50 protein-coding genes, 1 tRNA gene and 1 pseudogene (2 of these 52 cut by a window edge) are annotated in these 57,516 nt (G+C 68.2%); 36 read left to right on the forward strand and 16 right to left on the reverse strand.

Features of this window, described 5'->3' with window-relative positions; translation table 11 throughout:
- Positions 1-269: the beginning of an oxidoreductase gene (locus tag ACFXI3_RS13995; protein WP_378399782.1), read on the reverse strand. Its footprint begins 469 nt before the window's first position; only the first 269 of its 738 coding nucleotides appear in the window; it begins with the start codon at positions 267-269; its stop codon lies off the left edge, out of view.
- Positions 270-448: 179 nt separating this feature from the next.
- Here ACFXI3_RS13995 and ACFXI3_RS14000 point away from each other — a divergent pair, with 179 nt between their 5' ends.
- The 7 genes from ACFXI3_RS14000 to ACFXI3_RS14030 all read left to right on the forward strand — a co-directional run bounded on the left by ACFXI3_RS14000 (position 449) and on the right by ACFXI3_RS14030 (position 9,037).
- Entirely contained in the window at positions 449-1,402 is a 954-nt protein-coding gene (locus tag ACFXI3_RS14000; protein ID WP_378399783.1) for an exopolyphosphatase, read from the forward strand.
- A 205-nt stretch (positions 1,403-1,607) separates the two neighbouring features.
- Entirely contained in the window at positions 1,608-3,236 is a 1,629-nt protein-coding gene (locus tag ACFXI3_RS14005; protein WP_378399784.1) for an ABC transporter substrate-binding protein, read from the forward strand.
- A gap of 104 nt (positions 3,237-3,340) precedes the next feature.
- Entirely contained in the window at positions 3,341-4,267 is a 927-nt protein-coding gene (locus ACFXI3_RS14010) for an ABC transporter permease (protein ID WP_344280172.1), read from the forward strand.
- Entirely contained in the window at positions 4,260-5,216 is a 957-nt protein-coding gene (locus ACFXI3_RS14015) for an ABC transporter permease (protein ID WP_344280170.1), read from the forward strand. The genes ACFXI3_RS14010 and ACFXI3_RS14015 overlap by 8 nt, the downstream gene beginning before the upstream one ends.
- A 5-nt stretch (positions 5,217-5,221) precedes the next feature.
- Complete coding sequence (locus ACFXI3_RS14020) at positions 5,222-6,247, forward strand: ABC transporter ATP-binding protein (protein WP_378399785.1); 1,026 nt, start codon at positions 5,222-5,224, stop codon at positions 6,245-6,247.
- On the forward strand, positions 6,240-7,238 hold the full coding sequence (locus ACFXI3_RS14025; RefSeq protein ID WP_344280166.1) for a dipeptide ABC transporter ATP-binding protein: 999 nt from the start codon (positions 6,240-6,242) through the stop codon (positions 7,236-7,238). Before ACFXI3_RS14020 ends, ACFXI3_RS14025 begins: the two co-directional genes overlap by 8 nt.
- 83 nt (positions 7,239-7,321) lie before the next feature.
- Positions 7,322-9,037 (forward strand): S8 family serine peptidase, encoded by a 1,716-nt coding sequence (locus ACFXI3_RS14030; RefSeq protein ID WP_344280164.1) that lies wholly within the window; start codon positions 7,322-7,324, stop codon positions 9,035-9,037.
- 41 nt (positions 9,038-9,078) lie between these two features.
- Here the strand turns inward: ACFXI3_RS14030 and ACFXI3_RS14035 are convergent, their stop codons facing one another.
- The 5 genes from ACFXI3_RS14035 to ACFXI3_RS14055 form a co-directional block, all read right to left on the reverse strand.
- Positions 9,079-10,596, reverse strand: a complete 1,518-nt coding sequence (locus tag ACFXI3_RS14035) for an alpha/beta hydrolase (RefSeq protein WP_378399786.1) — start codon at positions 10,594-10,596, stop codon at positions 9,079-9,081.
- A gap of 27 nt (positions 10,597-10,623) precedes the next feature.
- A complete protein-coding gene (locus ACFXI3_RS14040; RefSeq protein WP_378399787.1) occupies positions 10,624-12,141 on the reverse strand; it encodes an alpha/beta hydrolase in 1,518 nt (505 codons plus the stop codon).
- Positions 12,142-12,266: 125 nt separating this feature from the next.
- Positions 12,267-13,790 carry an alpha/beta hydrolase gene (locus ACFXI3_RS14045; protein ID WP_378399788.1) on the reverse strand — a complete coding sequence of 508 codons (1,524 nt, stop codon included), beginning with the start codon at positions 13,788-13,790 and terminating at the stop codon, positions 12,267-12,269.
- A gap of 190 nt (positions 13,791-13,980) precedes the next feature.
- Entirely contained in the window at positions 13,981-14,700 is a 720-nt protein-coding gene (locus ACFXI3_RS14050) for an ABC transporter permease (RefSeq protein ID WP_344280156.1), read from the reverse strand.
- Between the two features lie 22 nt (positions 14,701-14,722).
- Positions 14,723-15,607, reverse strand: a complete 885-nt coding sequence (locus tag ACFXI3_RS14055; RefSeq protein ID WP_378399789.1) for an ABC transporter ATP-binding protein — start codon at positions 15,605-15,607, stop codon at positions 14,723-14,725.
- 136 nt (positions 15,608-15,743) lie between these two features.
- Here ACFXI3_RS14055 and ACFXI3_RS14060 point away from each other — a divergent pair, with 136 nt between their 5' ends.
- Both ACFXI3_RS14060 and ACFXI3_RS14065 read left to right on the forward strand, forming a co-directional pair.
- Complete coding sequence (locus tag ACFXI3_RS14060) at positions 15,744-16,883, forward strand: sensor histidine kinase (RefSeq protein ID WP_378399790.1); 1,140 nt, start codon at positions 15,744-15,746, stop codon at positions 16,881-16,883.
- Positions 16,880-17,482: a DNA-binding response regulator gene (locus ACFXI3_RS14065; protein ID WP_378399791.1), complete on the forward strand. Its 603-nt coding sequence runs from the start codon at positions 16,880-16,882 to the stop codon at positions 17,480-17,482. Before ACFXI3_RS14060 ends, ACFXI3_RS14065 begins: the two co-directional genes overlap by 4 nt.
- A gap of 40 nt (positions 17,483-17,522) precedes the next feature.
- Here the strand turns inward: ACFXI3_RS14065 and ACFXI3_RS14070 are convergent, their stop codons facing one another.
- The gene (locus tag ACFXI3_RS14070; RefSeq protein ID WP_344280144.1) at positions 17,523-19,013 is read right to left on the reverse strand and encodes a peptidase S10; all 1,491 of its coding nucleotides are present in this window, start codon (positions 19,011-19,013) and stop codon (positions 17,523-17,525) included.
- A gap of 53 nt (positions 19,014-19,066) precedes the next feature.
- Here ACFXI3_RS14070 and ACFXI3_RS14075 point away from each other — a divergent pair, with 53 nt between their 5' ends.
- The 7 genes from ACFXI3_RS14075 (at position 19,067) to ACFXI3_RS14105 (ending at position 25,307) form a co-directional block, all read left to right on the forward strand.
- Positions 19,067-19,750 carry a uracil-DNA glycosylase gene (locus ACFXI3_RS14075; RefSeq protein ID WP_378399792.1) on the forward strand — a complete coding sequence of 228 codons (684 nt, stop codon included), beginning with the start codon at positions 19,067-19,069 and terminating at the stop codon, positions 19,748-19,750.
- An 84-nt stretch (positions 19,751-19,834) separates the two neighbouring features.
- A complete protein-coding gene (locus tag ACFXI3_RS14080; RefSeq protein ID WP_344280138.1) occupies positions 19,835-21,163 on the forward strand; it encodes an NAD(P)/FAD-dependent oxidoreductase in 1,329 nt (442 codons plus the stop codon).
- Between the two features lie 80 nt (positions 21,164-21,243).
- Positions 21,244-21,317: transfer RNA gene (locus ACFXI3_RS14085), tRNA-Leu, on the forward strand.
- Positions 21,318-21,758: 441 nt separating this feature from the next.
- Entirely contained in the window at positions 21,759-22,634 is an 876-nt protein-coding gene (locus ACFXI3_RS14090) for an ABC transporter ATP-binding protein (protein WP_378399793.1), read from the forward strand.
- Positions 22,631-23,473 (forward strand): ABC transporter permease, encoded by an 843-nt coding sequence (locus tag ACFXI3_RS14095; protein WP_378399794.1) that lies wholly within the window; start codon positions 22,631-22,633, stop codon positions 23,471-23,473. The genes ACFXI3_RS14090 and ACFXI3_RS14095 overlap by 4 nt, the downstream gene beginning before the upstream one ends.
- Positions 23,371-24,675, forward strand: coding sequence for a sensor histidine kinase (locus tag ACFXI3_RS14100; protein WP_378399795.1), 1,305 nt, complete (start codon positions 23,371-23,373; stop codon positions 24,673-24,675). Before ACFXI3_RS14095 ends, ACFXI3_RS14100 begins: the two co-directional genes overlap by 103 nt.
- Positions 24,672-25,307 (forward strand): response regulator, encoded by a 636-nt coding sequence (locus tag ACFXI3_RS14105; protein WP_378399796.1) that lies wholly within the window; start codon positions 24,672-24,674, stop codon positions 25,305-25,307. The genes ACFXI3_RS14100 and ACFXI3_RS14105 overlap by 4 nt, the downstream gene beginning before the upstream one ends.
- A 91-nt stretch (positions 25,308-25,398) precedes the next feature.
- Here the strand turns inward: ACFXI3_RS14105 and ACFXI3_RS14110 are convergent, their stop codons facing one another.
- The 8 genes from ACFXI3_RS14110 to ACFXI3_RS14145 all read right to left on the reverse strand — a co-directional run bounded on the left by ACFXI3_RS14110 (position 25,399) and on the right by ACFXI3_RS14145 (position 34,830).
- The gene (locus ACFXI3_RS14110; RefSeq protein ID WP_378399797.1) at positions 25,399-27,105 is read right to left on the reverse strand and encodes an ABC transporter ATP-binding protein; all 1,707 of its coding nucleotides are present in this window, start codon (positions 27,103-27,105) and stop codon (positions 25,399-25,401) included.
- Complete coding sequence (locus ACFXI3_RS14115) at positions 27,102-27,479, reverse strand: lasso peptide biosynthesis B2 protein (RefSeq protein WP_378399798.1); 378 nt, start codon at positions 27,477-27,479, stop codon at positions 27,102-27,104. Before ACFXI3_RS14115 ends, ACFXI3_RS14110 begins: the two co-directional genes overlap by 4 nt.
- 53 nt (positions 27,480-27,532) lie before the next feature.
- Positions 27,533-27,787, reverse strand: a complete 255-nt coding sequence (locus tag ACFXI3_RS14120) for a lasso peptide biosynthesis PqqD family chaperone (RefSeq protein WP_378399799.1) — start codon at positions 27,785-27,787, stop codon at positions 27,533-27,535.
- A complete protein-coding gene (locus tag ACFXI3_RS14125; protein WP_378399800.1) occupies positions 27,771-29,609 on the reverse strand; it encodes an asparagine synthase-related protein in 1,839 nt (612 codons plus the stop codon). Before ACFXI3_RS14125 ends, ACFXI3_RS14120 begins: the two co-directional genes overlap by 17 nt.
- A gap of 106 nt (positions 29,610-29,715) precedes the next feature.
- Positions 29,716-29,853, reverse strand: coding sequence for a hypothetical protein (locus ACFXI3_RS14130; RefSeq protein WP_378399801.1), 138 nt, complete (start codon positions 29,851-29,853; stop codon positions 29,716-29,718).
- Positions 29,854-30,557: 704 nt separating this feature from the next.
- Entirely contained in the window at positions 30,558-32,261 is a 1,704-nt protein-coding gene (locus tag ACFXI3_RS14135) for a GMC oxidoreductase (protein ID WP_378399802.1), read from the reverse strand.
- A 17-nt stretch (positions 32,262-32,278) separates the two neighbouring features.
- Entirely contained in the window at positions 32,279-33,436 is a 1,158-nt protein-coding gene (locus ACFXI3_RS14140) for an NAD(P)/FAD-dependent oxidoreductase (protein WP_378399803.1), read from the reverse strand.
- 152 nt (positions 33,437-33,588) lie between these two features.
- Positions 33,589-34,830 carry a helix-turn-helix domain-containing protein gene (locus tag ACFXI3_RS14145; RefSeq protein WP_344280097.1) on the reverse strand — a complete coding sequence of 414 codons (1,242 nt, stop codon included), beginning with the start codon at positions 34,828-34,830 and terminating at the stop codon, positions 33,589-33,591.
- Between the two features lie 127 nt (positions 34,831-34,957).
- Between ACFXI3_RS14145 and ACFXI3_RS14150 the strand changes: the two genes are divergently transcribed.
- From ACFXI3_RS14150 to ACFXI3_RS14180, 7 genes are all read left to right on the forward strand, one after another.
- Positions 34,958-36,364: a fatty acid desaturase gene (locus tag ACFXI3_RS14150; RefSeq protein WP_378399804.1), complete on the forward strand. Its 1,407-nt coding sequence runs from the start codon at positions 34,958-34,960 to the stop codon at positions 36,362-36,364.
- On the forward strand, positions 36,364-36,555 hold the full coding sequence (locus ACFXI3_RS14155; RefSeq protein ID WP_344280091.1) for a ferredoxin: 192 nt from the start codon (positions 36,364-36,366) through the stop codon (positions 36,553-36,555). Before ACFXI3_RS14150 ends, ACFXI3_RS14155 begins: the two co-directional genes overlap by 1 nt.
- Positions 36,556-36,560: 5 nt before the next feature.
- Positions 36,561-37,103, forward strand: coding sequence for an RNA polymerase sigma factor (locus tag ACFXI3_RS14160; protein WP_378399805.1), 543 nt, complete (start codon positions 36,561-36,563; stop codon positions 37,101-37,103).
- Positions 37,104-37,110: 7 nt separating this feature from the next.
- Positions 37,111-37,308: a hypothetical protein gene (locus tag ACFXI3_RS14165; protein ID WP_344280085.1), complete on the forward strand. Its 198-nt coding sequence runs from the start codon at positions 37,111-37,113 to the stop codon at positions 37,306-37,308.
- Positions 37,309-37,423: 115 nt separating this feature from the next.
- Complete coding sequence (locus ACFXI3_RS14170; RefSeq protein WP_378399806.1) at positions 37,424-38,674, forward strand: carboxylesterase family protein; 1,251 nt, start codon at positions 37,424-37,426, stop codon at positions 38,672-38,674.
- A complete protein-coding gene (locus ACFXI3_RS14175; RefSeq protein WP_378399807.1) occupies positions 38,671-39,897 on the forward strand; it encodes an MFS transporter in 1,227 nt (408 codons plus the stop codon). Before ACFXI3_RS14170 ends, ACFXI3_RS14175 begins: the two co-directional genes overlap by 4 nt.
- Positions 39,872-40,768, forward strand: coding sequence for an MBL fold metallo-hydrolase (locus ACFXI3_RS14180; RefSeq protein ID WP_378399808.1), 897 nt, complete (start codon positions 39,872-39,874; stop codon positions 40,766-40,768). Before ACFXI3_RS14175 ends, ACFXI3_RS14180 begins: the two co-directional genes overlap by 26 nt.
- Before the next feature lie 56 nt (positions 40,769-40,824).
- Here ACFXI3_RS14180 and ACFXI3_RS14185 read toward each other — a convergent pair whose 3' ends face one another.
- The gene (locus tag ACFXI3_RS14185; RefSeq protein WP_378399809.1) at positions 40,825-41,217 is read right to left on the reverse strand and encodes a VOC family protein; all 393 of its coding nucleotides are present in this window, start codon (positions 41,215-41,217) and stop codon (positions 40,825-40,827) included.
- Positions 41,218-41,368: 151 nt separating this feature from the next.
- Between ACFXI3_RS14185 and ACFXI3_RS14190 the strand changes: the two genes are divergently transcribed.
- The 13 genes and pseudogenes from ACFXI3_RS14190 to ACFXI3_RS14250 all read left to right on the forward strand — a co-directional run.
- Positions 41,369-42,844 (forward strand): amidohydrolase family protein, encoded by a 1,476-nt coding sequence (locus tag ACFXI3_RS14190; protein ID WP_344280070.1) that lies wholly within the window; start codon positions 41,369-41,371, stop codon positions 42,842-42,844.
- Positions 42,841-43,998 (forward strand): M20 family metallopeptidase, encoded by a 1,158-nt coding sequence (locus ACFXI3_RS14195; RefSeq protein WP_378399810.1) that lies wholly within the window; start codon positions 42,841-42,843, stop codon positions 43,996-43,998. The genes ACFXI3_RS14190 and ACFXI3_RS14195 overlap by 4 nt, the downstream gene beginning before the upstream one ends.
- A 47-nt stretch (positions 43,999-44,045) precedes the next feature.
- Positions 44,046-44,924 (forward strand): GNAT family N-acetyltransferase, encoded by an 879-nt coding sequence (locus tag ACFXI3_RS14200; protein WP_378399831.1) that lies wholly within the window; start codon positions 44,046-44,048, stop codon positions 44,922-44,924.
- Complete coding sequence (gene menC / locus ACFXI3_RS14205) at positions 44,921-46,027, forward strand: o-succinylbenzoate synthase (protein ID WP_378399811.1); 1,107 nt, start codon at positions 44,921-44,923, stop codon at positions 46,025-46,027. Before ACFXI3_RS14200 ends, menC begins: the two co-directional genes overlap by 4 nt.
- A gap of 77 nt (positions 46,028-46,104) precedes the next feature.
- Complete coding sequence (locus ACFXI3_RS14210) at positions 46,105-47,757, forward strand: PucR family transcriptional regulator (RefSeq protein ID WP_378399812.1); 1,653 nt, start codon at positions 46,105-46,107, stop codon at positions 47,755-47,757.
- Between the two features lie 172 nt (positions 47,758-47,929).
- Positions 47,930-48,817 (forward strand): serine hydrolase, encoded by an 888-nt coding sequence (locus ACFXI3_RS14215; RefSeq protein ID WP_378399813.1) that lies wholly within the window; start codon positions 47,930-47,932, stop codon positions 48,815-48,817.
- Between the two features lie 119 nt (positions 48,818-48,936).
- Complete coding sequence (locus ACFXI3_RS14220) at positions 48,937-50,322, forward strand: serine hydrolase (RefSeq protein WP_378399814.1); 1,386 nt, start codon at positions 48,937-48,939, stop codon at positions 50,320-50,322.
- Entirely contained in the window at positions 50,319-51,212 is an 894-nt protein-coding gene (locus ACFXI3_RS14225; protein ID WP_378399815.1) for a serine hydrolase, read from the forward strand. The genes ACFXI3_RS14220 and ACFXI3_RS14225 overlap by 4 nt, the downstream gene beginning before the upstream one ends.
- A gap of 10 nt (positions 51,213-51,222) precedes the next feature.
- On the forward strand, positions 51,223-52,815 hold the full coding sequence (locus ACFXI3_RS14230; RefSeq protein WP_378399816.1) for an ABC transporter substrate-binding protein: 1,593 nt from the start codon (positions 51,223-51,225) through the stop codon (positions 52,813-52,815).
- On the forward strand, positions 52,815-53,795 hold the full coding sequence (locus tag ACFXI3_RS14235) for an ABC transporter permease (RefSeq protein ID WP_344280046.1): 981 nt from the start codon (positions 52,815-52,817) through the stop codon (positions 53,793-53,795). The genes ACFXI3_RS14230 and ACFXI3_RS14235 overlap by 1 nt, the downstream gene beginning before the upstream one ends.
- Before the next feature lies 1 nt (position 53,796).
- Positions 53,797-55,701, forward strand: a pseudogene (locus ACFXI3_RS14240) (dipeptide/oligopeptide/nickel ABC transporter permease/ATP-binding protein); the annotation flags it as partial.
- A gap of 124 nt (positions 55,702-55,825) precedes the next feature.
- The gene (locus ACFXI3_RS14245) at positions 55,826-56,803 is read left to right on the forward strand and encodes an ABC transporter ATP-binding protein (protein WP_378399817.1); all 978 of its coding nucleotides are present in this window, start codon (positions 55,826-55,828) and stop codon (positions 56,801-56,803) included.
- On the forward strand, positions 56,800-57,516 hold the 5' end (the start) of the coding sequence (locus tag ACFXI3_RS14250) for a serine hydrolase (protein ID WP_378399818.1). The gene runs 2,592 nt beyond the window's last position; the window shows 717 of its 3,309 coding nt (coding positions 1-717); it begins with the start codon at positions 56,800-56,802; the stop codon falls past the right edge of the window. Before ACFXI3_RS14245 ends, ACFXI3_RS14250 begins: the two co-directional genes overlap by 4 nt.

Here is a 57,516-nt window from a genome sequence, read left to right on the forward strand (position 1 = left end):
GGGTGCGGGCGCGCGCCGCCCGCGTTGTGGACCAGCAGGTCGACGCCGCCGAGTACCTCTTGCGCGGCGGAGGCGATCGTCTGGGCCCCGGCTTGTGTGCGGACGTCGGCCTCGACGAAGGACGCGCCTTCCGGCACCGGGCCGGCCGAGCGGGCGGTGGTGAGCACCGTCGCGCCCGCGGCCAGCAATTGCGCCACGATCGCCGCGCCGATTCCGCGGGAACCGCCGGTGACCACCGCGCGTTTTCCCGCTATCCCGTAATCGGGCATGCCAATAGACCTCTCGATAAAAGAAGAAGAAAACCGCCGCGAAACGAAATGCGGCGAACACGTCAACCGTACGGCCGGAAAAGCGGGAAAGGCAAAGACCAAATGTCGGCGAAGGGGCATAGGGCCTGCCTATGCCCGCCTTGCCTGCGAAGCGCCGCGGACCAAGTAAAGTCGGAGGCATGCCTCGGGTAGCTGCGATCGACTGTGGGACCAACTCCATCCGTCTGCTCGTCGCCGAGTTGACGCCGCGCCACGACGGCACGGTCGACCTGCGCGACCTGCACCGCGAGATGCGCATCGTGCGGCTCGGCCAGGGCGTCGACGCCACTGGTCGGCTCGCGCCCGAAGCGCTCGAGCGCACCCGCGCGGCGCTCGCGGACTACACCGTCGCCGCGCGGCGCAAGGGCGTCGAGAAGGTGCGCATGGTCGCCACCTCGGCGACCCGCGACGCGAGCAACCGCGACGAGTTCTTCGCGATGACCCGGGAGACGCTCGGCGTCGAGGCCGAGGTGATCAGCGGCGACGAGGAAGCCCGGCTGTCCTTCACCGGCGCGGTCGGCGAGCAGGACCCCGAGGACGGGCCGTTCGTGGTCGTCGACGTCGGCGGTGGCTCCACCGAACTCGTCCTCGGCACCTGGAACGGCCGCGAGGCCGAGGTGATCGCCGCGAAATCCGTCGACATCGGCTGCGTCCGGATCACCGAGCGCGCGCTGAAGGGCGACCCGCCGACCGCCGACGAGGTCGCCGCCGCCCGCGAGCTGGCCCGCGGCATCCTCGCCGAGGCGTTCGACGTCGTGGACGTCGCGAAGGCCCGCACCTGGATCGGCGTGGCCGGCACCGTGACCACGTTGTCAGCGGTTTCGCTGGGGCTGCCCGAGTACGACTCCGAGCGCATCCACCTGTCGACACTGACCCACGGCGAGATCGACCGGGTCGCGCGGAACCTGCTCGCGGCCGACCGCGAGACCCGCGCCGCGAACCCAGTGATCCACCCCGGCCGGGTCGACGTGATCGGCGGCGGTGCGGTCGTCGTGCAGGTGCTCGCCGAGGAACTCGCCGCGCGCGGTGGTCCGGACCAGCTGGTCGTCAGCGAGCACGACATCCTGGACGGCATCGCTTTGGCGCTCGCCTGAACGCTCCGCGATGCCCCGGTGACCACGCGCGCACCCCGCGTCCGGACCCGTATCAAAATGACCGAAAGTCATCTACCTCACTTCGTTGTGGGCTGACTGGGTGACGGTCGGCGTTGTTATTCATGTGCAACCCGGTGATCCGGTTACGAAGGGCCGATCACGCTAGCCTCCATCTCGCTATTCGGACGCTAGAAACGGAGGGGACATGCGGGGTTCATCCAGGCTCTGGAGCGCGGCCGCAGTCGTGACAACCTTGTCACTGCTCCTGACTGCCTGTGGGGGCGGCGGATCCAGCAGCGGGTCGTCGGGCGAGGCGGATCCGAACGGGACCTTCACGGTCTACGGCACGGAACCGCAGAACACACTGATCCCGACGAACACCAACGAACTCGGCGGTTCCAAGGCCGTCGACCCGATGTTCTCCGGACTCGTCGCGTACAAGGGCGAAAACGGCGAGCCGTACAACTTGATGGCGGAGTCGATCACCACGACCGATTCCAAGGTCTTCGACATCAAGATCAAGCACGGCTGGAAGTTCCACGACGGCACCGAGGTCAAGGCGAAGAACTTCGTCGACGCCTGGAACTACGGGGCCAACTCCGCGAACGGCCAGATCAACAGCACGTTCTTCGAGAACATCCAAGGCTACTCCGACGTCCACCCCGCCGACAAGACGGCGAAGCCGACCACGGACAAGATGTCCGGACTGGTCGTGAAGGGCGACTACGAGTTCCAGGTGACCCTGGAAGCGCCGTTCTCCGTTTTCACCACCAAGGTCGGCTACACCGCGTTCGCGCCGCTGCCGGACTCCTTCTTCAAGGACCCCGCGGCCTTCGCGAAGCACCCGATCGGCAACGGCCCGATGAAGTTCGTCAGCCGCACGCCGAACGTCGAGATCAAGCTGACCCGGTTCGACGACTACCAGGGGCCGGACAAGGTCAAGTTCAAGGACCTCGACGACAAGATCTACGCCAGCCAGGAAACCGCGTACCAGGACCTGCTGAGCAACAAGCTCGACTTCATCGAGACGCTGCCGCCGTCCGCGCTCACCGCGGACAAGTACAAGGCCGACCTCAAGGACAACCTGGTCACCGGGCACCTGCTGGGGATCAGCACGATCGCGGTGCCGTACTACGTGCAGGGCTACAACAACCTCGACCTGCGCCGGGCCATCTCGATGGCGATCGACCGCACGCAGATCACCAAGACGGTCATGCATGACACCTACATCCCGGCCGACGGCTATGTCTCGCAGGGCATTCAGGGCTACCGGCCGGGCGTGTGCGGCGAGTTCTGCAAGTTCGACCCGGCGAAGGCCAAGGAACTCTTCGCGAAGTCCGGGTTCAAGGGCAAGCTCACCATCGCCTCGAACGCCGACGGCGGCCGCAAGGAACCGCTCGTGGCCGCGTGCAACAGCATCAAGAACACCCTCGGCGTCGAATGCGATTTCGTTCCGGCGACCGACTTCGGCCAGTGGCGCAGCATCGTGACCGGGCACAAGCTGACCGGCATGGGCCGTTCCGACTGGTCGGCGGACTATCCGTCCATTGAGGACTTCCTCAACCCGCTCTACCGGACCGGGGCTTCGTCGAACGACTCGACGTACTCCAACCCGCAGGTCGACGCTCTGCTGAAGCAGGCCGATTCGACGGCGGACAAGGACGCCGCGGTGAAGCTGTACCAGCAGGCCGAGGACTTGATCGCGAAGGACCTGCCCTCGATCCCGGTGTGGGACGAGAAGGGCGTCGCGGCCAAGTCGAAGCACACCAAGACCGTGGTCCTCGACTTCCGCCGCCGCGCGGACTACTCCTCGGTCGAGGTCCTCAAGAAGTGATGCGCTGACTCGTCCGTTCCCACCACGCGGCTCGTGAGTGTTCGCGCAGGCCAAAAGCCGGCGCGGGCACTCACGGGCCCGGCGCGCACTCCTAGGAACCACGCATGATTCGTTACATCCTGCGTCGTCTGCTGCAGTTGATCCCGGTGTTCTTCGGCACCACTTTCCTGATCTACGCATTGGTGTGGGCCGTGCCGGGGGACCCGTTCTCCGGCAAATGCGGTCAGCAAGCCTGCCCGCAGGCCTACATCGACCTGATGACCCAGAAGTTCCACCTGAACGACAATCTGTTCGTCCAGTACTTCAAATACCTCGGGAGCCTGTTCAGCGGCGACTGGGGCGAGACGTTCAACGGCTCCTCGGTCGGCGAACTGATCTCCACCTCTTACCCGATCACGCTGCGCCTCGCGCTCGTCGCGGTGCTCATCGAAGCGGTCATCGGCCTCACCGCCGGCGTGCTGACCGGCTTGCGCGGCAAGGGTTTCCTCGACAATCTGGTACTGGTCTCGACCACGTTCCTGATCTCGCTGCCGGTGTTCGTCACCGCGATCGTGCTGCAGATCGTGCTCGGCGTGAACCTGGGCATCATCGACGCCAGCGTGTCGGACGATCCGAGTTTCGGCGAGTTGATTGTGCCGGGAATCGCGCTCGGAAGCCTCTCGATGGCTTATGTCGCCCGGTTGACGAGAACGTCGATCGCGGAAAACCGGCACGCCGACTACATTCGCACCGCGATTGCCAAGGGACAGCCCAACAGTCGCGTCATCGGCATTCATTTGCTGCGCAACTCGGTGATCCCGGTGCTGACCTTCCTCGGCACCGACCTCGGCTCGCTCATGGGCGGTGCGATCGTGACCGAGGGCGTGTTCAACATCAACGGTCTCGGCGGCCTGATCTTCCGCGGCCTCCAGAACCGGGAAAGCGCGACCGTCGTCGGCGTCGTCGTGCTGCTGGTGCTGGTGTATCTGCTGATGAGCCTGATCGTGGACCTGCTCTACGCCGTTCTCGACCCGAGGATCCGTTATGACTGACCCGAATCTCGTCGGCGGCGGAGGAGTCGACGCGGCACAGCTGTCGCATGTGGACAGCTCGGCCGACGCCGGTCCGAAGAAGCCGCGCAGTCTGTGGGGCGACGCGTGGCGGCAGCTGCGCCGCAAGCCGGCGTTCGTGATCTCCGCGCTGATCATCCTGCTGGTCGTGCTGATCGCGATCGCTCCGGGGCTGTTCTCGCACCGCGACGCCGGCTACAGCGATCTGACGCACGCCAACGAAGGCCCGTCCGCGGATGCCTGGTTCGGCTACGACAACCAGGGCTACGACGTTTACGCGCGGACCATCTACGGGGCCAGGGCTTCGCTGCTGGTCGGTGTTTTCGCGACGCTGCTGACTGTCCTGTTCGGATCGTTGATCGGCATTGTCGCGGGCTACTACGGCCGCCTCATCGACAGCCTGCTGTCCCGGCTCGGCGACGTTTTCGCCGGCCTCCCGTTCGTGCTGGGCGCGATCGTCATCCTCACCACGTTCAACGCGCCGGGCACGAATCCCGGGCAGGTCACCATCATCGTGCAGGTGGTGTGCTCGATCGCGGTGCTGACCTGGCCGGTGGCGATGCGCATCATGCGGTCCGCGACGCTGGTTGCCAAACAGCTGGACTACGTGAAGGCGGCCCGCGCGCTCGGTGCCAGCACACCGCGGATCGTGTTCCGGCACCTGCTGCCGAACACACTCGCGCCGGTGCTCGTGTACGCCACGATCGCGCTCGGCGCGGCGATCGGAGCCGAGGCGACGCTGGCGTACCTCGGCATCGGAGTGCGGCCGCCGGTGGTGTCGTGGGGCGTCATGATCAGCGACGCTCGCGACTATTTCCGCGCGGTCCCGCACATGCTCCTGTTCCCCGGTGCGTTCGTCACCATCACCGTGCTCGCGTTCGTGATGCTCGGCGACGGTATCCGCGACGCGCTCGACCCGAAGTCGAGGTAGCCGCGATGTCCACAGTGTCCAATGCTCCAGGTCCGGCGGCCGAGAACGAATTGCTGCTCGAGGTCGAAGACCTGCACGTGGAGTTCCGCACCTCCGACGGCGTGGCCAACGTGCTCAACGGCGTCGGCTATTCCGTGCATGCCGGGGAAACGCTTGCCGTGCTTGGCGAATCGGGATCCGGCAAGAGCGTCACGGCGCAGACCATCATGGGAATTCTCGACACCCCGCCGGGGGTGATCACCGGCGGGTCGATCCGCTATCGCGGCGAGGATCTGCTCACCGCGTCGCAGGATCGGCGGCGGCAGGTGCGTGGTGCGGAGATCGCGATGATCTTCCAGGACGCGCTTTCGGCGCTGAACCCGGTGTTCACCGTCGGGTTCCAGATCGAAGAACAGCTGCGGGTCCGGCTTGGCATGTCCAAAAAGGACGCACGCAAGCGCGCGATCGAATTGCTCGACCTGGTGCGCATCCCGGCCGCGGCACGGCGGGTGAAGGATTACCCGCATCAGTTCTCCGGCGGCATGCGACAGCGCGCGATGATCGCGATGTCGCTTGCACTCGACCCGGATCTGCTCATCGCGGACGAGCCGACGACCGCGCTGGACGTGACCGTGCAGGCGCAGATCATGGACCTGCTCGCGGACATCCAGCGGGAACGGCGGATGGGGCTCGTCCTCATCACGCACGACCTCGGCGTGGTCGCGGAGGTCGCGGACCGGATCGCGGTGATGTACGCCGGGCGGATCGTGGAACAGGCCGACGTGCGGGAATTGTTCAGTTCGCCGGGGCATCCCTACACCGCCGCGCTGATGGATTCGCTGCCCCGATTGGACCTCAAAGGACAGACCCTGGAGACGATCAAGGGTCTGCCGCCGAGCCTGCTCGACATTCCGGCCGGATGTCCGTTCCATCCGCGGTGCAAACGGGCCGAGCAACGGTGCCGCGACGAGCGGCCGTCCTCGCACGCGCTCGGCTTCGGCCGGGTCAGTGCGTGTCACTTCGCCGAGGAGGTGGTGGAGAGCCGTGGGTGAGCCGATTCTCAGCGTCCGCGATCTGGTGAAGCATTTCCCGGTGCGCGACGGTGTGCTGTTCAAACGGACCATCGCACACGTGAAGGCCGTCGACGGCGTGTCCTTCGACCTGCAGCCCGGCGAAACGCTCGGCGTGGTCGGCGAATCCGGCTGCGGCAAGTCGACGCTCGCCCAGGTGCTGATGCGCCTGGAGGAGCCGACCAGCGGGGCGGCGACGTTCGAGGGCCGCGATTTGTTCAAGCTGCGCGGCGCGGAACTGCGGCGGATGCGCCGGGAGATCCAGATCGTGCTGCAGGACCCGTACACGTCGCTGAATCCGCGGATGACCGTCGGCGACATCGTCGGCGAGCCGTTCGAGATCCACACCGACGTCGCGCCGAAGGGTTCGCGGGCGAAGAAGGTGCAGGAACTGCTGGAGGTGGTCGGGCTCAATCCCGAGCACGTGAACCGGTATCCGCACCAGTTCTCCGGCGGGCAGCGCCAGCGCATCGGCATCGCGCGGGCGCTGGCGTTGCGGCCCAAGGTGATCATCTGCGACGAGCCGGTGTCCGCTTTGGACGTTTCGATTCAGGCGCAGGTGATGAACCTGCTCGGGGAACTGCAGGGCGAGTTCGGACTGTCCTATGTGTTCATCGCGCACGACCTGTCGGTGGTGCGGCATCTGTCCACCCGGGTCGCGGTGATGTACCTGGGCAAGATCGTCGAAATCGGGACTGAGGACGAGATCTACGAGCGACCGTCTCATCCGTACACCCAGGCACTGCTGTCGGCGGTGCCGGTGGCGGACCCGGCGGTGCGCGGGCAGCGGCAGGTGATCCGGCTGGAAGGCGACGTGCCCAGCCCGATCGATCCGCCGTCCGGCTGCCGTTTTCGCACGCGGTGCTGGAAGGCCGCGGACATTTGCGCGACCGAGGCTCCGAAGCTGGAACCCCGGACGGACGGGCATCTGTCGGCTTGTCACTTCGCCGAGGTGAAGTCGGTGGTTCCGTAACCAGGCGATTCCTCCGGTTTGCCGATTGCCGCACGCAGTGTCCGCTATGTACGTTGCATTGTCGGTTTTCGTGAGGAGGACTCGTGAAAAGACCAAGATTGCTCGCTGCGGCACTCGCGGTGCCGTTGTTCGGTGTGGTGTCCGTCGTCGCCCTTCCGGCGGCGACGGCCCAACCGGCCGGGCCGCTGACGGAATTCAGCGTCCTGGCGCGGGACGGCCAGAGCGTCGCCGCCGCGCAACAGGCGGTGCGCGACGCCGGCGGCACGATCGTCGCGACCAACACCGCCGTCGGGCTCATCACCGCCACCGCGCCCGCTACTGGCTTCACTGAGCGGGTTTCGGCCAATCGCGCGGTATTCGGCGCGGCGAAGGCGAAAGCGATCGGCAGCGCGCCGAAGGCGGGCAAGAAGGAGAAGCCGGACGCGGTCGAGAAGGAAGGCCGCGGCAGTGTGTCGCGCAAGGCCGCGGCGAACAAGGCGGTCGGCACCGATCCGCTGGACGACCAGCTCTGGGGCCTCAAATCGACCCGCTCCGACCTCGCGCGCACCAAGCAGGCGGGCGACAAGCGGGTGAAGGTCGGCATCATCGACACCGGCGTCGACGGCAGCCACCCGGACATCGCGCCGAACTTCGACAAGGCCGATTCGCGCAACTTCACCAAGGACATCGTCGCGGACGTCAACGGCACCGTGGTCGACGGGCCGTGCGAGTTCCGCGGCTGCGTCGACCCGGTGGACCACGACGACAACGGCCACGGAACGCACGTCGCGGGCACGATTGCCGCGGCCGCCAATGGATTCGGCGTTTCGGGCGTGGCACCGAACGTGACGCTGGTGAACATCCGCGCCGGACAGGACGCCGGGTTCTTCTTCCTGCAGCCGACCGTCGACGCGCTGACGTATTCCGGCGACGCGGGAATCGACGTCGTCAACATGAGCTTCTACGTGGACCCGTGGCTGTACAACTGCCGCTCGAATCCGGCGGATTCCGCCGCGGAACAAGCGGAACAGCGCACGATCATCGAAGCGACCACGCGGGCGTTGAACTACGCGCACCGCAAGGGCGTGACGATGGTGGTCGCGCTCGGCAACCAGCACGACGAATTGGCCGCGCCGCACGATGACGTCACGAGCCCGGACTACCCGGCGAACGGGCCGCATCCGCGCAAGATCGACAATGCTTCGTGCTTCTCGCTGCCGGTCGAAGGCCCGCACACCATCGGTGTCGGCTCGTTCGGTCCGACGCAGGCGAAGGCGGACTACTCCAACTACGGCACCGAGCAGATCTCCGTTTCCGCGCCTGGCGGGTTCTTCCGCGATGGTTACGGCACGCCTTGGTACCGGACGGTCGAGAACGAGATCCTGTCCACGTACCCGCGCAACGTCGGTGTGGCGGCGGGAAACATTGACGCAGCGGGCAATGTGACCCCGGCTGGGGTCGCGCTCGGCGTGCAGAAGGCGACGGCGGCGGATGGCCGAGTCGGCTATTACCAATGGCTGCAAGGGACTTCGATGGCCGCTCCACATGCGACTGGGGTGGCGGCGCTGATCATTTCCCAGTACGGCAAGAAGACTGGGCATTCGGTATCGATGGATCCGGACGCGGTGCAGCGGGTGCTGGAAGGCACGGCGGCACCGATCGCGTGCCCGGTGCCGCGGACGGTCGATTACCTCAAGGAGGGCCGGGACGCTTCGTTCACGGCGACCTGCTTGGGTGACGCGTCGTTCAACGGATTCTACGGACATGGTTCCGTGGATGCTTATTCCGCGGTGACGCGGGGTTCGGCTTTCCTGCGCTGAACGAGCGGCGGTGGGGCGGGTGTTCCGCCCCACCGCCTATTTCAGTACTGCCGCAGCCGGTCCATGATCTTGTCGGCCGCCTGCTGTTGTTGCGGGGTAAGCGATCGAGCGGCGCTTGCTTCCGCGCCGCAGAATTTGTCGGTGCCCGGCCGGTTACCGTGCACGAGATAGTCGATGACGGCGTTGAAGCCGCAGCTGTTCAAGTACGGGAGCGCGACGCCGTGGCCGCCTTGGTCCACCGTGACCATTCGCGCCCGATTGCCGAATGCTTCGCGGGTGTCCTGCGCGCCGGAGAGCGGCGTCGCCGGGTCGCGCAAATTCTGGACCAGCAACAGGTTGGAGGGACCCTGGTCGCTGAACCGCACCGGCGGTTCGCTCGGCTGATACGACCAGGCGGCGCACGGCCAGACGTTCGCTGTCGCGCCGCCGAGCATCGGGTACACGGCCCGGTCGTGCGCGACGTTGCGCTGGTAGGTCGAAATCTGCCGGGGCCACGCGTGATCCCCGCACACGACCGAGAGCATCGTGGTCACCTGGCTCTGGATCGGGCCGCTGGTGCTCGGCAGCGAATCGTCCGGGGGAGCTTGGTCGGTGAGGAAGGCCTGCCACAGTTGAGCGAGCCGGGGGAAGGCCGAGGTTTGGTAGATCAGGCTGTGCGTCGCAGACCGGAAGAGCGAACCGTCGAATCCTCCGGCGGGATGCTGGTCGAGTTTGTCGGCGAGCTTGAAGAAATTCGCGGTGACTGCGGCGGGAGTGGCGCCGAGGCCATAGCTCGTATCCCGTACGGCGGCCCACTTGGCGAAGTCCGGGAAACGGTCCTGCATTCCTTCGGCGAAACGGCGAGACGCGGTGATGTCGTACCCGTCCGGCCCGAGAATGCTGTCGAGTACTACCCGGTCGGTCCGGTCCGGGAACAGTGACGCGTAGACCCCGCCGAGGTAAGTGCCGTAGGACAAACCGAAATAGGAGATCTTCGACTCGCCGAGTGCGGCGCGGATCTGGTCCATGTCGCGCGCGGTGTTCGCGGTGTTGATGTACGGCAGGATCGACGCGGACGTCGAAGTGGCGCATTGCCGCGAAATCTGTTTGGCCGACGTCGCGGCCGCGGTGACTTCGGCGGGGTTGTGCGCATAGTTGGGAACGATGGTGAGGAGCTGTTCCGGTTTCAGATCGCAGTTCACCGGGCTGCTGTGGACGACGCCGCGCGGGTCGAAGCCGATCAGGTCGTATTCGGCGAGCAGGCTGGTGGGCAGACCGACTTGAGCCATTTCCAGCGGGAAGGTGAGACCGGTGCCGCCGGGGCCGCCCGGGTTGAACAGCAGTACGCCGCGGCGTTTGGCCGGGTCGCTGCTCGGGAGACGGGAGATTTCGACGCTGATCTTTGTGCCGGCTGGGTTCCGGTAATCCAGGGGTACCTCGAGCGACGCGCATTGCAGTGCTGGAGCAGAGATATCCGCCGGGCACTTGCCCCAGTGCAGTGCGGGTTGAGTGGCGGACGCCGGAACCGCTGTCGCGGTCAACGCGGCGGTGGCGAGTACGACGAGCAATGTTCTTCGCACGGTTCTCCTTTTCTGGCGATCGTCGGTTCAGTACTGCCGCAACTGGTCCGTCACCTTGTCGGCCGCCTGCTGTTGCTGCTGGCTGAGCTCGCGAGCGTTCGCTTCGGCGCGGCAGAATTTGTCGGTGTCCGGACGCGTTCCGTTCACCAGGAAATCGGTGACGGCGTTGAACCCGCAGCTGTTCAGGAACGGGAGGCCGGCACCGTGGCCGCCCTGGTCCACGGTGACCATCCGGGCGCGGTGGCCGAACCGCGCGCGAGTTTCCAGCGCGCCGGACAGCGGGGTCGCCGGGTCGCGCGTGTTCTGGACCAACAGCAGGTTTGACGGACCCTGGTCGCTGAGCCGGACCGGTGCTTCGATCGGCTGGTTCGGCCAGTGCGCGCACGGCAACACGTTCGCTGTCGAGCCGCCGATCAGCGGGTACGCGGCCCGATCCCGCGCGACGTTGTCCTGATAGGTCGAAATCGTGCGCGGCCACGCGTTGTCCCCGCACAGAACCGAGATCATGGTGCCGATCTGGCTCTGTTTGGCGGGCGTCGGGGCAGGCAGCACCACGCCCGGCGGCGCCTGGTTCGCGAGGAGCGTTTGCCAGGCCTGCGCCAGCCTCGGGAAGAACCGGGTCTGGTAGGTCAGGCCGTACGCCGCCAGCCGGAAGTACGAACCGTCGATGCCGGCCACCGGGGTCTCGTCGAGTTTGTCCGCGAGCTTGCCGAAGTTCGCGGTGACGGCGGTCGGCGTGGTGCCGAGACCGTAGCTGGCATCGCGGGCGGCGGCCCATTTCGCGAAGTCCGGGAAGCGGTCCTGCATGCCTTCGGCGGAGCGCCGGGCTTCGGTGATGTCGTACCCGCCCGGTCCGAGAACGCTGTCGAGCACCATCCGGTCGGTCCGGTCCGGGAACAGCGTCGCGTAGGCCCCGCCGAGGTAGGTGCCGTATGAGTAGCCGAGGTAGGAGATCTTGGCCTCGCCGAGCGCGGCCCGGATCCGGTCCATGTCCCGCGCGGTGTTCGCGGTGGTCAGAAAGGGCAGCACCGGGGCGGAATCCGAGGCCGCGCACCGCTGCGCGATCCCCTTGGCGAACGCGGAGGCGGCGACGACCTCGGAATCGTTGTGCGCGTACTTCGGATCGAGCACCAGTTGCTCCGGGGTCAGGCCGCAGTTCACCGGACTGCTGTGGCCGACGCCGCGAGGGTCGAAGCCGATCAGGTCGTACTCGGCGGGCAGGTTCGTGGGCAGACCGGCCTGGGCTATTTCCAGCGGGAGCGTGAGGCCGGTGCCGCCGGGGCCGCCCGGGTTGAACAGCAGCACCCCGCGCCGTTTCGCCGGACTGCCGCTGGGCAGCCGGGAGATTTCGACGCTGATCTTCTTGCCGTCCGGATTCCGGTAGTCAAGCGGCACTTCGATGGACGCGCATTGCAGTAACGGAGACGTGACGTCGGCCGGGCACTTGCCCCAGTTCACCGCGGATCTAGCGGATGCGGCGGAAGCCGGAACGGCCGTCGCGGTCAACGCGACGGCGGCCAGCAGGGCGAGCAATTGTCTTCGCACGGTTTTCCTTCCTGCGTCGAGAGCGGACTCGGGAGACCAGACTCGGAAGACCGGAGGAAGGGGCAAACGACGGTGGGGCGGGAAAGCCCGCCCCACCGCCGATCATCGTCCCACCCATCGTCCGTTCAGAATCGCCGCAGCTGGTCCATCACCTTGCCGGCGGCCTGTTGCTGCTGCGTGGTCAGCGATCGCGTGGCGTTCGCTTCGGCGCCGCAGTACTTGTCGGTGTCCGGCCGGGTTCCGTTCACCAGGTAGTTGATGACGGCGCCGAAACCGCAGCTGTTCAGGTACGGGAGGCCTACGCCGTGTCCGCCCTGGTCCACAGTGACCAGACGAGCCCGGTCGCCGAACGCTCCGCGGGTTTCCAGCGCGCCGGACAGCGGCGTCGCCGGGTCGCGCAGGTTCTGGACCAGCAACAGGTTCGACGGGCCCTGGTCGCTGAACTGCACTGGCGGCTCAAGCGGCTGGGCGGCCCAGTGCGCACACGGCCAGACGTTCGCCGTCGCGCCGCCGATCATCGGGTACGCGGCCCGGTCCTCGGCGACGTTGCGCTGATAGGTCGAAATCGACCGGGGCCACGCGTTGTCCCCGCACAGCACCGAAATCATGGTGGCCCGCTGGCTCTGCTCCGGCCCGGTGGCCGGCAGCCGCATCGAGCCAGCCGGAGGCGCCTGGTTGTTGAGCAGCGCCTGCCAGGCCTGCGCCAGCACGGGGAAGGCCAGCGTCTGGTAGGTCAGGCTGTGCGTGCCCAGCCGGAAGGTGGAGCCGTCGACTCCCCAGGCGGGCTGCTCGTCGAGCCGGTCCGCGAGCTTCGAGAAAGTCGCGGCGACTTCGGCGGGAGTGGCGCCGAGACCGTAGATCGAATGGCGGATGGCCGCCCATTTAGCGAAGTCCGGGAAGCGGTCCTGCATTCCTTCGCCGAATCGCCGCACCGTGGTGACGTCGACACCGGTCGATCCGACGACGCTGTCGAGCACGACGCGGTCGGTCTGGTCGGGGAACATCGAGGCGTACACCGCGCCGAGGTAGGTGCCGTACGACAAGCCGAAGTAGGAGATCTTCTGCTCGCCGAGCGCTGCCCGGATCTGGTCCATGTCCCGGGCGGTGTTCGCGGTGGTGATGTAGGGCAGGATCGGGGCCGAGGCCGAAGCGGCGCACTGCTGCGCGATCTGCTTCGCGGACTCCGAAGCCTGGACGACTTCCTCGCGGTCGTGCGCGTACTTCGGGGCGAGAGAAAGCTGTTCTGGCTTCAGGTCGCAGCTCACCGGGCTGCTGTGGTCGACCCCGCGCGGGTCGAAGCCGATCAGGTCGTACTCGGCGAGCACGCTCGACGGGACTCCGAGCCGCGCCCACGTGAGCGGGAAGGCGAGCCCGAGACCGCCGGGGCCGCCCGGGTTGAACAGCAGCACCCCGCGCCGTTTGGCGGCGTCGGTGCTGGGCAGCCGGGAGATCTCGATGCTGATCTTCTTTCCGTCCGGCTGCCGGTAGTCCAGCGGCACTTCGAGCGACGCGCACTGCAGGATCGGGGAAGCGACGTCAGCCGGGCACGCACCCCAGGTCACCGATGACTTCGAGGGGGTCGCGTACGCCGGAACAGCGGTCGTCGTCAGCGCGACGGCCGCCAGTACGACGAGCAATTGTTTTCGCACTGTTTTCCATCCTTAGCCGAGATCAAGCGAACTCAGGAAACTGAAGGGAAAGTGCACGAAACAGAGCTGTTCGCGGGCAGCGCGGCTCGGCTGCCGGTCGGGGCCGACTTCCGGCCGCGCTGCCGCGGACACGTCGACGATCGAGAGCGCCGCCGAGATTACTCCGATCTGCTCGGCGCCGGAAGGGGTTTCAGCGGCGCGGTTCCCAGCGGAATAGTCGGGTCGCCAGGGTGACGCTGAGAATCAGCCACGCCGCGATCGGGCCGAGCAGGACGAGTGAGTCGGCGACCGACGCTCCGCCATTCCAGGAATTCAACACGAGTTCGGTGGCCGCCCCGCCGGGGAGAAGTCGTTTCAGGAGGGAAAGCTGTTCCGTTCCGGTGATTCCGATCCAACTCGCCACCGCGAGGACGGCGAGGGTGACCGGCAGCGTGGTGACCTGGGCGTGCTCCGGCGAGTTCGTGAGGCCGGCGGTGGCCAGGCCTAGCGCGAGCATCATGGCGACGGTCGCGAAGACCGCGACCACCAGCAGCAGCGGGTTCTTCGGCAGGCCGGTGACCGCGCCGAGCACGGCGAGGATGACGACGACCTGGATCGTGGTGATCACCGTGATCGGCAGGAGCAGACCGACGAGAATGCCGGAGTCGCTCGCCGCGGTGGACCGCAATCGCTTGAGGAACAGGTTCTGCCGTCGGGCCGCGAGCGTGGTGACGGTGGTGGTGTAGAGGCCGATCGCGGTGATGAAGGAAAGCGTCAGTGCCGCGATATAGCCGAGGCTGCCGAGCTTTGCGAAGGTTTCGTGCCGGGAGATGAAGAAAGCGCTGAAGGCGACCGGCAGAATCAGCGAGGTGACCAGTACTAATCGGTTTCGGAAGAGCTGGATCAGTTCGCCGCGGGCGATGGAGAACATGGGAAAGCCTTTCGGGAATGGGTTACGCGTTGCCGATGGCGCGGAAGACGTCGTCGAGGCGGGTCGGGCCGGCCTCCAATTCGGCCAGTTCCACCGCGCTGTCCTGTGCCCAGCCGAGCAGGGTGTGCAGGTCTTTCTGCAGGCCGAAGGTCTCGATGAGGAACCGGCCGTCCTCCTCGCGGGTCGCTTGCAGCGGCGGCATCGGCGCGTGCGGCGGAAGTCCGAAGCGGATGGTCGCGGGCAGCGTCCGGGTCAGTTCGGCGACGGTGCCTTCGCGGTTGAGCGTGCCCTGGTGCATCAGGCCGATGCGGTCGGCGCGCTGTTGTGCTTCCTCGAGGTAATGCGTCGTGAGGACGATGGTGGTGCCGTCCTCACGGAGCCGGTCCACCGCGTTCCACAGCGCGTCGCGCGACTGGATGTCCAGACCAGTGGTCGGCTCGTCGAGGAAGACCAGGTCCGGCGTTCCGTACACGGCGGTCGCGAAGTCCAGCCGGCGCTTTTCGCCGCCGGAGAGCTGCGAGACCCTCGTCGTGGCTTTGCGGGTGAGGTCGGTGATGCCGAGCAGCCGGTCGACGTTGTCGTCGCGCTGGGTCAGGCTGCCGATCAGCCGGATCGATTCGCGCACGGTCAGATCCGGCGAGAAGCCGCTTTCCTGCAGCATGATCCCCATCCGCGGCCGGACGGCGGCGCGCTCGCGCGGGTCCTTGCCGAACACCCGCACGGTGCCTGAGCTGGGCGGCCGGTGCCCCTCGACGGTCTCCAGGGTCGAGGTCTTCCCCGCGCCGTTCGTGCCGAGCAGCGCGTACAGTTCGCCGCGGCCGACCTGGAACGACAGGTCGCGCACGGCCTGGAAATCGCCGTAGGTGAGGTTCAGGTGGTCGACGTCGATGACTGGGGTCGTGGACATGCTCCGATTCCAGCCGGTTCTCCCAGGTCCGCGGTAGTGCGGCCACGTCAGCCGAAGACATGACGCCGCGTCACTGGTGGGCCTTCGGCGGCTGCGGCATGCTGGGGCCGAACCGCCCGGCCGAACCTGGAGCACCATGACCGAGATCCGCCCGCCGCGGCCCCGCCGGATGTCCTGGTCCGGCGACGCGGTCCAGGACCGGCTGCGGCGGCTCAACCTCGTCACGGTGATGCCGCCGCTGCTGGTGGTCGGGGTGCTGCTGGTGGTCCTCTCGGCGAAGACCTGGTGGCACGTCGTCATCCAGGTGATCGGGCTGCTGGCCGCGACCGCCACCGCCGAACGCTGGACCGCGGGCGACTTCGTCCGCACCGCGCGCCCGAGCCTGGTGCTGACCGCGTTCGTCTGGCTCGCCGGCGCGCTGAGCAACAGCCCCATGGCGTTCTACGGGCTGAGCATGGTCGGGTCGTTCCTCATCCCGCCGCTGCCGCGGCGGAGGTTCGCCGCGCTGGTCGGCCTCGCCGTGCTGACCGGCGCGATCGGCTCGACCAATTTGCTGCTGCATCACGACCATCTCGGCGCGCGGGTGCTGGCCTACGTGGTGACTCCGGCGATCGGCTCGGCGCTGTCGACCCTGCTGATGTTCGCCAGTCAGCGGCTCTACGACCTCGTCGCGGAGCTTGAAGAGTCGCGCGAGAAGGAGGCGGAGCTGGCGGTGGTCCGGGAACGCGTCCGGTTCGCCAGCGAACTGCACGACATCCAGGGGCACACGCTGCACGTGGTGAAGCTGAAGGTCGCGCTCGCGGAGAAGCTGCTGCATCGGGATCTCGAACGGGCACAAGAGGAACTGCGCGAGGTGCACACCCTGGTCGGCGACACCATCGTGCAGACCAAGGAACTCGCTTACGCCCAGCGTCGGCTCAATCTGTCCGCGGAACTGGAGAACGCGAAGAACCTCTTCGAGGCGGCCGGAATCCACGTGCGGATCGATCGGCGGGCGGAGGTCCACTCGGGAGTGGACGAGCTGCTCGGTCAGGTTCTGCGCGAGACGACCACGAACATCCTCCGGCACGCGCAAGCCCGGCAGGTGCGGATCACGTTGACTGAAGCGGGGATCAGCATCGCCAACGACGGCGTCGCGGACGGTGACCCGCCGGTACTGAGTGGACTGTCCACTTTGGCGGACCGGCTGGCAGATCAGGGCGGAGAATTGACAGTGGAGCAGAAGGACGGCCGATTCGTCACAGCCGCGGCCTTCCCGGAGAAGGTGTCGCGATGACGACCGTGGTGCTTGCCGACGACGAAGCTCTGCTCCGCAAGGCGATGGCTGCGCTGCTGCCGCTGGAAGGCGAGATCACGGTGCTCGCCGAGGCGGAAGACGGCGAGGCAGCGGTACTGGCCACTATGGAGCATCGGCCGGACGTGCTGGTGATCGACCTGGAGATGCCCAATGTGGACGGACTGGGCGCGGTCGCGCGGATCCGGCGGGAACGGCCGGAGCAGGTGATCCTGATGCTGACCCGGCACGCGCGACCGGGAGTGCTGCGCAAAGCGTTGAAGCTCGGCGTGCAGGGGTTTGTCAGCAAATCGGCGGAACCCGCGCACATCGCGTCGGTGATCGCGACGCTGGACGAGGGCAAACGCTGGATCGACCCGGATGTCTCGGCGCTCGCGGTGGTGGACGACTGTCCGTTGACCGTGCGGGAGATCGACGTGCTGCGGGCGACGCGGGAGGGGTATTCGGTCGCCGATATCGCCGCGCAGCTGCATTTGGCGGAGGGGACTGTGCGGAACTATCTGTCGAACGCGATGCAGAAGACGCAGACGCGAACGCGGCACGAGGCGGCGCGGTACGCGCGGGAACACGACTGGTTGTGAGTGCCTATGCCGGTTAGAACCGGCATAGGCACTCACCAGGTCAGCGGTTGGACGCCTTCTTCACGAACTTGCCCAGGTCCTTCGACTGCTGCACCCGCGACGGTTCGTGCACGTACATCATGTGCCCGGCCGGGTAGTAAGCCGTGTCGATGTTTTCCCGCAGCTCCTCCGGGATCTTCAGCTGCGAGAGCACGTACTCGGACGCGTGGTACGCCGTCGCGCCGTCGTAATGCCCGAACGCGACGTGGACCTGCAGGTGCGGATTCGACCGCATCGCCGCGCTCAAGGTGTCCACAACGGACACTGAACGGCCCTCGAACTCCTTGTAGGACCAGGCCTTGAACACCTCGGTGGACAGGATCTCGTACGGCAGGTCGTTCTCGTACCCGAGTTCGGCGCGCACGTAGTGGTTGAACCCGGCCGAGTAGGCCCCGATGATCCGCGAGACCGACGGGTCGTCGCTCATGTGCTCGACGCCGCCGTCCGGCTCCCACGTGGTGAACCGGCCGTCCATCCGGCCGACGGTCTTCCCCTGGTCGCGCAGCAGTTCGGTGAAGAACCGGATGTGCTCGATCCGCAGGTTGACCCGGTCCACATAGGATTCGCTGAGCCCGGTGAGGGACGCGATCGTCTGCACCGCCTCGGTCCGGTCCTGAGTGGACAGCCGCGCGCCGCGGGAAAGCGCCCACGGCAGTTCCTTCGCGGCGAAGTCCTCGGCGTCGGCGAGCACGTCGTCGAGCGGACGGTCGCCGTGGCGTCCGTGGTAGTGCGCGATCGCCGCGTACGTGGGAAGGAACAGCGAGTACGGCAGGTCGTTGCCCTCGTGGAAGCGCAGCGTGCCGAGGTCCAGAACGGACGAGATGAGCATCAAGCCGTTGAGGTACAGGCCGTAGCGTTCCTGCAGGTGCCCGGCCAGCGCGGCGGCGCGCAGCGTGCCGTACGACTCGCCGGCGAGGAATTTCGGCGACAGCCAGCGCTCGTTGCGCGAAACCCACAGCCGGATGATCTCCGCGATCGATTCGACGTCGCCCTGGAATCCGGTGTACGGCTGGGATTCGCCGCCCTCGGTCACCCGCGAGTAGCCGGTCTGGACTGGGTCGATGAACACCAGGTCGCTGTGCGCGAGCAGGCTTTCCGGGTTGTCCTCGAGCCCGTACGGCGGCGGCACCGGGTCGTCGACGTCGCCGGAGAGCACCCGGCGCGGTCCGAGCAGGCCCATGTGGAGCCAGATGCTGGAGGAACCGGGGCCGCCGTTGAAGGCGAAGGTGACCGGCCGCGTGCCGGGGTCGGCGTCGTCCAAGGTGTAGGCGGTGAGGAAAACCTCGGCCTTGGCCTGGTGGCCCTCGGACTTGCCGTCCTTCTTGACCTCTTGGCGGAGCACGATCCGGCCGGTCTGGGCGGTGTAGGCGAGCTTGCGCCGCTTGACGGTGAGGGTGTGCTGCGTCGTGACGAGGTCGTCGACGGGCTCGGCCGCCTTGGTTTCCTCGTCCTTGGTCTTCTCGGCGGTCTCGTCCGCGGTGGTGTCGGCCATGGCCCCAACCTATCCCGCGTTACCGTGGCAGCACACCAACGCGGAGGAGATCGATGCGCACGTTCGCCGGCCTCGACGCGCAGCTGGTGCAGTGCCGGGCCTGCCCGCGGCTGGTCGAATGGCGCGAAGGCGTGGCCGGGACGAAGGCCGCGTTCGCCGGCGAGGAGTACTGGGCGCGGCCGGTTCCCGGCTTCGGCGCGGAGGATGCCGCGCTGGCCGTGGTCGGGCTCGCGCCGTCCGCGCACGGGGCGAACCGCACCGGGCGGATGTTCACCGGCGATCCGTCGGGCGACTTTCTCTTTCGCGTGCTGTACGAGGTCGGTCTCGCGTCGCAGCCGGTGTCCACGGCCATCGGCGACGGGCTCACGCTGCGCGGCACCCGGCTCGTCTCGCCGGTCCGCTGCGCGCCGCCGGAGAACCGGCCGACCCCCGGTGAACGGGACACCTGCCGGCACTGGCTGGCCGACGAACTGGACCTGCTGCGGCCGACCCTGCGCGCGATCGTCGTGCTCGGCGCGTTCGGCTGGCAGGCGTTACTGCCCGTGCTGTCCGCCGCGGGCTGGCCGGTGCCGAAACCGCGGCCGGCCTTCGCGCACGGCGCCCGGATGCAGCTCGGCGACCTAGCGGTGTTCGGCTGCTACCACGTGTCACCGCGCAATGTCCAGACCGGTCGTGTGACACAGCCCATGGTGGTGACCGCGTTCACCGCCGCGGCCTCGGCGGCCGGGCTCATCTGAATCGTGACAACCAGCGTGGCGATGCTGGTCACAGCGGGGTGGGGTACCCGAGCGGAGCCGCTTCGGAAGTGCGACTATAGGTACATGGCTGCTGCGAAGTCGGAACCGACTCGGATCCTCGTCCTCGGTGGTGGATACGTCGGCCTGTACACCGCGTACGGGCTTCAGAAGATGCTGCGTGCCAACGAGGCCTCCGTGACCGTCGTTGACCCGCAGCCGCACATGACTTATGCCCCGTTCCTGCCCGAGGCGGCGGCCGGCGCGATCGAGCCGCGGCACGTGGTCGTGCCGCTGCGCCGCGTGCTGAAGCGCTGCCACGTGCTGACCGCGCGGGTCACGAAGATCGAGAACGAGCGCAAGGCCGTCACGGTCGAGGCGGCCGACGGCCACATCGAGACGCTGAACTACGACGTGCTCGTGGTCGCGCTCGGCGCCGTCGCGCGGATCCTGCCGATCCCCGGCCTCGCCGAGCAGGGCATCGCCTTCAAGACCATCGGCGAAGCGATTTACCTGCGCAACCACATCATGACCAAGCTGGACGAGGCCGCCAGCACGCTCGACCCCGAGCTGCGCAAGCGCCTGCTCACGTTCACCGTGGTCGGCGGCGGGTTCGCGGGCATCGAGGCGCTGGCCGAGCTCGAGGACATGACCCGCTTCGCGGTCGAGAACTACTACCCGAACATCAAGCCGGCGGACATCCGCTGGGTGATGGTCGAGGCGGCCGGGCGGATCCTGCCCGAGGTGCGCGAGACGCTGGGTGTGTACACGGTGCAGCAGCTGGAGAAGCGCGGCATCGAGGTCTACCTGTCGACCGCGGCGAAGTCGTTCGAAAACGGCCACGTCGTGCTCTCGGACGGCACCGAGTTCGACACCGACACGATCATCTGGACCGCGGGCGTGAAGGCCAACCCGGTCCTCGCCGGCTCGGACCTGCCGCTCGACAAGCGCGGCCGCGTCGAGGCCACCGCGGCGATGCAGGTGGTCGGCCACCCGGACGTCTGGACCGCGGGCGACAACGCGGCCATCCCGGACCTGTCGCGCACCGAACAGGACCCGACCGCGACCTGCCCGCCGAACGCCCAGCACGCGGTCCGCCAGGCCCGCCTGCTGGCGAAGAACATCATCAAGGTGATCCGCGGCGGACAGCCGAAGGACTACTTCCACAAGAACCTGGGCGCGGTCGCGAGCCTCGGCCTGCACAAGGGTGTGGCCGACGCGCTGAACCTGAAGATCAAGGGCTTCCCCGCGTGGCTGTTCCACCGCGCGTACCACCTCAAGGCGATGCCGACGTGGAACCGCAAGATCCGGATTCTGTTCGACTGGATGCTCGGGGGGTTGTTCCGCCGGGAGGTTATCTCGCTGGGGCAGATCAACAACCCGAAGGAAGAGTTCAACCGGGCTAGCAAGGGCTGAGTGGTTTTTTGACGGAGCCGGGTCGTCTTGGGGCGGCCCGGCTTTGTCGTGTCGTGGGGTGGGTTCGCTAGGGTGGGTGGGCCCCCGTAGCCCAATTGGCAGAGGCAGTCGACTTAAAATCGACCCAGTGCGGGTTCGAACCCCGTCGGGGGCACTGGTTTGGCTGGTCAGCACCTTGACCGGGTCGGCTGGCACGAGCATCCTGCCCCGTTTACGCCCCACTTTGAGGTTCGACGGTCACCTTGGACGTCAATCGAGCAGGGGCCTCGAGTGCGGCGGTTGCTTGGCGTTCGTCACAAGCTGACCGGCAACCGGGAACGCGGCCTCATGCTCCTAGAGTTCGGAGGTCCAGGCTCCGCTGCCGCCGGTTGTCGCGGGTCTCGTCGGCGAAAGTGCGGTCGACTGTTCTCGACCAAGGCCACGCCAAGATCCTTCGCTTAATTCGAATTGAGCATCTGCCCGCAGTATCGACTGCTGAAAGCCAAGCTTCGGCAGCCTTTGTTGTTTCGAAAAGCGCGCTGTCCGTCGATCGGTCGACAAAAGATCCGTCCACCGATCGCTACTCGTCCACCGGTGACGAGGACACGATTTCCTCATGACCGAAACAGCAGTCCGCGTGAGAGACCTGGTCAAGCGTTACGGCGGCAACACGGTAGTGGACGGGCTCGCTCTCGACATCTCGGCAGGTGAAGTCTTCGCGCTGCTCGGCCCGAACGGTGCGGGCAAGACGACCACAGTCGAGATCATGGAAGGCTTCCGCAAACGAGACAGCGGGACTGTCTCGGTACTGGGCGAGGATCCGGAGAAAGCAGGACGTGCTTGGCGCAGCCGGATCGGCATCGTCACCCAGACGGCGACCGACGCTTCCGAGTTGACCGTTCGCGAGGTCGTCCGGCACTTCGCGGGCACCTATCCGCGTTTTCGTGACCCGGAGGCGGTCATCGAGCAGGTCGGGCTCGCCGAGTGTGCCCGCAAGCGGGTCGGCAGGTTGTCAGGCGGGCAGCGTCGCCGGGTGGATGTCGCGCTGGGCATCATCGGCGACCCGGACGTGCTCTTCCTCGACGAGCCGACCACCGGGTTCGATCCCGAAGCCAGGGTGCGGTTCTGGCAGTTGATCCGCCAGTTGGCCGGCGAGGGCATCACCATCCTGCTTACCACGCACTACCTCGACGAAGTCGAGGCACTGGCGAACCGGGTCGCGATCCTCGCGGACGGCAGGATCAAGATCACCGGCGAACCGGCCACCCTCGGCGGGCGCGCCAGCGCCAAGGCGGTGGTGAGCTGGCGCGAGAACGGCTCGCTCAAGGTCGAGGAGACCGCGACTCCCGATCGGCTGGTCGCGGACCTCGTCGAGCGCCACGACGGCAACGTGCCGGGCCTGTCCGTGCAGCGGCCCAGTCTCGAAGACATCTATCTCCAGTTGATCGACGGCTCCGCGTCGGAGGCCAAGATTCGGAAGGAATCGGTATGACCGTGCAAGAGGCAGGCAAGCGCCCCGGCAGGCCCGCGCCGCCCAGCGCTGTCAAGGTCGGATTTGCCCGCGGGGCGATCGAGTTGAAGCAGTTCTTCCGCGAACGTGACGCGGTCGTGTTCACCTTCTCCCTGCCGGCGGTGATGCTGGTGCTGCTGGGGAGCATCTTCAAGGACAAGGTGCCGGGTTCGGACGTCGACGCGAGCCAGATCTTCGCCGCGAGCATGATCGCCGCGGGCATCATGTCGACCACGTTCGTCAACCTCGGCACCGGGATCGCGCAGGACCGGGACGACGGGACCCTCAAACGGCTGCACGGCAGCCCCACTCCGGTCGTGTCGTACTTCATCGGGAAGATCTTGCTGGTCCTGGTGGTCAGCGTGGCAGAGGTTCTGGTGCTGCTGGGGATCGGCAAGGCGCTGTTCGCCCTGAAGCTGCCGGTCACGATGGACAAGTGGCTGGTGTTCGGCTGGGTGTTCCTGCTCGGCGTGGTGGCCTCCGCCCTGCTGGGGATCGCGATCAGCAGCCTGCCCAGGACGGCGAAGAGCGCTTCGGCCGTCATCCTGTTGCCGTTCATCGCGCTACAGTTCATTTCCGGCGTGTTGTTCAACCCGATTCGCAATCTGGGCTCGCCGCTGGTCGAAATCGGGTCGTTCTTCCCGATGAAATGGATGGCGCAGGGATTCCGCTCGGTTTTCCTGCCGGACATGATGACCTTCCAGGAGGTGGCGGGATCATGGGAGCTGAGGAGAACGGCGGCGATGCTGGGGGCCTGGTGCGTGGGCGGCCTGCTGCTGTGCCTGTTGACCTTCCGGTGGAAAAACAGCAGGCAGGGTTGATCCGCGTACCGCATGAATGGCTGCGCGGCTACCTGATCTGGGACTGCTACTACCTGGTGGCGTTCGCCGCCACGATCGTCTTCGTCCTGGCCCTCGACGATGCCTCGGCCAAGAGCAAGCCGCTGGCAGCGGTGCTGCTCGTGTGCTGCGGCGTCTGGTACGCGGTCTACGGCCGCTCGTTGATGAAAGCGGACGACGAAAGCTGGCGCGGCGTGCTCTACCTGGGCGTCGTACTGGCATTCTTCATTGGAGCGGAGACCTTCTCCTCGGCCAGTTCCATCGCGCTGGTGGCGATCATCCCTCAGGCGTACTGGACCATGCGGCCGCTGTACGCCACCGGCGTGATAGTGGTGTTCAGCCTGGTCCCGATCGGGGTCGGTACTTTCCAGTCGGGCGCGGTGGTCCAGACCGTTATCGCGCAGGGGCCGTTGGCGCTGGCGATCATCAGCTTTTCGGCGATCGTCGGAACCTGGACTACCCGCATCATCGGGCAGAGCAGGGAACGCGCGGACCTGATCACCGAGCTCGAATCCACCCGGAGCGAGCTGGCGGCGGTATCCAAGCAGGCCGGCGCGGTAGCTGAACGGGAACGTCTCGCCGGCGAGATTCACGATGCCATCGCGCAGAGCCTGAGCAGCATCGTGATGTTGGTGCAGGCAAGCAAAGCCGCCCTTGGCCAGCTCAACGGCCTTTCCGGCGGTCAGGTCGAGGCGGTGACCCGGGCGGACGGTCAGCTCGGCCTCGTCGCTGATACCGCTCGGGAAGCGCTCGCCGAGGCCCGAGGCCTGATCGAGGCGCTGCGCCCAAGCGCGCTGGATTCCTCTTCGCTGCCGGAGGCGTTGCAGCGGCTTGCCGCCAAGGCGGATCGGGACACTGGTGTTCCGGTCAGCTTCGAGTTGCTGGGCGAGCCCGCGCCGTTGCCGGTGGCCACGGAAGTCGCGCTCTTGCGTGTCACCCAGGAAGCACTCGCCAACGTCCGAAAGCACGCGAAGGCCGCCGAGGTCGAAGTGAGATTGAGCTATGCGGGCGGACAGGTCGGGGTGGAAGTCCATGACGACGGGGTCGGCTTCGACCCGGATGCCGATTCGCCCGGCTACGGACTGGTCGGGATGCGGAATCGGATAGAACAGGTGGCGGGGCGCTGCGAGTTGCGCAGTGTGCCCGAACACGGGACCACGTTGATGGTGGAGGTGCCGGTGTGACGGGGACGATCCGCGTCTTGATCGTGGACGACCATCCGGTGGTCCGTGCGGGGCTGCGCGGCATGCTCGCCGACGAACCTGACATCGAAGTGGTGGGAGAGGGCAGCAGTTCGGACGAAGCGGTGGCGATGACGCACGCACTCGACCCGACAGTGGTGCTCATGGATCTGAAAATGCCCGGTGGCGGGGCCGCGGCCACCGCGCGGATCGCGCAGGAGAAGCCGCTGAGCCGGGTGCTCATCCTGACCACCTACGGCTCCGACGACGAGATACTGCGCGCCGTGGAAGCCGGTGCGACTGGGTACCTGCTCAAGCACGCCGAACGGTCTGATCTGCTTGCCGCGATCCGCGGCGCGGGCCGAGGCGAGACGATGCTGGCACCGTCCGTAGCGGAGAAGCTGACCAGGCGAGTGCGCAACTCCAAGACCGAGAACCTTTCGGCGCGGGAGATCGAGGTGCTCAGGCTGGTCGCGCAAGGCCTGACCAACGCAGCGGTCGGGGCTCGGCTGTTCATCAGCGAGGCGACCGTGAAGACGTACATGCTGCGCATCTTCGGCAAGCTCAAGGTGAACGATCGGACTGCGGCCGTGATGGCGGCGGTCAACCGCGGGCTGATCACCGTGGAAGGGTGACCGGGTGTGGGACGACTGTTTTCCTTGCCTGCCAACAGGACCTGGGCTAATGGCGACATTGGTCGGTCTGTCGTCGGTATAGCTGCAGGGCTTAAGGAACAAGGCCCACGTCCGTGCTGATCCGCCCCTGTTCCAACGCGATCACCATCCGCGCCCGCCGCACCGTCGCGGGGCGGTGGGCGATCACCAGCAGTGCGCACTCCCCGGCAACCTGATCCAGCGTCCGCGCGAAAGCGGCTTCGTTCGCTGCGTCCAGTTGGGACGTTGGTTCGTCCAGGAGCAGCAATTCGGGCCGGGCCAGCAGAGCTCGGGCGATTGCCAGGCGCTGGCGTTGGCCGCCGGACAGCATGCCGCCGTGTTCGCCTGCTGGGGTTTCCAGGCCGGCGGGGAGGCGGTCTACGAACTCGGTCAGGTTGGTTTTCTCCAGGACGTCGCGGATTTGCTCGTCGGTCGCATCCGGGGCGGCGTAGGTGACGTTGTCGCGCAGAGTGCCGTGCAGGATCGGGGTTGTTTGTTCTACCAGGCCGATTCTCTGGCGGCATTCGGCGATAGACGGCTGGTGTCCGTTGAACAGAATGGTTCCGCGATCCGGTTCGTAGAAGCGCTCGATCAGCGCGAGGATGGTGGATTTTCCGGCTCCGGAAGGGCCGACCAAGGCGACGTGGCCTCGTCGCGGGACAGTGAAGGAGACGCCGCGCAGTACTGGGCTGTCGGGGTGGTAGCTGAACCAGACGTCGCGCAATTCCAGTACTGGGGCGGAAGCCACGGAGGTGCGGGAGAGGGGCGTGTGGTCGGTTTCGGTGGGGAGCTGGGTCATGTCGTGGACTCGCTGGAACGCGGCCAGTCCTTTTTGGACGGTGGCGGCCAGTTCGAACAGGCCCGCGCTGGGGACAGCAATGTAGCTGACGTAGAGCAGGAAAGCGACCAGTTCGGACAGGGTGAGAGCGCCGTTGGCGACCTGGATTCCGCCTGCTACCAAGACCGCGATGAGGGCGCCGTGTGCGGAGAGGGTTACCGCGGGGGCCGCGATGGAATTCAACCGCGCGGCTCGGACGTTGTCTTGATACGTGGTGCGGGCATAGTGGCCGATGCGGTCGGTTTCCCGGTCTTCCGCACGGGTGGCGCGGATGGTGCGGATGGCGCTGAGGGCTCGTTCCAGTTCGGCAGCCATCAGGCCTAGATTGTCTTGCGCGTTTTCGGTGGCGTTTCGGATGCGTGCCAGCACAAACAGCGTGACGCCGCCGACGCCGCCGACGATGACGGCGACGATGCCGAACAGCAAGGGGCTCAGCCAGAGCATGGCGACGGTGCCGCCGATGACTACGAAGCTGCCGGTGAGCATTTCGACCAGGTCGTAGGCGAGGGTGTCGCGCAGCAGGGTCGTGTCGGCGGTGGTCCGGGAGAGCAGGTCGCCGATCCGGTGTTTGTCGTACAGCCGCATGGGCAGCCGCAGCAAATGGCTGACCAGGCGGACTCGCAGGCCTAGCACGACGCCTTCGCCCGAGCGTTCCAGCCAGTAGCGGCCGATGGTGTCCGTGACGGCTTCGGCGACGAACACGGCGATCAGCGTGACCAGCAGCCAGCCGACCGCACGGCCCGCTCCGACCGCGTCGATGGTGTCCATGGCCAGTACTGGTTGCAGCAGCCCCAATCCGGCGCCGACGAGGGTGAACAGGAGCGCGACGGCGATGTTCTTGCGGTGCCCGCGGGTCGTCGCGAACAGATGGCGCAGGCCGACCCGGGTCCGGACGTGTTCCTCGGCGGCGGGCGGACTGGTCTCGGGGGCGGTGACGGTCATTCGGCCCGGTCCTCGGCAGTCAATGGGGCGACGGTCAGCAGCGGAGCGAAATAGCCCGCCGGATGGATTTCGTCGACGACCTGGCCGTCGGCTTCGATCCACGCGTGGGCGCTGAACGGTTGCGTGCGCACGCCGGTGCGCCAGGTCGGCCAGGCGCCGTGCACCCGGCACAGCAGCGCGGTGGCGACGGAGCGGAGCAGGCAGCCGTCTCCCGCGCAGCGCAGGCTGATCGCGACTACTGATCGGCGCGCGTCGCGGGCTTGGTCGAAGGTGGCGGGCCGGGCGCCTCGGCGGGCGAATTCCAGGATCGCGCAGAGGTGCTTGGGAGACAGCCAGATCAGCACGGTGGCGACGCCGACGGTGAGCAGCGGCACCAGCTTCCGGTGCAGGGGAAGGCGAATTCGGTGGGGTACCACGGAAGGCTGGCTCACGACGGTTCAACCAATCCGGCGGCGAGCAGGTTGTCGGTCATCTTGGCGATGTCGGCGCGGACCCGGGCGGCGTCGATGTCGTACCGCGCGGCGAGGTCGGCGGCGATCCGGTCGGCGGATTCGCCTGCCAGCAGGCGGTCGAGGGTGTGCGCGCCGGTCCGGTTGACCTGCCAATAGCGTCCGGTGCGCCGATTGAGCAGGACCGAGCCGTCGGGAGTGTCGGTGAGCGCGGTGTCAGGGTGCAGGTGCATGGGTCCTCCGTTCGGTCGCTGGCCGAGCCTCGGCGATCGCGCGCAGCCACATCTCGCAGCCGAGCGCGGTTTCCAGATGCGCTTCCATCTCGTCGTCCAGCCGCGGCTCGAGCAGGGCGGCCCGGAAGGCGTCGAGATCGAGCAGACCGCGCGCGGCCAGTGTCGAATCGGCGAAGTAGTCGAGCAGGTCGGGCACGTGGCGGTGGGCCTCGGCATCGTCGTCGTCCTGGTAGTCGCCCTTGGTGGTGCGGTCGAGGATGAAGTCCGGGACGAGGCCCCGCATCGCGTCGGCGAGCAGCGGTTTGTACCGCCACGGCGTGAAACGGTCGGCCGTCCGGACCGCGAGCGCGGCCTCGACGACCCGGTCGTCCAGGTACGGGAGTTCGAGCGGCACGCCCTCGGCGGCGTACTCGCGCTGAACCTGTTGGGACAGCGGTCCCGCGGCGCGCAGGCTGGTCAGCGCCTCGTGCTGGCCGCGATCGGCCGCGAGCGGCGTGACCTCGCCTGCGATTGCGTACAGCACCCGGCGGGTCGTGGCGAGCGCGTCGCCGGTGGCCCACGGCGAGGCCCGGACCACGTCGGCCCAGCCCAGTTCCGGCGTTCCGCGCCGCGGCAGCGGATCGGTCAGGTGGTCCGCGGACTCCCGCCACCAGCCGCCCCAGCTTTGCCTGCTGGCGAGGCCGGCCAGGGTGCGCCGCCACGACCAGCGGCCGAGGGCGCGGTAGACCCGGAGATGCCGCAGTCCGGTGAGCGGGCGACGACGGATCAGGGTGTGCAGATAGCCGGGCGAGGCGCTGAAGACCTCGTCCCCGCCGTACCCGGCCAGATGCAGGCCCGTGCCGCGTTCGGCGAGCAGGCGGATGCCGTGCGCGGAACTGTTCACGCCCCTGGTCGTCGCCCACGGTGCTTCCAGATCGGCCGTCGAGTAGGGCGGTGCGAACAACGCGGGCGAATCGGCTTCGAGCAGGTCGAGGTGTTCGGCGTGGGGGAGCAGCCGGGCCGCCTCGGCCGCGAAGAACGGATCGTCGTTGACGACGCTTCCTTCGGTACACCGGAAAGTGAGCAGGTCGGGGGTGTTTTCGGCGGCGAGGAAGCACAGCGTGGTGGAATCCATCCCGCCGGACAGATCGGCCGACAGCCTGCCCTTGGCCGGCCGCCGGTCCGCGACTGCCTCGCGCAGCGCGGCGCGCACGGCCGGAGCGCCTTTGCGGATCGGCAGGACCGGTTCCGGCGGGCGCCACCAGCGGACCGTGCGCGCGATTCCGTCCTCGGCGATCGCGACGTAGGAATCCGGTGGCACGGAATGCACTGCGCGCCACCAGCTTTGCTCGATCAGCGGCGGCAGCAGCTGCATCTGGGTCAGGTGCGCGGCGAGGAGATCCTCGTCAACGCCCGCGCCGGTCATCTCGGCCAGCAGGTCGGCGCGGGTGCCCGCGATCGCGGTGGGACCGACCCGGGTGTGGAAGGCCCGGCGCAGGTTCGTCAGGGTGCCCTGCAGCCGGACTTGCCCGTTCACCGAGGCGATGAGGTGCGCGCTGCCGGGCAACACCCGGGCGAGCGCGTCCGCGTCGGCCGCGGTGCGCAGCCGTGCGGTGAAAGCGGTCAACCGTTCGACCGGCATCGGGCAGGACCCGAACACGGCGACGCGGGCCCGGCCCGCGATCGCCACCCGGAGGTCGCCGGGCTCCCAGCGGCCGGCCAGCCATGGCCGCCCGGAGGAATGGAACAGGACGCTCGGTCGCTGGTAAGGGACTCTCGGCAGCAGCGCGGCTCCGCCCGGCGAATCCGGGAGCACGACAAGACTGCTCGACACTGCGTTCATCGGACCACCGGTCTGGATCGAGTGAACGACGGGAAGACGAAGGTGGCTGAAAGCCGGTTGACTCGGCCTTCAGCCACATCTGGCTGTCACCGCGGGGATTGCTTGGTCAGCGACGGCGACGACGGTAGCGGCGGCGGCTGTCGCGCGGGCCGCCGACGAGGATGCGGCGGGTGTCGGTCGCGAAGCAGCCGGCGGAGGCCGAATCGGGGGCTTGGTAGCGTTCGGGAAGCGTCACAGTCTGCACGGAAACCAGTCCTCTGCCTTTCCGGTGAACGTGTCTTTCCGGTGAACGACGGGGCGACGAACGTGGCTGAAGACCGGTTGAGCAGGCCTCCAGCCACGTCAGCTCAGCTCAGCGGGCGCCAGTGCCGCCCGCGGGGATCGCTTGCTCAGCGACGACGACGCGAGCGACGGCGGCCGTCACGCGGGCCGCGGCGGTGCCGGCGGGTGTCGGTCGCGAAGCAGCCGACAGACGAGGCATCAGGTGCCTGATAGCGCTCGGGAAGAGTCTTCACAAAAACCAGTCCTCCTCAACTCGCTCTTTCGAAAAGCATTTCTTATGGGTTGAATAGCGATCGCTAATGAACTTTCGTTCTGCGCGGAGTACCCCGCGCAGAAGACGCTAGCAGGACCGCCTTGCTCCGGCACTCGTGCGTTCAGTCGAATCAGTTGGGCCGACGGCGTTGCCGCGCTGGAACTGCGGCGAGATCTGCGGTCGGTGACCGGTGGCCGCTTTTGTTTTTCATCAAATACATGAGCAGCCGTGCACTTCGCCCGCTGGAGGTCGGTCGTCCGGTTCGACCTCCAGCGGGCGGACAGTTCGGTGGAAGAATTAGTGCGGGTGACCGGGGCGCGATGAACGCTTGCCGAATTGTTTTCAGAAGGTCTGGCCTGAACGGCGTCGAAATCGCCTTCGACGGCCCCGCCGGCTTTGGCGGCCGGTCGAACTCATGCGGGGAGTCCGAGTGCGCCGGGAGCGCCGGCCGGGACCGCGGGATGGCGCGGGGCTACCGGGTCGATGCGTTGGTACGGCGCGCCGAGCGGAGGACGGCGGTCTTGCTCGCCGTGGTTGGGCCAGAAGGACATCGCGCGTTCGGCTTGGGCGGTGATCGTCAGGGAAGGGTTGACACCCAGGTTCGCCGAGATCGCCGAGCCGTCGACGACGTGCAGGCCGGGGTGGCCGTGGACGCGCTGGTACGGGTCGAGGACGCCGCCCGCCGGATCGTCGGAAATCGCGCAGCCGCCGATGAAATGGGCGGTCATCGGGATGTTCAGGATCTCGCCGGTGGTGCCGCCCGCGATGCCGTCGATTTTGTCCGCGACGCGGCGGGCGGCGTCGTTTCCGGCCGGGATCCACGTGGGATTCGGCTCGCCGTGGCCGGGCGCGGACGTCAGTTTGTGCCGTCCGGTGCGGGTGCGTTTGCCGGAGACGGTGATGGAATTGTCGAGCGTTTGCATGACCAGCAGGATGATGGTGCGTTCGGACCAGCGGCGCGGCGAGAACCAGGTGAAGTTGCGCGGATTCCGGGCGAACGCGCCGAGCCAGGTCAGCCAGCGCGGGACGGACTTGCCGCCGTCGGTGAGCGCGGTTTGCAGCAGCGACATGGCATTGCTGCCTTTGCCGTAGCGGCACGGTTCGATGTGCGTGTGCGCGTCGGGGTGGATCGACGAGGTGATCGCGACGCCGTGGGTGAAGTCGACGTCCTTGCGTTTCGATTTCGCGCCCAGAATGGATTCCGAGTTCGTTCGGGTCAGCCGCCCGAGGCTGGCGGAAATTCGGGGCAGTGAGCCGGTTTCGCGGGCCCGGTGGAGCAGCTTTTGCGTGTTGTAGGTGCCGGCGCTGAAGATGACGTCACGCGCGAAGAAGGTACGCAGGTTTTTGCGGCGGCGGGGCGACTTTCCGGTGCGGACCGCGGTGACGATGTAGCCGCCGTCCGCGGGGCGCACGTCGAGCACTGTGGTCATCGGGAGGACGTTCGCGCCGCGTTGTTCGGCCAGGTAGAGGTAGTTGCGGTCCAACGTGTTCTTCGCTCCGACGCGGCAGCCGGTCATGCAGGACCCGCATTCGGTGCAGGTTCGGCGGGCTGGTCCGGCACCGCCGAAGAACGGGTCTGGCACGACGGCCCCGGCGGGAGTGTCCTTGTCGCCGAAGAAAACACCGACCGGGGTGAGCTGGAAGGACGAGCCGACACCCAGGTCCTCGGCGACATCGCGGAGCACCTCGTCCGCGGTGGTGACGGTGGGATTCTGCGTGACGCCGAGCATCCGGCGGGCCTGGTCGTAGTGCGGTTTCAGTTCGTCTTGCCAGTCAGTGACGTGCGCCCACTGCGGATCCGCGAAAAACGGCGCGGGCGGTTCGTAGAGGGTGTTGGCGTAGTTGAGGGAACTGCCGCCGACGCCCGCGCCGCCGAGGATGACGACGTCGCGGAGCAGGTGGATGCGCTGGATTCCGTAGCAGCCGAGACGTGGTGCCCAGAGGAAATTCCGGACGTCCCATGAGGTTTTGGGCAGGGTTTCTTCGGTACGGCGCGGGCCGGCTTCCAGCACGGTGACGCGGTAGCCCTTTTCGGACAGTCGCAGTGCGCTCACGGAACCGCCGAAACCGGAGCCGATCACGAGGACGTCGGTCTCTTCGCGGGTGGTGTCATGCATTGTTGTCCTCGCAGGCGTCAGCGCGCGGTGGCGAATTCGAGGGCGTCCTGCCAGGCGGCGCGACGCGTGATTCGATTGCGGTACTTCATGATTCGTCCGGGCTGATTCAGTGCCAGCGCGCCGGCCAGCCGGTCGCCCGCGCGGTAGAGGGCAAGCCAGGAGTCGTCGGAAGGCGAACCGACCAGGGTGACGTCGTCGGTCACGACGCCGACCATTTGGATGCGGTCGCCGTACCAGTCGGACCAGAAGTACGGCACTGTCGAGAATGGACTCGCGACTGGACCGACGGCGTTGCGGGCGGCGGCTTCGGCTTGCGCGGCGGCGGAGGTCCAGTTCTCCAGCCGCATCGTCGTCGAGAACAGCGGGTTGTGCCAGCGGGCCGCGTCTCCGGCGGCGTAGATTCCTGGGGCGGCGCGGAGAGTTTCGTCGCAGAGCACGCCGTCATCGAGCGGAAGGCCGCTGTCGGCGAGCCAGCCGACGGCCGGGCGGGCGCCGATGCCGACGATCACCAGGTCGGCGTCGAGGACACTGCCGTCGGACAACGTGACCTTATTCGAATCGACGGCCTGAACCGTTGTGCCGCACCGCAGATCGACCCCGTTGCGGCGGTGCAGCTCGGCGAGCACCGAAGCCATTTCCGAGCCGACGGCGCGGACGAGCGGCACGTCAGCGGCTTCGACGATGGTGACCGCGGCGCCGCGTTCGCGCAGGGCGGAAGCGATTTCCGCGCCGATGAAACCGCCGCCGACGAGGACGGCCCGTTCGGTGGCCGGGATGCGGGCGCGGATCGCGCGGGCGTCGTCCAGCGTGCGGAGAGTGTGTCCGCCGAATGGCGAAGCGACGGGAGCGCAGCCGGTGGCGATGATCAGCGAATCGAAGGGCACTGTGGACTGTCCGATAAGGACTTCACGGTGCGAAACCGACAACCCGGTCGCGGGTTCGCCGAGTCGGAGATCAATTCCCAGCGACGAGAGAGCGTCAGCGTCGGCCAGGGTGGGCGGCGCGCAGTCCGGATCGGCCAGGAACGCCTTCGACAGCGGCGGCCGGTCATACGGCAGATGCGGCTCGGCTCCGACGAGCGTGACCGGCCCGTCGTACCCGGTCCGGCGGGCGGCGGTGGCGGCACGCAGTCCGGCCAGCGCCGCCCCGACGACTACCAGTCCTGCCTCGCGCATGGCTCCGTCCTCGCCCTCGGGATCTGGGACGCCGCCGGACGGCGATTGGGCACCGTCCGGCGACGCTGGCCCGAAGTCTTCCCGCGAGGCCGGGCGCGAGCATCGGTCCGCGGACCGGGACAGCGGGACCCGACTGGTCCCGGAGCACAAAATCAGTCGACCGGCCGGAGCACGGCGGGACCCAGCAGGCGGCACGCCAGCAACGCCACCTCGACGTCGATCCGCCCCTCGGACAGCGGACGGCCGCGTTCCTGCTCGGCCTTGCGGAGCCGGTACTGGATGGTGTTCTTGTGCAGGTGCAGCTCCTGCGCGGCGACCATCAGGCTGCTCCCGCTCGACAGATACGCCCACACCGTCTCGCGCATCCGGTGGTGCCCCTCGTCGTCGTCGGCCAGCGCGCCGAGCACCGACTGGACCCAGCCCGCGACCGCCGACGGATCGGCCGCGACCAGCGCCAACGGCCCGAGCTGCGCCGCCGCGGTGACTGGCCGCGGCTGGGTCCGCTCGGTCATCTGCGCCACGGCCTCGGCCTGCCGGGCCTGCTGGTGGGTGGTGCGGAATCCGGCCAATCCGCTCGCCGGGTCGCCCAGCGCGACGCGGACCGGATCGGGTGAGCCGTCGAGAGCGGCGGACACCGCGTCGAGGTCGAGGCTCGCCGTCGGGAACCAGGCCCAGACGGTCGAGGCGTCCGGGGCCACGACCAGCGACGTGGTGCCGAGGGCGTTCGCGAGCAGGGCCGCGTGGCGTTCGAGGGTGGTCAGCCGGGCGCTTTCGTCCAGCTCAGGACCGCACCACAGCACCGCGCCGACATGCCGGTCCGACAGCGCGTAGCCGAGGGTCTTCTCGACGTCGGCGGTGTCGACCGGCTTGCCGGACAGTGCGGCTTGCACCTTCGCGAGCCGCGCCGCGTTGCGGTGACGCAGCCAAGTGTCGCGCTCCAGCTGGTAGGCCTCGACGACCTCTTCGGAGATCTTGTCGATGTAGGTGAAGGCGACGTGCGACAGGTCGGTGGCGGCGGCCGAGATCTCCGCGGTCTGCACTGGTTCGACCGCGATCCGGGCGATCATCACCTGCTGGAAGGCGGCCTGGCCGAGCCGGTACGCGCGCAGCATCGCGGTGATCGGCACCCGGCGCTGCGCCAGCCGCCGCGCGAACTCCAGCGCGGCCGGCGGCGCACCGACTTCGTCGGGATTCGTCGCGCCGCTCAGCACGCCCAGCGCGGCGACGAGATTTTCCCGGACCGAGCTTTCCAGCAGCTCCCAGGCCTGTGCGTCCGGCGCGAGCACCGGTACCGCCTCGGCGATCTCCTCCACGATCCGCGCGCAGAGCACCGCGAGCTCGGCCAGGACCGAGTCCGCGACCTTGGCCAGCGTGGCGGCAGCCGTCGACGTCACAGGCAGCACCGTACGCCCGGTTCGTGCCCGGGACCCAACGCAGCCGGGCGTTTCGGTTTCGCGCACAGTGTCGCGCCGCCCGCGAATTCCTACCTTCAGGAAAACGACAGACCGCGTGGAGGCCGCCATGAAGAAGTACCGCCTCGCCGGAGCTCACGGCGAGACCGCCTGGCACGACCGGAAGCGGCACTTGTGGCTGCTCGGGCTGGTGGTGCCGCTGCTGCCGTTCGCCGCGATCGGGTTGCACGCCGCGACCGGGTCCGACGCCGTGCTGTGGCTCGGACCGCTCGTCGTGCTCGTCCTCGTCCCGCTGATCGACCTCGTCGCCGGCTATGACCACACCAATCCGCCGGACGAGGTGATGGAGGCGCTGGAGGAGGACCGCTACTACCGCTGGATCACCTACCTGTTCCTGCCGTTGCAGTACGCCGGTTTCGTGACGGGCGCGCGGATGCTCGCGCGCGGCGACCTGTCCGTCGGCGGCAAGATCGGCCTCGCGATCACGCTGGGCACGGTCGCCGGCATCGCGATCAACACCGCGCACGAACTCGGCCACAAACGGGAAAGCACGGAGCGCTGGGCGGCGAAAATCGCGCTGGCGCAGTGCTTCTACGGGCATTTCTACATCGAGCACAACCGCGGGCACCACGTCCGCGTCGCCACCCCGGAGGACCCGGCGTCGAGCCGGTTGGGCGAGAGCTTCTACCGGTTTTGGCCGCGCACGGTCTTCGGTTCGCTGCGCAGTGCCTGGGGTGTCGAGCGGAAACGCTATGCCCGCAAACAAAGCCACCCGTTCCACCTGGGCAATGACGTGCTCAACGCCTGGTTGATGAGCGCCGTGCTGTGGGGCGGGCTGATCGCCTGGCTGGGGGTCGGGATCCTGCCGTATCTGGTGGTGCAGGCGGCGTTCGGGTTCTCGCTGCTGGAAATCGTGAATTACATGGAGCACTACGGGATGCTGCGCAAGCAGGTCACCAATGGCGCGAAGACCCGGTACGAGCGGGTCACTCCGGCGCATTCCTGGAATTCCAACAATGTCGCGACGAATGTGCTGCTCTACCACCTGCAGCGGCACAGTGATCACCACGCGAACCCGACGCGCCGGTTCCAGACTTTGCGCGACTTCAAGGAAAGCCCCGTTCTGCCGACCGGCTACACCGGGATGATGGTCGTCGCGCTGGTCCCGGCGTGGTTCCGCAAGGTGATGGATCCGCGGGTCTACCGGCATTTCGACGGCGACATCCGGCAGGCGAACGTGCAGCCGGGCAAACTCCCGTCGCTGCTGAAGAAATACCCGGTCGTCGCCGCTGCCGAAGAGGAGCCCGCCGCGGACACCCGGCCGAAGCTGGCCGACGACGTGGACGCCGCGCGGTGCCCCGGCTGCGGCTACGTCTACCGCGTCGCGGAGGGCAACGAGCTGGAGGGCTTCGCCGCCGGGACGGCGTGGTCGGAGATCCCGGACGACTGGACGTGCCCCGATTGCGGCGTGCGCGACAAGGTCGACTTCGTGCCCGTGGTGCGGGAGGCGGCGTGATGAAGATCGTTGCGGACCACGGCAAATGCGAGGGCCTCGGCATGTGCGAGGCGATGGCGGACCAGTTCTTCGAAGTCGGGGACGACGGCGTGGTGCAGGTCCTCGACGAGACTCCGCCCGAAGAGGACCGGCAGTTCGTCGACGCGGCGGTGCAGGCGTGCCCGGTCGCCGCGTTGCGGCTGCAGGGTTGAGGCCCGTGGAGACGGAGCTGCTGGGGCGGGCGCGGTCTGGCGACCAGGCCGCGTTCGCCGTCATCTACCAGGAACACGCGTCGCCGATCTTCCGCTACCTGCGGATGCGGGTGCCGACGGTGACCGTCGCCGAGGACCTGACGAGCGAGGCGTTCCTGCGCGCGTGGCGAAAACTGCCGGACTTCCGCCCGGACGTCGGCTCGTTCACCGGCTGGCTGTACACGATCGCCGACAACCTCCTGCGCGACCACCGCAAATCGGCCCGCTACCGGCGTGAACTCCTCGACGGGAAAGACCACGACGGGCCGGACGTCCGAGGCGGAGCCGACCGGCTCGCGCTGGCCCGGATCGAAGCCGCGGCCCTCCGGCGGTGCCTGGCCGACCTCAGCGAACCGCAGCGCGAGTGTGTGCGGTTGCGGTTTTTCGCCGGGCTTTCCGTCGCCGAGGTCGCCGAAACGATGAACAAGAACCCCAACAGCGTCCGGGCGCTGCAGCACCGCGCGGTGCGCACGCTCGCGACGCTGCTGGCCGAGACCGAGAAGGTGTGACGCTGGTATGCACGGATTCCTGGAGATTTTCAAGATCATGGGGCCATTGCTGGTCCTGATGCTGTGCCCGATCTGGCTTCCCCTGCTGGGGATGCTGATCGGGAAGCTCGCGGATCTCTTCTCCGGCGGCGGCAAGCGGGTCGAGCCCGCGCCTCGGGTGGTGCGCGCCGAACCGGCCGAGGCGGGGAGTCGCGTTTCGCGGTGAGATATAGCCGGGCAAGCATGTCTCGGGCGGCAAAGAGCATTGGTCAGGCATTCCGGACTTTCTTAGCCTGACTGCGGGTCGAAGGTGCCGGACACCCGCTCAAAGGAGAGCCGCGATGACCGAATGCCAGCCTGTCACTGCTCAGCCGCCGCCCGGTCCGGTCATCGGCGCGCAAAGCGACGGAGTCCTGCGTTTCCGCGGCGTGCGGTACGGCACCGCTGAGCGGTTTCAGCTGCCGCGTGCAGCCGAGCCCCGCTCCGACGCTGTGCTGCCCGGGCCGATCTGCCCACAGCTCGGCTCTCGCCTGGAGGCCGCGATGGGGCCGCCGCGAGACGAGCCGCCCCAGTCGGAGGACTGCCTTCACCTCGCGGTCGCGACACCGGCGCTGACCGGGTCGCGTCCGGTGCTGGTGTGGCTGCACGGCGGCGGTTTCCTGAGCGGTGGAGGCACGCTTCCCTGGTACGACGGCGGACGGCTCGCCGCGGACGGCGACGTGGTTGTCGTGTCGGTCAACTACCGGCTGGGGGCGTTCGGCTACCTGGTCCACGACGGCGTCAGCGAGGGCAATCTCGGCCTGGCAGACCAGACGCTCGCGCTCGAATGGGTGCGCGACAACATCGCGGCGTTCGGCGGCGACCCGGGCAATGTCACCGTCTTCGGCCAGTCCGCGGGCGCGCTTTCGACGCTCGCCTTGCTGTCCAAGCCGGACAGCCGTCCGCTCATCCGGCGGGCGATCGTGCAGAGTTCTCCGGATCCCGCGATCATCCAGGATCGCGCGAAAGCACAGGAGATCGGCCGGTATTTCGTCGACGCGGCCGGCGGAGATCCGGTTACCGCTTCCGTCGACCAGCTGCTTGCCGCGCAACAGCAGACTCTCCGGTGGAACGCGGCGAAGGACCCGACGTCGACCCGGCCGCCGTTCGGGATCGTCGACCTCGACGTGCGGCTGTCCGAACCGTTGCCGGACTTGATGATCGGATACACCGCGCAGGAGTGCGAGGCGTTCGCGATCGGAGTGCGGGACGACGAGATCCGGCAGGCGATCGCGGACCAGACCGAGCCGCTTTTCGGTCGCCCGGCGCTTGAGTTGGCACAGCAGTACGGCGCGTACTCCTACGAGTTCGCCTGGGCTCCGGAACACGGCGGCTACGGCGCGATCCATTGCCTCGAACTGCCTTTCCTGCTGGGCACCCCTGAATCCTGGCGCGGGAGCCCGATGCTGGGCGACACGAGCTGGGCCGACGTCGAACGTCTCGGCGCCCAGATGCGCTTGTGGTGGACCGAATTCGCCCGGTCGGGTTCGCCGGGACCGCGAAGCGGCTTCCGGATCGGGAATTCCCCTCAGACACTGGAGAACACGCCATGAGCAAGAGCATCCATTGGCCCGTTGTCCTGCTTTGCTTCTTCGCTGTTCTCCTCGACGGTTTCGACACCGCCGCACTGTCGTTCACGATCCCGACGCTGTCGCACGAATGGGGCTCCGCTCCCGCCGCCTTCACCTTGCCGTTGGTGCTGACCAACATCGGGGTCGTCATGGGATATCTGGCGGCGGGTTACGTCGGCGCCCGGATGAAGGCGCGGTCCGTGGTGCTCACCGGCGTCCTGATCTTCGCGGGCGCGACGGTGCTGACCGCCGCGATCCTGCACCTGAAATCCATGCCGGTCTTCGCCGCGACTCGTCTGGTGACCGGGTTGGGGCTCGGTCTGGTCCTCCCGGCCGGGGTTTCGCTCGCGACGAAACACAGTGCGGAGGGGCGTCGGGAGCTGGTCTCCGTGGCGGTGACCCTCGGCCTCGCTTCCGGGAGCAGCCTCGGCGGGTTCTTCGGCGGCAAACTGCTGCACAGCGTGGGGTCCGCCGGGGTCTTCTACGTCGCCGGGCTGGCTCCGCTGGTGCTGGCCGCGGTCATGGCGATGGTGCTGCCCGCTCGCGAGCCCGCGGTCGCGAGCACGGCGAAGCAGGAGGCCAAGGTGAGCAGGCTGTTCGGCCCGGGCTTGCGGCTGCCGACCTCGCTCATCTGGGCGTTCTCGTTCTTGATCTTCATCACCGCGTACGTCCTGATCTCCTGGGTTCCGACGCTCCTCACCGGATACGGCTTCGCCGCCGGGAAGGCCCCGCTGGGGCTCGCGTTCCTCACCCTCGGCGGGATCGCGGGCGGGCTGGTGCTCATCCCGCTGGCCGCGCGGATCGGGATCGCCCGGGCGCTGATCCTGATGCCCGCCATCGGGGCGGTGTGCATGGTCCTCGTCGCGACGGTGCCGGTCGGCGAGACTGTGCTGTTCCTGCTGCTGGCCGGGGCCGGTTTCGGGGTCACGGCCGGGCAGATCGGGCAGCTGACCCTCGCGGTCTCGATCTATCCCGCGAGCACTCGCACCACCGGCGTCGGCTGGGCTGCGGCGCTCGGGCGGATCGGGTCGATCGTCGGACCGGGCGTCGCGGGCTTGCTGCTCGCGCTGGCATTGTCGGCGCAGACGATCGTCCTGGCGACCGCCGTTCCCGTGCTGGTGGCAATCGCTTGCGCGGTCGGGCTGAGCCGGGTGCGGGCGCAGGCGGGGAGGGAGCGCGATGGCGCACTGGTTCGATCTCGGTGACGTCGCGGTCGTTCCGCTGATCGAGGACGACCGGCTGCTGATCGAGCCTGGGGAGTTCTTCCCGGGACTCGAACCGGACCTGGCCGACTGGTACGCGCGGGAACCGTGGTTCGACCGGGCGGCGGGGAAGCTGGTCTTCGTCATCCAGTCGTTCCTCGTCTGCTCGGCGGACGAGGTGCTGATGGTGGACGCGTGTGTCGGGGCGGGGAAGGACCGTCGGCGCGCGGAGTTCGACCAGCTGCCGGACCGGTGGATGCAGCAGTTCCTCGCTGCCGGGCTGCGGCCCTCGGAGGTCGATGCGGTGGTGTTCACGCATCTGCACACCGATCACGTCGGCGCGGCCACTGTCCAGCTGGAACCGGTCTTCCCGGATGCGCCGCACTTCGTGGTCGAGGAGGAGTTCCGGTACTGGTCGAGCGAGGCTGGCGGGGAGGCCATGCGCCGGACCGGTGACTACCTCGCCGACAGCGTGCTGCCGATCGAGCGGGCCGGGCAGTTGAGCTTCGTCGCGCCGGATGCGGTGGTGGGCAAGCATGCTTCGCTGGTTCCCGCCGCTGGGCATACGCCGGGGAATGTGTGCGTGCGGGTCCGCGGCAGCGCGGGGACTGTCCTGCTGGCCGGGGACACGATGCATCACGGGGTGCAGGTCCGGCATCCGGAGCTGAGCACTCGGTACTGCGTTGATCCGGAGGAGGCGGCGCGGGTCCGGAGCCGCCTGCTGGAGGAAGAGCTGGGCTCCGTTCTCCTTCCGACTCACTTTCCGGCGCCGTCGGCGGGCCGGGTCCGGCGTGGTCAGGATGGGTACGTCTTCGAGTTCGCCGCCGACCTGCTCCGGACCGGGCAGTTCCGCTACCGGGATTGGCTGGCGTAGCTGGCCAAAGTCCGTGAGGGGAACCCTGAGGGACTCAGAGTCCCTCAGGGTTCCCCTCACGGACCGTCGACCGTGATCGGGTCGAGCTGGCGGCGGAGCAGGCAGAACACGTTCCCCTCCGGGTCGGCCAGCACGTGCCACGATTCCTCCCCGGTTTGCCCGACGTCGGCGGGCCGCGCTCCGGCGGCGAGGAGGCGTTCCAGTTCCGCGTCCTGGTCCCGGTCGGTCGGGTTCACGTCCAGGTGCAGTGGCAGTTTCGCCGGTTTCGGGTCGCTGCTGCGGCTGAGGATCAACGTCGGCTGCGGGCCGCCGAAACCGGCTGGAGGACCGATCTCCAGGTCCTCTCCGTCCCAGCCGAGTTCGACGTAGCCGAGGACTTCGCACCAGAACTCGCCCATCCGTCGCGGGTCGGCGCAGTCGAGGACGAGTTCGGTGATCCGGCAGGCCATGCGCGCGAGCTTAGGGCCGCCGGACACCCGCGCCCAGCGGATTTCGGTTTGTGCGCGCGGATAGATCTGCCGCCCCGGATTCGTCCGCGCGCACGAACGTCGTGCCCGGGAAACCTCCTAGGGTCGCCTGCAGCGAGGCGAGGAGGCAAGCATGCGGACACTGCTGCGTGGCGGTCGCGTCATCGACCCGGCTACGGGCTTCGACGGCACAGCTGACGTGCTGGTATCCGACGGCGAGGTGATCGCGGTCGGACCGGGACTGCCGAGTGCGGACGACCAGGTCGAGATCGACGTCGCCGGGTACGTCGTCGGGCCGGGGTTCATCGATCTGCACAGCCACGTGCACACGATCGCGGGACAGCGGCTGCAGGCCATGGACGGCGTCACCACGGCGCTCGACCTGGAGGCCGGGCTGATGCCGGTCGAGCGGGCCTACGCCGAGGCCGCCGCGGCGGGGCGTCCGCTGCACTACGGTTTCTCGGCCTCGTGGGGGTCCGCGCGGGCCAAGGTGCTCGCCGGCATCGAGCCGGACGCGAACATCAACACCGGGCTTTCCGTGCTCGGCAATCCGGCCTGGCAGCGGTCCTCGTCGAAGACCGAACTGGCCGCGTGGCTGTCGCTGGTGGAGGGCGAGCTGGCGGCGGGCGCGCTCGGCGTCGGCGTGCTGCTCGGGTACGCGCCGGCCAGCGATCCGGCCGAGTTCCTGGCGCTGGCGAAGCTCGCCAAGCAGGCTGAAGCGCCGACGTACACGCACGTCCGCGAGCTGGTCGAGGTCGATCCGGGCACGCCGGCCGACGGGTCCGAGGAGATCGCGATCGTCGCGGCCGAGACCGGCGCGGCGATGCACCACTGCCACGTCAACAGCACTTCCGGACGGCACATCGACCGCGTGCTCGCCGCGCTGGAATCGGGCCGTTCCGCTGGGTCGCGGGTGACGGTCGAGGCTTATCCGTACGGCGCGGGCAGCACCGCGGTCGGCGCGGCTTTCATCTCGCCGGAGCGGCTGAAGATGAAGGGCCTCAACCCGACGCGCGTGATCCTGCTGGAGACCGGCGAGCGGATCGCGGACGAGGGACGGCTGTTGCAGGTCCGCGCCGAGACGCCGGGTGCGCCGTGCATCCTGGAGTTCCTCGACGAGGACGACCCGGCGGACCGCACGCTGCTGCACCAGGCGCTCGCCTTCCCGGACTCGATCGTCGCGAGCGACGCGATGCCGGTGTACTGGCAAAACGGCGCCAACGAATCCACCGAGTGGCCGCTGCCGCCGGGTGGTGCGACGCATCCGCGTACGGCGGGGACGTTCTCGAAGTCGCTTCGGCTGATGGTGCGCGAGGCCGGTGTTTGGACTTGGTTGGAGGCGTTCCGGCGCTGTTCTTACCTCCCGGCGCGGGTGCTCGACGAGGTCGCGCCTGGTGCGCGGACCAAGGGGCGGTTGAACGTCGGCGCGGACGCGGACATTGTCGTCCTCGATCCGGCCACGATCACCGACACCGCAACGTATTTCGACGCTACCCGGCCCGCGGTCGGCGTCCGGCACCTGTTTGTCGCGGGCACTCCGGTGGTGCGCGACGGGCAGCTGCTCACCGACGCGTTCCCGGGCCAGCCGCTGCGAGGTGAACCGCGATGACCGAGTTCTCTGTGGACGCTTTGCTCGCCGACATCGAAACGTTGGTGCGCTGCGAATCCCCATCGTCCGACCTGGACGCGGTTGCACACAGCGCTGACGTGCTGACTGGCGTCGGCAAGGCGTTGCTTGGTGTTGAACCAGAGCGGATTGTCCTGGATGGACGGACGCATCTGCGCTGGCGATTCGGTGACGGCCCGGCGCGCGTGCTGTTGCTCGGCCACCACGACACGGTCTGGCCGATGGGTTCGCTGGAGACGCATCCGTTTTCCGTGCAGGACGGGGTTTTGCGCGGGCCTGGCTGCTTCGACATGAAGACTGGCGTCGTGATGGCGTTGCACGTCGCGGCTTCGCTGGCAGACCGGAGTGGACTGTCTATTTTGGTCACTGGGGACGAGGAACTGGGCTCGCCCTCGTCGCGCGGGCTGATCGAGGAAGAGGCGCAGGGCTGCGCGGCGGCGTTTGTGCTGGAGGCGTCAGCGGACGGCGGCGCGATCAAGACCCGGCGCAAAGGCGTTTCCCACTACCGGATCGAGGTGACCGGACGCGCCTCGCACGCCGGGCTCGAACCGGAGAAGGGGATCAACGCCGGGATCGAGATCGCACACCAGGTGCTCGCGGTCGCCGCGCTCGCCAGTCCGGAGCGTGGGACCAGCGTGGTGCCGACAGTGCTTTCGGCTGGTACGACCGTGAATACCGTGCCCGCAGCGGCGGCGGTCGAGGTCGATGTACGCGTGTGGGACGAGGAAGAACAGCTTCGCGTCGACCGTGAAGTCCGTGCGTTGCAACCGGTCCTTGATGAAGCGCAGGTGCGGGTCACCGGCGGGATCAACCGTCCGCCGCTGGACGCTGTCTCGTCGGCCGCGTTGTACGGGCTGGCCAAGGAACTGGCCGCGGAACTGGGATTGCCGGAATTGACCGAGGCGGCCGTCGGCGGTGCTTCAGACGGCAATTACACCGCGGGCCTCGGTGTCCCGACGCTCGACGGTCTTGGCGCGGTCGGCGGCGGCGCGCACGCGGATCACGAACATGTCCTGGTCGAGGAATTGCCGCGGCGAACGGCGTTGCTGGCCGCTCTGGTGGAGAACGTGCTGACGAAGGGGAGTCCGTCGATTCCGACGAATCCGGTGGACGATTCTGGTCGAGCCCGACGGTGACGTCGGTGGGGAAGCCGGGAAAGGATCATCCCGTGACGAATCTTGCGATGAACACGGAAAGACCCGTCGCGGCGGAAGTGTGCGACGAGGCGGTCGCGGCCGCTGAAGCGGCGGCCGCCGCCTCGGGGGTCGAAGTCCGGGAAATCACCGAGATCGCGGAAATGACCGCGGTCGGAGTGCTGTTCGAGACGATCTGGCGGTCCGCGCCGGGAACCCGCCCGGTGACCACGGAACTGCTGCGCGCGCTGTCGTCGGCGGGGAATTACGTGGCAGGCGCGTTCGCCGACGGAGAACTGCTCGGCGCGTGCGTCGGCTTTTTCGGAAACCCCGGAAAAGGCAGTCTGCACAGTCACATCGCCGGAGTCGCGAAGGCCGGTGCCGGTCGCGGAATCGGGTACGCGCTGAAATTGCATCAGCGCGGCTGGGCGCTTGGACAGGACGTCTCGACGATCAAATGGACGTTCGACCCGCTGGTGCGCCGCAACGGCTATTTCAACCTCGGCAAACTCGGCGCATTGCCGGTGCGTTATCTGCGGGATTTCTACGGCCCGATGGCGGACGGCATCAACGGTTCGGGCGACACTGACCGGCTGATGGTGTCCTGGGACCTGGCCAGCCCGACAGTGCGGACCGCCGCGTTCGGCGAACCGATCCGCACCGACGCGAAGGCGTTGCTCGACCAGGGCGCGAAGGTGGCCCTTGAAGTCGCCGAAGACGGTGGTCCGGCCGCCGGTTCCGCGGACGCCCCGGTGGTGCTCGTCGCGGTCCCGTCCGACATCGAAGGCTTGCGCACCACCGATCTCGGCAAGGCGGACGCGTGGCGGGCCGCGCTGCGCGAATCGCTCGGCGGGCTGATGGCCGCCGGGGGCCGGGTGACCGGCTTCGACCGAGCCGGCTTTTACGTGATCTCCAAGGAGGAGCAGTGAAACTCAGCGGTGTGGAACTGCGCCGGGTGCAGATGCCGCTCGTCGCCCCGTTCCGGACTTCGTTCGGCACCCAGTCGGTCCGCGAGCTCTTGCTGCTGCGCGCGGTCACGCCGGCCGGCGAGGGCTGGGGCGAATGCGTGACGATGGCCGGTCCGCTGTACTCCTCGGAGTACAACGACGGCGCGGAACACGTGCTGCGGCACTACTTGATCCCGGCGCTGCTGGCCGCGGAAGACATCACCGCGGCGAAGGTGACGCCGCTGCTGGCCAAGTTCAAGGGCCACCGGATGGCCAAGGGCGCGCTGGAGATGGCGGTGCTCGACGCCGAACTCCGCGCGCACGAGCGGTCGTTCGCCGCTGAACTCGGGTCGGTGCGCGATTCCGTGCCGTGCGGCGTTTCGGTCGGGATCATGGACACCATCCCGCAGCTGCTCGACGTCGTGGGCGGATACCTCGACGAGGGCTACGTCCGGATCAAGCTGAAGATCGAACCCGGCTGGGACGTCGAGCCGGTGCGCGCGGTCCGCGAGCGCTTCGGCGACGACGTGCTGCTGCAGGTCGACGCGAACACCGCCTACACCCTCGGCGACGCGCCGCAGCTGGCCCGGCTCGACCCGTTCGGCCTGCTGCTGATCGAGCAGCCGCTGGAAGAGGAGGACGTGCTCGGCCACGCCGAACTCGCCCGCCGGATCCAGACGCCGATCTGCCTCGACGAGTCGATCGTGTCGGCGCGCGCGGCGGCGGACGCCATCAAGCTGGGCGCGGTCCAGATCGTGAACATCAAACCGGGCCGCGTCGGCGGGTACCTGGAAGCGCGGCGGGTGCACGACGTGTGCGCGGCGCACGGGATCCCGGTGTGGTGCGGCGGGATGATCGAGACCGGCCTCGGCCGGGCGGCGAACGTCGCGCTGGCCTCGCTGCCGAACTTCACCCTGCCCGGCGACACCTCGGCGTCCGACCGGTTCTATAAAACCGATATCACCGAGCCGTTCGTGCTCTCCGGCGGCCACCTCCCGGTGCCGACCGGACCGGGCCTCGGCGTGGCGCCGATTCCGGAGTTGCTGGACGAGGTGACCACGGCAAAGGTGTGGATCGGTTCGTAGCCCGCTACGAATTCCGGAGGTAGATTTGGTCGGATCGGACCAGCCGGTCCGCACGAGGCCGGATCTACCTTCGGGGGGTGCTGACACCGGTGCCGAGCAAACCGCACACGAGTCTGGGACGCGTCCTCGAAGCTCTCGGGGACGTGCTCCTCGAGCCGGTCGCCGTCGGCCGCGACACGCGGCGGCAGCTCGGCGGGGTGGTGATTCACGACCCGCACGACGACGCGGAATTCCCGGCACAGGCGGTGGTCCTCGGCGTCGGTGTGCGCGAATCCGACGAGATCGTGCAGCTCCTGCACGCCGTCGCCGCACGCGGTGCGACCGCGCTGGTGGTGCGAGCGCCGGTCGCCGCCTCGACGGAACTCGTGCGGGCGGCCAATTCCTCCGGGGTCGCGCTGCTCGGCCTCGCCAGCGGCGCGTCGTGGGCGCAGCTGGCCGCCATGCTCCGCACGCTGCTCGCGGAGGGCGACGTCGGCGATGTCTCCCCGCAGACGCTTGGCGGGATGCCGTCCGGCGATCTCTTCGCGCTCGCCAACGCCATCGCCGCGCTGCTTGACGCGCCGGTCACCATCGAGGACCGCAACTCGCGCGTGCTCGCCTTCTCCGGCCGCCAGGACGAAGCCGACCCTTCGCGGGTCGAGACGATTCTCGGCCGCCAGGTGCCCGAGCGGTTCACTCGCGAGCTGGAGAAGGACGGCGTTTTCGAGCGGCTCTATCGCGATCAGGGCCCGGTTTACGTCTATCCGGGAGACGGCTACGACAAGAAGATCGTCATGATCCGCGCCGCCCTCGCGGTCCGGGCCGGTGACGAGGTACTCGGGTCGATTTGGGCAGCTGTCGACAAAGAGCTAAGCGAAGAACGTACCGCGGCTTTGATCGACGCATCGAAAATCGTTGCGCTGCATATGCTTCGGCTGCGCGCGGGTGCCGACGTCGAACGCCGCTTGCGCGCGGACTTGGTCAGCACCGCGCTCGAAGGCGGCTCTGGCGCGCAGGAAGCGATCGCGCGCCTCGGGTTGCTGGGACAGCCGACGATCGTGCTGGCCATGGGACTGATCGAGGCGCCCGACGACGACCTCCGGCTGGTCGCCGAACGCCAGCGGGTCGCCGACGCGTTCGCCATGCACCTCAGCGCGGTCCAGCCTCGATCGGCGGTCGCGCTGGTCGGCGACGTCGCGTACGGCATCGTCCCGATGCCCGGGAACCACGGCGATTGCCGGGAACGCTCGGTGCGCGTCGCGTCGACCTTCCTGGAACGCACCGGCCGCCGGGTCGCCGCCGCGATCGGCATCGGCCCGCTGGCCCTCGATGGATCCGGCCTGCGCGCGTCCCGCGACGGGGCCGACCGCGCGTTGCGGGTGCTGCTCACCAACGGCGGTTCGAAGCGGGTGATCGCCGCCGAGGACGCGCACATCGAGGCGCTGATGCTGGAGCTGGCCGACCTGTCCGCGGCCCGCGGCGACGTCGCGACCGGGCCGATCGCGCGGCTGCTGGAGTACGACACCAAACATCAATCGCAGCTCGTGCACACGCTGCGGTGCTGGCTCGATTCGTTCGGGGACATCAGCGCGGCTTCAGCGGCGGCGTACGTGCACCCGAGCACGTTCCGGTACCGCTTGCGCCGGCTGGCCGAGGTCGGTGGGATCGATCTGGACGATCCGGGGGATCGGTTCGCGGCGATGGTGCAGCTGCACTTGCTGCCGCGGGTGGAAAAACCCGAAGAGTCCTGAGTCTTGCACTCCTGACGGGAAACGGGCCGCAACCTTCCTGCGATCGCACCAACCCCGGCCCCCGCCGAGCCCAAGACAATGGGGAATCGGCAGGCCGGGCCAGCGCTGTTCCCGTACCGCACCAAGAACTCCCTGCCTGCTGCCGGAGAAGTCCACAGTAGACAGGAGGGTCATGGCCACCGCATCCGAAACGATCGCCCGCCGCGCCGAGGAGGTCGGCGTCGAGGTCCGGCTGCACGCCGCCGAGGTCGACGGTACCGCCAGTTTCGGCATCGGCGAGGACGTCCCGGTCGTTCCCGCGTCGGTGTTCAAAGTCCCGATCGCGCTGGAACTCGCCCGCCAAGCCGCCGAAGGAAAGCTCGATCTCGGCACCCGCGTCGCCGTCAAGCCAGGGCATCCGACGCCGAGCCCGTACGGCCTCGCCACCTTTCGCCACGAAGTCCTGATGTCCTGGCACGATTTGGCGATTCTGATGATCGGAATCAGTGACAACGTTGCCACTGACCTGATTCTCGCCGAGGTCGGCAAAGACGCGGTGAATAGCACGTTGCGACGCCTCGGATTCACGCACACCGTCGTGCCGCAGGACTGCGGCGAACTGCTCGCCACCATCGGCGAGGATCTCGGAGTCTCTTACGAGGACGACGAACGCGCGCTCGCCGAACTGACCTACGAACAGGTTTCCGGGTTGCGCGCGCTGCAACCGGAAAAATCCTGTCGCACCACCGCCGCCGAAATGACCCGGTTGCTGGGACTGATCTGGCGTGACGAAGCGGCCGCCCCGGAGGCGTGCGCGGACGTCCGGCGCTGGATGGAACTGCAGGTCTGGCCGCACCGCCTGCGTTCCGGGTTCCCGGACGACGGCATCCGCACCAGCGGCAAAACCGGGACGTTGCCCGCTGTGCGCAACGAGGTCGGCGTGGTCGAATACCCGGACGGCGGCCGCTACTCCGTCGCCGTCTTCACCCGCGCCGAGGATTCCCGGTCCCGGGTGCCCGAGCGCGACGCGTTCATCGGTTTCGCCGCCGCGACGGCGGTGGAGTCCCTGCGCACGGCTTGATTCGTCGGAGCGGAGGAACTTTCCCCTCGCTCTCCTCGGTCCGGACGAACAAGTGACGTCCGCCACGGACCTAGCATTTCCGAAACGCCGGTCCACCCTCACCCGGACAGAAGGTGCACATGTCGAAAATTTCCGAAATCGAGACCTGGCTCCAGGAGAATTTCGCCGCTCTGCTGGCCAAGCATCAGGTTCCCGGAGCCGCGATCGCGGTGCTCGCCGACGGCGAGGTGATCGACCACGCGGCGGGCATCCTCAACAAGGGCACCGGCGTGGAGTCCACTGTGGACTCGGTGTTCCAGATCGGGTCGATCACCAAGGTGTGGACGACCACGCTGGCGATGCAGCTCGTCGACGAGGGCAAGCTGGATCTCGACCGGCCGGTGCGCGACTACCTGCCGGAGTTCGTGCTCGGCGACGACGAGGCCGCGGCGGTGATCACCGTCCGCCAGCTGACCTGTCACACCGCCGGCTTCGAGGGCGACATCTTCACCGACACCGGACCCGGCGACGACTGCGTGGAGAAGCTCGTCGCGACGCTGTCCGACGTGCCGCAGCTCTTCCCGCCGGGCGAGCGGTTCTCCTACAACAACGCCGGTTACTGCGTGCTTGGCCGCGTCATCGAGGTGCTGCGCGGCAAGTGCTGGGACGACTGCGTGCGCGACCACCTCTTCGCGCCGCTCGGCCTGACCCACGCGGCTTCCGGCCCGTACGACGCGATCCGCTACCGCGCCGCCATCGGCCACGTCTCCCCGAAACCGGGCGAGGACCCGGTGCCCGCGCCGATCTGGGCGCTCACCCGCTCGAACTCGCCCGCCGGTTCGACGCTCGCGATGCGCCCGCGCGATCTGCTGACGTTCGTCCGGATGCACCTCAACGAGGGCAAGGCCGACGACGGCACCCAGGTGGTCCTGCCGGAATCGCTGCTCGCGATGCGCGAATCGCAGGTGGACGTGCCCTACCTCGGCATGTCCGACCAGTGGGGTCTCGGCTGGATGCTTTTCGACTGGGACGGCGGCAAGGTGATCGGCCACGACGGCGGCACCATCGGCCAGGCGTCCTTCCTGCGCGTGGTCCCGGAGAAGGGCGTGGCGGTCGCGCTGCTGACCAACGGCGGCCAGCCGATGAACGCGTACGAGGAGATCTTCGCGAAGCTGCTGGACGAACTCGCGGACGTCACCGTTCCGGCGCGGCCCGAGCCGAATCCCGCCGCCGCTCCGGCCGACTTTTCCCGGTACGTGGGCGAGTACACGTCGATGGTCGCCGACACCGTCGTCACCGAAGAAGACGGCAAGCTCTGGATGAGCCGCGTCCCGAAGGGAATCTTCGCCGAGATCGGCGCGCCCTCGGGGAAGGAAGAACTGCTGCCGTGCCAGGGCGACACGTTCGTCGCCAAAACCGAGCAGCTTCCGGGTGTCTACATGGCACACGCGTTCGTCGGCGACGACGGCAACGGCCGCGCGCAGTTCCTCCACACTGGACGCGCGGACCGACGGGTCTCCCAGTGAGCGAGATCCGCGAACAGATCGAGGCCGTCTTCGCCGACGCTGGCGCGGAAGGATTCCTGCACGCTCGGGAGATCGGCGTCGCAGGCCCGGAAGTGTCGGCGGGCGGGGACGATCCAGTCGTCCTCGCGTCGGTGTTCAAGATCCCGGTGGCGCTCGCCTATGCCCGCGAGGTCGCCGCCGGACGCCTTGACGACACCGAACGGACCAAGGTGACCGCGCGGTACCGGATCGGCGGCATCGGCACCGCGGGCTGCGCCGACGACGTCGAGATGAGCTGGCGCGACCTCGCGCACTTCATGCTCACGATGAGCGACAACGCCGCCACCGACGTCCTTTACCGCCGGCTCGGCCAGGAAACGGTGGACCGCGTGCTGGCCGATCTCGGGCTCGCGAGGACCCGGCTGATCGGCTGCTGCGAGGACCTGTTCGCGTCCGTCGTCGCGGATCTCGGCGGCACTCCGGATTCGGATCTCGAAGCTCTGTTCAGCGAAGCGACGCCGGAGCAGATGGACAAGCTGTCGGTCCGGGATCCGGAACGCACCACGTCGTCCACGCCGCGCGAGATCACGACGCTGCTCGACGCGATCTGGACCGACCGGGCAGGCGAACCCGAAGCGTGCGAACGGGTTCGCACGATCATGGCACAGCAGATCTGGCCGCACCGGCTGTCGTCGGGCTTTCCGTCCGGCGTGGCGATCGCGGCGAAAACCGGGACGCTGCCCGGAATCCGCAATGAAGCAGGCGTGGTGACCCTGGGGGACGGCCGCCGGTTCGCGGTCGCGGTGTTCACTCGCGCGCATTCTCTCGAAGACCGCCTTCCCGCGGTCGACGCGTCCATCGGCGCCGCCGCCCGGCTGGCGATCGACCACCTCCAGAGCGCGACCCCGTAGGAGAAATCCCATGAAAACTGCCCGGCTCACCGCCGCGATGGCGGGCGTGGTGGCCTTGACCGTGAGCGCGTGCGGGGGATCAGCGCAATCCGGGACGGACCGGACCGCGAACCAGAAACTGGTCGACGGCAAGACTTTCACCTATGCCATCCCGACCGACCCGGGAACGCTCGACCCGGCGATCACCGTGCTGTCGGTCGCCCGCAATATCGACGGGTTCCTCTACGACTCCCTGATCAACCTCGACTCCAAGGGCCAGCCGGAGGCGGCGCTCGCGGAGAAGTGGGAAGCGGATACGACCACCGCTTCGTTCACCCTGCGCAAGGGGGTCACCTGCGCCGACGGGAGCCCGCTGACCGCGGCCGACGTGGCGGCGAACATCAACTTCATCGGCGACCCGGCGAACAAGTCCCCGCTGGCGGGCGTCACGGTGAAGAGCGGCACCAAAGCGGTCGCCGGCGAGGGCACGGTCAAGATCACCAGCGGCGCGCCGGACGCGTTCCTGCTCCGCAACATCGCCGGTCTGCCGATCGTCTGCGCCAAGGGAATGGCCGACCGGAAGACGCTCGCCAAGGGAGAGAACGGCACCGGCATGTTCGCCGTGTCCGAGATCGTCCCGAACGACCACTACACGCTGACCCGGCGCAAGGACTACACCTGGGGTCCTGGCCAGTTCGACCCGAAGCAGCAGGGCCTGCCGGACAAGATCGTCGTCCGGGTCGTTCCGAACATGACGACGATGTCGAACCTGCTGCTGTCCGGCGAGGTCAACGCCGGCTCGGTGATCGGGCAGGACCAGCAGCGGCTCAAGGCGCAGCGGCTGTACCACTCCGACATCGTTTCCCCGTTCGGCGAGCTGTTCTTCAACCAGGCTCCCGGCCGGTTCGGCGCCGACCAGGCGATGCGCCGCGCGCTGATCCAGGCACTCGACCTCCCTCAGGTCGCGAAGGTGCTGACCCGGGACGGCAGTGCGCCGGTCAAGGGCATGGTCACCATCGAGCCGCGGCCCTGCGACGGCGATTCGGTCACCGGGAAGATCCCCGGCTTCGACGTCGCCGCGGCCAAGGCGGCGCTCGATCAGGCGGGCTGGAAACCAGGGCCGGACGGCATTCGCGTCAAGGACGGGAAGCGGCTGTCGCTGACCGCGATCTACGGCACGCAGGCCGGACCGACGATGGCTCCCGGCGCGGAGCTGATGCAGCAGGGCTGGAAGAGCATCGGCGTCGACGTCCAGCTCAAGGGCGTCGACAGCCCCGGCCTCAGCCAGGCGCTGTTCGCCACCGGCGAGTGGGACATCTCGATGGCTCCGCTCGGCCTCACCCTCCCCAGCCAGCTGGTGCCGTTCATGTCCGGCGGGCAGCCGCCGGAGGGAACGAACTTCGCGCACATCAAGAACCCGCAGTACGACACGCTGGTCGCCAAGGCGTCCACCCAGGCCGGGCAAGCGGGCTGCGCGGACTGGATGGCCGCGGAATCGGCGCTGTTCGAGAAGCAGGACGTCGTGCAGTTCGCGAACACGGTGGTCCCGACCTACGGCAGCAACGCGAAGTTCGAGATCGTCAACGGCTACCTCAAGCCGACCACCATCCGGATGTACGCCTGATGACCGGCGCGATCGCCGTCGCGGGCCCGAAGGTCAGCCCCTGGCTGACCTTCGGCGCCCGCCGCCTCGGGCGGTTCGTGGTGTCGCTGTGGGTGCTGGTGACCATGGCGTTCCTGATGATCCAGCTGATCCCGGGCGACCCGGTGCGCTCGGCGCTCGGCCTGACCGCGCCGATCGAGCTGATCAACGCCCGGCGCGCCGCGCTCGGCCTGGACCATCCGCTGTGGCAGCAGTACCTCGACTACTTCGGCGGGCTGTTCCGCGGCGATTTCGGCACGTCGATGCTGACCGGGCAGCCGGTCGGCGACGTCATCTCCGACCGGCTCCCGGCAACGCTGCAGCTGGCGTTGCCGGCGTTCGTGGTGGTCATCGCGCTGGCGATCCCGCTCGGCCTGACCTTCGCCGTGCTGACTCGCGGCGGACGGCACCGCGGCGCCGAACTCGGGTTCACCTCGACCACCGTGCTGTTCGCCGCGATCCCGGAGTTCCTGGTCGCAGTGGCGCTGGTGGCGTTCTTCGCGGTGCAGCTCGGCTGGTTTCCGGTGGCCGGCCACGAGGGCGCGGGTTCGCTCGTGCTGCCGATCATCGCGCTGGCACTCGGCCCGGCTTCGACGCTGTCCCGGATCGTCCGGGTGGAGACGCTTTCCGTGCTGGGCAACGATTTCGTCCGCACCGCACGGGCGAAACGGCTGCCCGCGCGGATCGTCTACCTGCGCCACGCGCTGCCGAACGCGCTGACCGCGACCCTGACGCTCGGCGGGCTGATGCTCACCAGCCTGGTCGCGGGCACCGTGCTGGTGGAGAACGTGTTCGCCTGGCCGGGCCTCGGTTCGACGATCTCGCAATCCATTCTGCAGAAGGACTATCCGCTGGTGCAGGGGATCGTCCTCGTGTACGGCATCGGCGTGCTGCTGGTGAACCTCATCGTGGACCTGCTGCTGGCGGTCCTCGATCCGCGTTCGACGATCCGGGAGAACTGAGATGGCGAAACGGCGCGGACAACAGTGGCTGGCCGCCGTGCGCACCCCGCTCGGCGCGTTCTCCGCCGGTCTGCTCGTGCTGGTGGTCGCGGTGGCGGTGCTGGGCCCGATCCTGTGGCAGGACGCGGCTTCGGCGATCGACACCAACGCGATCGGCCAGGGCCCGTCGGGCGACCACCTGGTCGGCACCGACGAACTGGGCCGCGACATTTTCTACCGCGTGCTGGTGGCGACCCGGCTTTCGGTGGTGCTGGCGCTGATCGCCGCGGCGCTCGGCGTCGCGAGCGGCCTGGTGCTCGGCATGCTGCCCGCGGTGCTGCCGCGTCCGCTGGGCAGATTGCTGACGGCGGCGGTGAACATCGCGGTCGCGTTCCCGGGGCTGCTGCTGGTGTTGTTCTTCGCGGTGATTTTCGGTGTGGGCACCCAGGGCGCGGTGATGGCGATCGGGTTCGCGCTGGCTCCGCAGTTCGCCCGGCTGACCCAGACGTTGTCGGCTTCGGTGGCCGGACGGGACTTCGTGTCCGCCGCCCGAGTGGCCGGAGTGGGCCGGATCCGGTTGCTGTTCCGGCACATCCTGCCGAACATCGGCGAGCCGCTGGCGGTCAACGCCACCATCGGCGCCGGTGGTTCGCTGCTGGCGTTCTCCGGGCTGTCGTTCCTCGGGATCGGCGTGCAGGCCCCGGATTACGACTGGGGACGGTTGCTCAACGAAGGCCTCAACGGCATTTACGTCAACCCGGCGGCGGCTCTCGCGCCCGGTGTCGCGGTGGTTCTCGCGGGGCTCGCGTTCAACCTCTTCGGCGAGACCGTCGCCGGAGTGATCGGCGTGCGGACTCGGTTGCCACGGCTCACTCCTCGCGTGCTGCGAAAGTCCAAAGTGGACATGCCTGCCGCGGACGACGCTGTGCTGGTCGTCGAGAACCTCGAAGTCGCTTTCCCCCGCCCGACCGGTTGGACGGTTCCGGTGCGCGGCGTGAGCTTCACCGTACGAGCGGGCGAGGCAATTGGAGTCGTCGGCGAATCCGGTTCGGGCAAGAGCTTGACCGGCCTCGCGGTGTCCCGGCTGATCGAAGCGCCCGGTTCGGTGACCGCGGACCGGCTGGACTTCGCCGGAACTCCCGTGCTCACCACGCCGGAACGCGAATTGCGGACGCTGCTCGGGACGTCGCTGGCGATGGTGTTCCAGGACCCGATGACGTCGTTCAACCCGACCCGGCGGATCGGCCGCCAGCTCGCCGAGGTTTCCGAACAGCACCAAGGGCTTTCGCGGGCGAAGGCGTTCGAGCGGGCCGTCGACCGCCTGCGCGCGGTACGCATTCCGGCGGCGGAACGGCGGGCGAAGCAGTATCCGCACGAGTTCTCCGGCGGGATGCGGCAGCGCGCGATGATCGGCATGGGCTTGATGGGCGACCCGCGGCTGATCATCGCGGACGAACCGACAACGGCGCTGGACGTGACCGTGCAACGGCAATTGCTCCGTTTGCTGGCCCAGACCCGCGCCGAACGGGACACCGCGATCATTCTGATCAGCCACGACATCGCGGTCGTTTCCCAGACGTGCGAACGGATTCTGGTGATGTACGCCGGACGGATCGTGGAGGACCTGCCCGCCGCCGGTCCGGACATCACGCCGCGGCACCCGTACACGCGGGCGCTGCTGGCCACGACGATCGACCTGGAGACCGACCCGGACGCGCCGCTCGCGGTGATCCCCGGCCGTCCGCCGGAACCGGACCAGATGCCGACCGGCTGCGCGTTCGCGAGCCGCTGCCCGTTCGCGACCGACCAGTGTCGCGAGGAGGACCCGGAACTGACCGTGCTCGCACCGGAACACCGGGTGGCGTGCTGGCATCCGGATGCGGCACTGTCGGAAGAGGCGGGACTCGTTGTGGCGGGAGGCGCGGAATGACCGCCTCGCTACACGCCCGCCGGCCAAAGTCCGTGAGGGGAACCCCGAGGGAATCAGAGTCCCTCAGGGTTCCCCTCACGGACCGCCGAGCGGGACAACGGCCGGACGAGGGAGGAACGGAATGAGCGAGTTGGTTTTCGACTCGGTCAGCGTCCGATACGGCGGACGGCGCGGGCTCACCGCGGTGGACGGCGTATCGCTGACCGTCCCGGCGGGCAAGGTCGTCGGCCTCGTCGGCGAATCGGGCTCCGGCAAATCGACGCTCGCCCGGGCGGCCGTCGGATTGTCGCCGGTGAGCGCGGGGCGGGTGCTGCTCGGCGGCGTGGACGTGCGGAAGCTCCCGCGCCGACGTCCGCTGCAGATGGTGTTCCAGGATCCGTACTCCTCGCTCAACCCGCGGATGACCATCGGCGAGTCGATCGCCGAAGCCATGCCGCGCGGGACGAACCGCCGCGAGGAGGTCGCCCGGCTGCTGGAGCTGGTGAACCTCGATCCGGAACGGGCCGGGCACCTGCCAGGCCAGCTGTCCGGCGGCCAACGGCAGCGCGTCGCACTCGCCAGGGCGCTCGCGGGTCAGCCGGAAGCGTTGATCGCCGACGAAATCACCTCCGCGCTCGACGTTTCGGTGCAGGGCGCGGTGCTCAATCTCGTGCGTGAAGTGCAGCGGCAACTCGATTTGTCGATGCTGTTCATCTCGCACAACCTCGCGGTGATCCGGTATCTCAGCGATTTCGTCGCAGTCATGTACCTCGGCCGGATCGTCGAAGCCGGACCGGCCGCGCAGGTGCTCACCGATCCGCAGCATCCTTACACCCGCGACCTGCTCGACGCGGCCCCGTCGGCGCACAAGCCGCTGTTCGACCTCGAACCCGGCGCGACCGCGGACGCGGAACCGGCCGATCCGCACCATCCGCCCGCCGGGTGCCGGTACCACCCGCGCTGCCCGGTCGGCCCGCTCGTGCGGAGCGACCGCGAGATATGCCTGCGGGCCGATCCGGCCGAGGACTCCGCGCCCCGGCGGCACGCGTCGGCCTGCCACTTCAGCGAAAGCGAATCCGAGGGCCACGAGCCCGCGATCTCTCAAGGAGCCAGCGTATGACCCGCCGTCTCGGCATCGATGACCTGTACGACCTCGCCGCGCCCAGCCAGCCCGCGCTGTCGCCGGACGGCAGCCGGATCGTCTACGTGCTGCGGACCGCGGACCGGGAGGAGGACCGGAACGTCGACGCGCTCTGGACGGTCGGCACTTCTTCCGGCGAGGCCCGCCAGCTCACCCGCGGAAACGCTGACGCGGCACCGAAATGGGCCCCGGACGGCTCCCGGCTCGCGTTCCTGCGCGCCCAGGACGGTCCGCCGCAGGTCTGGGTTCTCCCGGCAGACGGCGGCGAGGCCGAACAGCTCACCAAGCTCCCGCTCGGCGCGGGCGCGCCGGTGTGGAGCCCGGACGGCAGCAAGATCGCCTTCTCCGCGGCGATCGACCTCGCCGCGATTGTCGAGGCGCCGCCGGCGAACACGCCGATCGTCGCTGAGCGGCTGGACTACAAGTCCGACGGCCCCGGTCTGCTGAAGACCCTCCGCAGCCACATCCACGTCCTCGATGTCGCCACCGGCGAAGTCCAACAGCGCACCTTCGGCGACTGGCACGCGGGCCAGCCAGCCTGGTCGCCGGACGGCAAGCACGTCGCGTTCACCGCGTCCCTTGACGACGACGCCGACCTCACCTTCCGGTCCTCCGCCTACGTCCTCGACGTCACCGAGCGGAACGCCGAACCGCGGTTGGTCGGCACCGACCAGGGCATGGCGGGCACGGTC

Origin of the sequence: Amycolatopsis sp. NPDC059235, from assembly GCF_042754125.1 — a bacterium.
Taxonomy (GTDB): Bacteria; Actinomycetota; Actinomycetes; order Mycobacteriales; family Pseudonocardiaceae; genus Amycolatopsis; species Amycolatopsis albidoflava.

Coding starts and splice junctions, on each gene's coding strand:
- ACFXI3_RS14000 (WP_378399783.1), top strand. CDS start 449: ATGCCTCGGGTAGCTGCGATCGACTGTGGGACCAACTCCATCCGTCTG.
- ACFXI3_RS14005 (WP_378399784.1), top strand. CDS start 1,608: ATGCGGGGTTCATCCAGGCTCTGGAGCGCGGCCGCAGTCGTGACAACC.
- ACFXI3_RS14010 (WP_344280172.1), top strand. CDS start 3,341: ATGATTCGTTACATCCTGCGTCGTCTGCTGCAGTTGATCCCGGTGTTC.
- ACFXI3_RS14015 (WP_344280170.1), top strand. CDS start 4,260: ATGACTGACCCGAATCTCGTCGGCGGCGGAGGAGTCGACGCGGCACAG.
- ACFXI3_RS14020 (WP_378399785.1), top strand. CDS start 5,222: ATGTCCACAGTGTCCAATGCTCCAGGTCCGGCGGCCGAGAACGAATTG.
- ACFXI3_RS14050 (WP_344280156.1), bottom strand. CDS start 14,700: ATGTTCTCCATCGCCCGCGGCGAACTGATCCAGCTCTTCCGAAACCGA.
- ACFXI3_RS14055 (WP_378399789.1), bottom strand. CDS start 15,607: ATGTCCACGACCCCAGTCATCGACGTCGACCACCTGAACCTCACCTAC.
- ACFXI3_RS14060 (WP_378399790.1), top strand. CDS start 15,744: ATGACCGAGATCCGCCCGCCGCGGCCCCGCCGGATGTCCTGGTCCGGC.
- ACFXI3_RS14065 (WP_378399791.1), top strand. CDS start 16,880: ATGACGACCGTGGTGCTTGCCGACGACGAAGCTCTGCTCCGCAAGGCG.
- ACFXI3_RS14070 (WP_344280144.1), bottom strand. CDS start 19,013: ATGGCCGACACCACCGCGGACGAGACCGCCGAGAAGACCAAGGACGAG.
- ACFXI3_RS14075 (WP_378399792.1), top strand. CDS start 19,067: ATGCGCACGTTCGCCGGCCTCGACGCGCAGCTGGTGCAGTGCCGGGCC.
- ACFXI3_RS14080 (WP_344280138.1), top strand. CDS start 19,835: ATGGCTGCTGCGAAGTCGGAACCGACTCGGATCCTCGTCCTCGGTGGT.
- ACFXI3_RS14090 (WP_378399793.1), top strand. CDS start 21,759: ATGACCGAAACAGCAGTCCGCGTGAGAGACCTGGTCAAGCGTTACGGC.
- ACFXI3_RS14095 (WP_378399794.1), top strand. CDS start 22,631: ATGACCGTGCAAGAGGCAGGCAAGCGCCCCGGCAGGCCCGCGCCGCCC.
- ACFXI3_RS14100 (WP_378399795.1), top strand. CDS start 23,371: ATGGGAGCTGAGGAGAACGGCGGCGATGCTGGGGGCCTGGTGCGTGGG.
- ACFXI3_RS14110 (WP_378399797.1), bottom strand. CDS start 27,105: ATGACCGTCACCGCCCCCGAGACCAGTCCGCCCGCCGCCGAGGAACAC.
- ACFXI3_RS14120 (WP_378399799.1), bottom strand. CDS start 27,787: ATGCACCTGCACCCTGACACCGCGCTCACCGACACTCCCGACGGCTCG.
- ACFXI3_RS14125 (WP_378399800.1), bottom strand. CDS start 29,609: ATGAACGCAGTGTCGAGCAGTCTTGTCGTGCTCCCGGATTCGCCGGGC.
- ACFXI3_RS14135 (WP_378399802.1), bottom strand. CDS start 32,261: ATGCATGACACCACCCGCGAAGAGACCGACGTCCTCGTGATCGGCTCC.
- ACFXI3_RS14140 (WP_378399803.1), bottom strand. CDS start 33,436: ATGCGCGAGGCAGGACTGGTAGTCGTCGGGGCGGCGCTGGCCGGACTG.
- ACFXI3_RS14150 (WP_378399804.1), top strand. CDS start 34,958: ATGAAGAAGTACCGCCTCGCCGGAGCTCACGGCGAGACCGCCTGGCAC.
- ACFXI3_RS14155 (WP_344280091.1), top strand. CDS start 36,364: ATGAAGATCGTTGCGGACCACGGCAAATGCGAGGGCCTCGGCATGTGC.
- ACFXI3_RS14165 (WP_344280085.1), top strand. CDS start 37,111: ATGCACGGATTCCTGGAGATTTTCAAGATCATGGGGCCATTGCTGGTC.
- ACFXI3_RS14170 (WP_378399806.1), top strand. CDS start 37,424: ATGACCGAATGCCAGCCTGTCACTGCTCAGCCGCCGCCCGGTCCGGTC.
- ACFXI3_RS14175 (WP_378399807.1), top strand. CDS start 38,671: ATGAGCAAGAGCATCCATTGGCCCGTTGTCCTGCTTTGCTTCTTCGCT.
- ACFXI3_RS14180 (WP_378399808.1), top strand. CDS start 39,872: ATGGCGCACTGGTTCGATCTCGGTGACGTCGCGGTCGTTCCGCTGATC.
- ACFXI3_RS14185 (WP_378399809.1), bottom strand. CDS start 41,217: ATGGCCTGCCGGATCACCGAACTCGTCCTCGACTGCGCCGACCCGCGA.
- ACFXI3_RS14190 (WP_344280070.1), top strand. CDS start 41,369: ATGCGGACACTGCTGCGTGGCGGTCGCGTCATCGACCCGGCTACGGGC.
- ACFXI3_RS14195 (WP_378399810.1), top strand. CDS start 42,841: ATGACCGAGTTCTCTGTGGACGCTTTGCTCGCCGACATCGAAACGTTG.
- ACFXI3_RS14200 (WP_378399831.1), top strand. CDS start 44,046: ATGAACACGGAAAGACCCGTCGCGGCGGAAGTGTGCGACGAGGCGGTC.
- ACFXI3_RS14215 (WP_378399813.1), top strand. CDS start 47,930: ATGGCCACCGCATCCGAAACGATCGCCCGCCGCGCCGAGGAGGTCGGC.
- ACFXI3_RS14220 (WP_378399814.1), top strand. CDS start 48,937: ATGTCGAAAATTTCCGAAATCGAGACCTGGCTCCAGGAGAATTTCGCC.
- ACFXI3_RS14230 (WP_378399816.1), top strand. CDS start 51,223: ATGAAAACTGCCCGGCTCACCGCCGCGATGGCGGGCGTGGTGGCCTTG.
- ACFXI3_RS14235 (WP_344280046.1), top strand. CDS start 52,815: ATGACCGGCGCGATCGCCGTCGCGGGCCCGAAGGTCAGCCCCTGGCTG.
- ACFXI3_RS14245 (WP_378399817.1), top strand. CDS start 55,826: ATGAGCGAGTTGGTTTTCGACTCGGTCAGCGTCCGATACGGCGGACGG.